Consider the following 57,671-nt stretch of genomic DNA (forward strand, 5'->3'; position numbering starts at 1 on the left):
GTTTTTATGCAGGGCGCCGCCAACGGGGATCATGCCAGCGGCAGGATACTTGTTGCTGGTACCGGTAACGTTGCTGTAGTACTTGTTGTAACCCTCGCCACGGAAGGCATTGGGTCCGATGGCGGCGTAGCTCACCCAAGGGGTCACTTTCACGCCGTCAAAAGTCAGGGGCACCAGCAGGGCAAACATGTCCATGTTGTCCATGTAGTTGGTGCGGTTGCCGTTGTGGTCAGCGGTATTGACGTAGTTGTCGTTGTAAGGACGGGCCCACAGGGCGGTCACGCCAACGGTTTCGTTGAACTGGTAGGAGGCGGTGATGCCGGCCACGTCATCGTTGAAGATGTTGCTGCCGGTGGTGAAGCTGGGCAGAGCCATGCCCTGAATGCCCATGCGGAACTTCAGGTCGGTCTGGGGAACGAGCCAGTCGATGTAGGCGTTCTTCACTTTCACGCTGTTGCTGCCGTCAGCACCAAGAGCGCCGCCCTGATCATTACGACCCCAGCCCTGCTGGCCGATTTCGAAGAACACGGTACCGGACAGGGCTTCAGAAGCCACGGCGTCCAACTGCAGGCGAACGCGCTGGGTGGCTTCAAATTCGTCTTCGTTCTTGTACTGCTTGGTGGACTGGTTGAAGCCGGTCTGACCGTTACCGCCGGTGAAACCGCCGTTCTGGCCGTAGTCGAAGCTCATGATCCACTGGCCCTTGGCCTTGAAGTCGATGGCGCTGGCGCCCGTGGCAACGCCGAACACAAGGCCGGCCGCCAACAGAAGAGTAGCGATCTTTTTCATGGTTATCCTTCCTTTCTTTTGCCCCGCTTGGGACTATGGTTTCTTACAAACGCCTATGGAGCGGTTTCCCGCTTCGGTGTGAATATATGGAAGGCCTAAACACTTTGCAAGCCCTATCGTGCAAAAATTTTTACCAAAAAAGAGCAAATTTAGCCTAATATTGTATATCTGTTTATATTTAAGCAGGTTAAACAAGATCTAGATATAAAAAAAATTTCTGGCACACACCTGTCACAGTGTCATTTTTTTGCAGAACGCGGCCAAATTTCCGCGCTGCTGGCTTACAATCTGTCAGAAGGTCGTCGGTTAAAAAATTTTTCACCCCCCTTTTCTCTGCCGCCGCAGATGCAAATCTGGTCTTTCCCTGGCAGCCACAGTCTCCATGATGCAAAACGGCCATGCGCATCTCCCCAAAAAGCGCATGGCCGTAAACAGCGGCAAACAGATCAAGCGTATTGGTGAACCACACTGCTAGCTGGCGGCATCCACAGGGAACCACAAGGGTTTTAAAAAGTGCAGGCGGCAGGTTTCGCCTTCCTGCGGGCCTCGGGCGTACCGCCCCTTCTGCACCCGCACGCTCTGCTCGCCCACGCGTACCTGATAGTCGAGCTGTTCGCCCAAGAATGTACGCCGTTCCACAATGCCGGGCACGCCGCCTTCATCCACAAAATCAATTTCGTTGGGCCGGCTTGCAACCACACCGCGCCCTGCCTGAACAATGGCGGCATCAGGAGCGCACCCCGCCGGAAAGTCGGCACTCACGCCGTCAAGCTGCATATGTGTTGCCGTTACCGCCATCTCCGTAAAGTTGGACAAGCCGATGAAGCTGAACACAAAACGGTTGGCGGGCCGGGTGTAGACCTCCAGGGGCGATGCCACCTGCTGCACCACGCCGTTCTTCATCACCAGAATACGGTCAGAAAGCGCCATGGCCTCAGACTGATCGTGAGTCACATACATGATGGAGAAGCCGTAAATCTTTTGCAGTTCCTTGATCTCAAAGCGCATTTCTTCCCGCAGGTGCGGATCAAGGCTTGAAAGCGGCTCGTCCAGCAACATGACTGAAGGATTGATGGCCAGCGCCCGGGCAAGAGCTACGCGCTGCTTGCCCCCGCCGGAAAGATCCGCAGGGCTTTTTTGCGCAACTTCCAGCAGGTTGGTATGCCGCAAGGCATCCGTTGTGCGCTTGTGCAGTTCCGCTGAACCGATCTTCTTGATGTGCAGCGGAAAAGCCACGTTTTCATACACGCTCATGTGCGGCCACACGGCAAAGGCCTGAAACACCATGCCGAAATCGCGTTTTTCAGGCGGCAGATAGTATTTTTTGGCGCCGGACGAAAGCAGCTTGCCGTTCACGCTGATTTCGCCCTCGTCCAGATCCTCAAAGCCCGCCACCATGCGCAGGGTCGTGGTTTTGCCGCAGCCAGACGGCCCAAGCATGGAAAAGCATTCGCCATCGCCGATTTCAAGGTTCAGGGATGAAACAGCCTTAACCTTGCCAAAATACTTGCTAACATTGTTGAGTGTAATGGACATAATCAGGCCTGCCTGGACTTGGCGAAGTGGTTGATAATGCTCTGCCCCGTCACGATAAGAATGAGGGCAATGCCTGCCAGAGCCGCCGATGTGACGGTTTCGCCGTCTTCATTAAGGGTGTAGATAGCCACGCCGATGGTGCGGCTGGTTGTGCCGTACAGCATGACCGAAACCGTCAGTTCGCGCAGCGCAGGCAAAAAGATAAGGAAGAAAGCCGCAACCATGCCGGGCCGCACCAAGGGCAGCACCACATCGCGCAAGGCCTGCCACATGCTTGCGCCGCAGGCGCGGGCCGCCTCCACCAGTGAATCGTGCACCTGTTCCAGCGCCGCCGAGTTGGCCTTGAGCGAAAAAGCCATGTACCGCGCAATGTAGGCGATAAGGATAATCCAGATGGTGTTGTACAGATTCACGCCAAAGCGTCCGCTCCAGGCAAGGATCACGCCAAGGGCGATGACCGAGCCGGGCACGGAAAAAGGCAGCATGCCCAGAAATTCCAGAAAGCCCTTGCCCCGCACCTGCATCTTTACAATGACGTAAGAAATCATCACGCCCGCAAACATGGTGATGGTGGCGGCAGCCAGCCCAAGGCCGATGCTGTTCTTGATGGCCTGCTGGGTCTGATCCCACTCAAAAAGCACGTACTTGTAGTTGTCGAGCGACAGATTCTCCCAGGTGATGGGCACGCCGTAGGTTTTGAGCCCGCCCACAAGAAAGATGGTCACAGTGGGCAGCACAATGGTGATGGCTATGTACAGCAGGCAGAACACAAACAGAGGCGTACGCAGACCGCGCAACTTGAGTTCCATGGGCCGGAAGCTCTTGCCCCCGATGATCTGGTATTTGCCAGACCCCAGCACCTTGCGTTGCAGCCAGATAATCAGGCCTGCCGTAACAACCAGCACCGAGGCCAGCACAGTGCCGGTGCGGATGGAGGCAAAACTGCCCGCGCTCTCATGAATGCGCTCGTAAATCAGCGTAGGGATGTTGTAGATGCCCACCTCAATGCCAAGCACAGCCACGGTGCCAAAGTGCGCCATGGAATACAGCATGATGAGCAACGCGCCCGAGAGGATGCTGGGCAGCACCAGGGGCAGGGTTATCTTGCGGGTTATGGTGAACAGCCCCGCGCCAGATATCCGGGCCGATTCTTCCAGCGTGGGGTCCATGCGCTCAAGCGCGCCACATACCTGAATGAACACAAAGGGGAAAAGATACATGGTTTCAATGGAAATGATGCCCGCATAAGAAAAGATGTTGAACAGGGCATCTTCCGCACCGGTGACATCGCGCCAGAGCCTGTTGATATAGCCAGCGCGGGGCGAGAGCAGCATCTTCCAGGCCAACGCGCCGATGAACGAGGGTAGCATGAAGGGCACAAGGAACATGCTCTTCATAAAGCCCTTGTAAGGAATGTCCGTGCGCGTCACCAGCCATGCAAAGAACGTCCCCACGGTGGTGGCGCAGAGGGTTACGCCGCTGGCGATAAACAGCGAGTTCATCAGGGCCTGATAGGTTTCGCCCTCGCTGAGAGTTTTTACCAGATCCGCCGCGTTGAACTGCCCGTTTACAAAAAAGGCGTTGAAAAAGATGAGCGCCACCGGCACCACGACCACGATAACCAGAATAGCAATGGAGAGCAGCAAAATCACCTCTGCCACGCCCCACGAACGCTGTTGTCTGACTGCTTGCATACCTGACCGCCAAATTTGGAGTAATCCTGCGCCCGTTATCCTGCCAGCCGAAGGGCCTGACACTCTGCGCGGCGCGCTGCTGCAAAATCCAGCCTAGCTGAACCAGTGCGCCCCACGAAGGTTGATGACGCATTCGTCCCCTTCGTGCAGCAAGAGGTCGCGGGCCAGAGCCTCATGGGTATCCACCGCCGTGCGCACCTGCTGGCCGCACACGTCAAGCTGATAATCGGTAAACGCGCCCAAAAAGCTGGCGCGGCGCACCGTTGCCCGCAACCCTTGACCCTGACGGCCCAGTTGTACATCTGACGGGCGAAATCCCACCCGCACCTCGCCAGCAAGACCCGCCTGCGGCGCAAGAGGAAAAACATGCCCGTCAATAGTCGCGACCCCGCCGTCCACGGTTGCCCGCAAAAAATTGCTCATGCCCAGAAAGGAAAAAACAAATTCGTCTGCCGGGGTGGCAAAGAGCTCTTCCGGCGTGCCTATCTGACGGATGGCCCCCTGCTCGTCCAGCAGTGCCATGCGGTCAGAGATGGCCAGCGCGATTTCCTGATCATGGGTGACATACAGGATGGTCACGCCCAGATTTTTTTGCAGCGCCTTGATTTCAAAGCGCATTTCTTCACGCAGATTGGCATCAAGGTTGTTCAGCGGCTCATCCAGCAGCAAGAGGCTGGGCTGGGCCACCAGGGCGCGGGCCAGGGCCACCCGCTGCTGCTGTCCGCCCGAAAGCTGGGAGGGAAGGCGATCTTCCATGCCGGTAAGGTTCACATCATCAATGCTCTTTTGCACCAGTGCCGCAGCCTCCGCGGCATCACGACGGGCGATCTTGAGGGGATAGCCCACGTTCTGGCGCACCGTCATGTGCGGCCACACGGCATAGTCCTGAAACACCACGCCAAGGCTGCGCTGCTCGGGCGGCAGGGCCGTGCCGCTCTCGGCATCAGCCACAACTTCGCCGCCAATACTCATGCGCCCGGCATCCAGCGTTTCAAAGCCTGCCATGATACGCAGCAGCACAGTTTTGCCGCAGCCGGAAGGCCCGATGAGGGTGAAGCACTCGCCGTCCCGCACCGCAAGAGATAAATCCTTAAGAACCGTGTGGTCGCCAAAGGATTTTGATATGTTTTCAAGAAGTATTTCTGCCATGAAAATTCCCGCTTGCGCTGTGCGCGCTGTCGGGCAGCACCTGCCAGTTTCTCCCCGGCAAACACGCCCGTGGCTGATTCAGACCTCCCGCGCGGCGTAACCGCGCGGGAGCATGACGCGAAATTGTAACGTTTCCGCCACTATTTCGACATCATAATGTCTGTAAATTTCTTAACAGTTGATTCCTTTTCGCTCAAAATATGCTGGTAATCAATTTTTATGCCGCGTTCAAAGGCCTTCTCACTGGTGGGCAGGCCAAATTCCGCCGGGGGCACAATGCCCTTGCGCACGGGCAGGGTTCCCTGATCGGCCAGAATCTTCTGTCCTTCTTCTGAAAGCAGAAAGTCCACAAACTTCTTGGCCGCTTCCAGGTTGGGGGTACCCTTGAATATGGCTGCGGGGCTGGGGATCACCAGCATTTCAGGCGGATAGACCAGAGCAAGGTCTGCGCCCTTCTTGATTTTGTCGTTCACAATGTAGTCCACGCCGATGCAGGCCAGAAGGTCGCCGGAGGCAGTGTCGTCAATGACCTGACCGGAGCCCTTGCCCATGCGCGCGCCGTTTTTATGAACATTTTCTATGTATTCCCAGCCAAATTTGTCCACCAGCAGCTGAATGCTCATGTAGGACGTGCCGGAAAGCGCCGGGTTGGCAATGCCAAAGGCCTTTTTGAACTCGGGCTTCATCATGTCGCTCCACTGGGCGGGAGCTTCCTTCACGTGGCGCTTGTTGTAGGCGATGCCAAGCGTACCCAGGCGAATTGCCGTGAACGAGCCGTCAAAATCGGGAAATGGATTGATGACGTTCTTCAGTTCGGGGGAATCGTATTTTTCCAGAATGCCCTCGGACTTCATGTTAAAGAAGTCCGGCACTTCGCTTGTCCAGATAATGTCGGCCATGATCTTGCCCGACTGACGCTCGGTGGCGATTTTCGCCATAAGTTTGCCCGCGCCAGCAGACTGATAGTCCATAGCAGTATCAGGATATTTTTTAACAAAAGCCTCTTTGAGCGAACCGATAATAGATTCCTTCATGGAGGTGTAGACCACCAGTTTTTCGGCTGCAAAAGCTGAAAATGCCGAGCCCGCCAAAAAGACGGCAGCAAAAAAGAGGATGCTGATTCGTTTCATCTGTCATTCGCTCCTTTTGAATGTTCGCTGAAAACCGATCACGTTCCGACAAATTCTTACATCCTGTCGGAATTTTTCTCAAAGGTAGCCAATGCAGGCGATGAAGACAATGCGTTTTTATCCTGCTGGCTCTTCTGTCAGTCCAGTATCGGACAAGCCCCCCGCAAGACGGTTCCGAAACATTTCCATGCGTGGTAGCGTTCTCTATCCGCCGTCGCAGCAAGCGCCCGGCATGGGTCTGCCAGCGCAGGCCCCCACACAAACCAGGAGATTGTCATGACCACGGTTTTCGGAACACTGGACCATGTGCTTCTGATGGCCCCCGGCCCCAGCCCGGTTGCGGCCAACGTGCTTGAGGCCATGAGCCTGCCCACTCTCGGGCATCTTGACCCTGACTGCATCAAGGTTATGGACGCCCTGCAAGAGCAGCTTCGCGCTGTGTGCAAAACACGCAATGCCGTGACGTTTCCCATCTCGGGCACGGGCTCCGCAGGTATGGAAGCCTGCTTTGTCAACCTGGTGGAACACGGCGACAACGTGCTTATTGTCAACAACGGCCTGTTCTGCTCGCGTATGGTTGAAGTGGCCTCGCGCCTTGGCGCGCTGGTAGACACTGTGGAATGCCCATGGGGCGCGCCCATCTCTGTGGACGCGGTGAAGAAACAGCTGGCGCAGAAAAATTACAAGATTCTTGCCGTGGTGCATGCCGAAACATCCACCGGCGTGAACAATCCTGTGGCCGAACTCGGCGCGCTGGTCAAAAACAGCGATACGCTCTTTCTGGTGGACAGCGTGGCCGGCTTGGGCGGCGTGGATGTGCGCGTGGACGAATGGGGCATCGACGCTTTTTACAGCGGTTCGCAAAAATGCCTTTCCACCCCTCCCGGTCTTGCGCCTGCCTCGTTTTCCGAGGCAGCCATGGAGGCCATGGCGCGCCGCAAAACCAAGGTACCCAACTGGTATCTGGATGTGCCGCTTATCCGCAAATACTGGGAAGGCACACCCCGTACCTATCACCATACGGCGCCCATCAATATGTACTATGGTCTGCATCAGGCCCTGGACAACCTACTGGCCGAAGGCCTTGAGGCCTCTTTTGCGCGGCATCAGGCCATGCACGAAAGGCTCAAGCTGGGCATGGGCAAGCTTGGTTTCAAGCCCTATGTGACCGAGGGGGCCGCGCCCCAGGTCAACCTCTTTGTGCCGCCCGAAGGCGTGGACGCCAATGCCCTGCGCGCCAGCCTGCGCAAGGATCACAAGATTGAAGTGGCTGGCGGCCTTGGCGCCCTTGCTGGCAAGGTGCTGCGCGTTGGCGTCATGGGCGAAGGCGCGCGCGAAGAACCCATTGACCGTCTTGTGGCGGCGGTAGCCGCCTGCCTGTAGTACGTTAACTTCCCTGCCCCCCGGCCCATGCCTGTGCCCCTTATTGCGCCCAGGTTGCCAGCCGGGGGGCAAAACGCGCGCAGCGTCCTCCGTTTCCCGAAGCCTAAGGCTCCGCCTTGGCGACAACCCCGCCCTTCCGGACAGCGTTTGACTTTTTCCCGAGCAGCACCCTATATTGAGTACGTTGGCTTCCTTTAACGCAGGATGCAAAGGTCGCTCTGGGTTCCGGTTTGTTCATAACCGCAGCCATACCACCATGGAGACATTCACAACCTTTGGCTGCGCTCCCACGCCAGGAAGACCGGGGAAACCGTCACATGAAGACACTTCGCCTCCGCCTTTCCCTGCTGATGCTTCTGCTCTGCTGCCTTTTTACAGCTCTGACACCAACGCAGACAGCCGCTGATGCCACAACCGCGCACAAGCCATCGGCAGCCGCATCAGCCTCTTCACCGTCCTCTCCATTCAACGATCAGGCAGGCTTGCCGGTGTACCCGCCGGAAGAAGAGCACTCCTTTGCAGCCCGCATTGACCGGAGCATAAACTGCTCAATTCAGAAGCGCCCCTTTAAGGTTGTTGGCGGCCTCATTGCCTTTTCCCTGGGCATCATCATTTTTCTGCTCTACTGCCTGGGCTGCAAGTGCAGCCGCATCTGCCGCATGGAAGCCCAGATGAACAAGGATGAACTGACCGGTCTGCCCAACATGGAAAAATTCAAGGTGCTGTGCGACAGCCTCATAACCACCCAGGTCACCTCTGACTACATGCTGCTTTCCGGTGATATCTGCCAGTTCAAGACAATCAACGACCAGTTCGGTTTTGGCATGGGCGACAGCCTGTTGCAGGCCTATGCGGTAATTTTGCAGCGTAACATCCTGCCAGAAGAGTGCTGCGCCAGAATATCCTCTGATCTTTTTGTTCTGCTCTTGCGGTTTGATACATGGGAGCAACTTTCGGGCAGAGTCCGCGAAATGGACAAGGAACTGGACGAGTGGCGGCGAAGTCAGGCGCTGCCCTACACGGTGCGTACCGTCTACGGGGCCTACCGCGTACCCAAGGAGCAGGAAAGGGACATGCAGCTGATGCTGGATCTGGCCAACTATGCGCGGCTGGAAGCCAAGCGCTCGTCCGGCATTCCCATGGTGCTCTACAATGAGCATATGCGGCAGGAGGCCCTGCTGAGCCATGAACTGAACGGCAAGCTGGAAGACGCCCTGACCAACGGTGAAATGCAGGTGTGGTATCAGGCCAAGGTAGACATGCGCACGGGGGCCATTACCGGCAGCGAGGCGCTGGTGCGGTGGAATCATCCCTCACGGGGAATGCTGCTGCCGGGCAGTTTTATCCCCATGTTTGAACGCAACGGCCTTGTGACGTCCATTGATTTTTTTGTATTTGAGCAGGTCTGCCGCAACCTGCGCAGCTGGAAAACGCGCAACCTTCCGCTGCATACGGTTTCCTGCAATTTTTCGCGGCTGCATTTTGACCGCCCCCACTTTACCCAGCGGCTTGCGGATATTGCCGACCGCTATTCCGTGCCGCGCCACCTCCTGGAAGTGGAAATCACCGAGAGCGCCATCATGAACAACCCTGAAGCTGTCTGGCTACAGATAGTTCAACTGAAGGAAATGGGCTTCAAAACGGCCATCGACGATTTTGGCGCGGGCTATTCGTCTCTCGGTATTGTGCAGATGCTTGACGCGGACTGCCTCAAGATAGACCGCAGCTTCATCCAGCGCGACCTGCCGGGGCAGCGGGCGCAGATAGTGCTTGGCAATATCATTCGCCTGGCTTCGGATCTTGGCATGAATGTCATTAGCGAAGGTGTGGAGACAGCAGAGCAGTCTGCCATTATCATGAAGCTGGGCTGCTACACGGCACAGGGCTTTTTTTACGCCAAACCTGAGCCTTCGCACGAATTTGAAGCAAGGCTCGCCATGCAGGGCCTGTAAGCCGGGCCAGTGTTATCAGGCTTGCATCATACCGCCCGATGCAGCAATGCCGCCCAGGCTGCCCCGATGCTAGGGCCTGATGTCATGGCATGATGTCATGGCATGATGTCATCAGCCTTCTGCCCGCTTTTCATGCTTGCGCTGATCAGATCCATAAATCTGCGCGTCTGTACATCCGCGTCATACGAGCGCAGCACAGTCTGCCGCGCATTACGCCGCACATGCCCCAGCTGCGGAGCCCGCGCCAGCACATCGGCCAGTTTTTGCGCCATGTTTTCATGATCCCAGAAGTCGCACAAAAAGCCATTTACGCCGTCCTGCACCACTTCGCGCACAGGCGGCGTGTCCGATGCCACGACCAGTGAACCGCAGGCCATGGCCTCAAGCAAACCGGTGGAAAACACATGCGGCGCCGCCAGATACACATGCGCGGTGGAATGTTGCAGCATGGCCCTGTATTCCTTGAGCGAACGCGCGCCAAGCAGGTGCACACGCGCCCGGAAGCTCTGATCAATGCCCAGAATATCCACCGCACGGCGCATGGCCTTGCCTGTCTCGGTGCATTCAGCTGGCGTATCTGAGCCGCCACTCTGCTTGCGCCCGGTCTGGGCAATATCAAGCCAGGCCAGCACCACCAGGCAGTTGGGGCGTAATTCGAGCAGGCGCGGCAGACACTTGCGGAACTGGTCAAACCCGCGCGCCGGGTCGTGCATGGGGCCGCAGAAGGTCACCAGCTCATTGCTTGCGCATCCCCAGGAATCAGCCACGCCATCGCCTGCGGCATCGCCATCCTTTTTTTCCTCGTTGGGCATAAAAAAGCGCGTATTGATGCCGCTGGGCACAACCTTTATGTCGCGTTGCAGCGCGGGGGGATACTGGGCGCGCTGCCAGAGGGAGGAGGTGACGGCAAGCTGGCATTCGCCCAGTGCGTTGTACTCCCACAGATTGCACACCCGCAGGGGGGCAAAATCCGCCGGGGGGCGGGGGTTGCCACGCGTAAAAAAGCAGTGGCTCTCGCCATTGTTGTAAAACCAGTCGCCCTGAGCCACATAAAAAGCCTTGGGGAAGATGTCGCGCACGTAAAAACTGCCGCCCATGCTTGCCGCAGCGCAGATGATATCTGGGACAAAACCGTTTCTCCGCAACGACAGCAGGGCGTTGCCCGCCCGCGCGCCACGCCGCAGGCGCGTCACGATTTCCTTTTCTGCCGGGTCATCGCTTTCATAGGGCGCGGGGGGCGCCAAACGCAGCCGTCGCACACCGGGAATGGCAAGTTTTTGTCCGGTTTCTGCAAGAAACAGCACGGTATTGTTCTGGGATGCGCCAAAGGCCTGGGCAAGGGAACGGAAGCGGCCAGGAAAAACAGAATTCAAAAAAAGAATGCGCATTGTTAACCCCTGTACCGATTAGGCGCTGTTTGGCTGCGGATCGCCAAGCAAATGCTCCAGAAAAACCATACCCTGCTCTGTTTCCAGAAATGCCCGCAAAGAGCCCACAACCGAGGCGTCATACTTAGGCGGAGTTTCAGACAGGATATTCAGGGCATCTTCCGTACTGTGCGCCTCACGGTAGGAGCGTGGCCGCATAAGTGCGCAGAAGGTATTGGCAACCGCCAGAATACGGGCGTTCAGGCAAATGCTCCCATCGTTGAGGGCCAAGGGGTAGCCGCTGCCGTCCAGGCGTTCGTACATCTGGGTGATGGCCTCCAGCACAGGCAGGCCAAAATCAATGTCTGCCAGGGCCTCGCGGGCAAATTCCACATGCTGTTGCAGCAATGCCCGTTCCTGCGCCGAGAGCGCGCCTGTCTTGGTGAGCAGATCCTTGGGCAACTGGATCATACCCACATGTGAGAGGTTGGCTGCCGTGCGCAGGGTGGCAAGGGTCTCCGCATCGTTGCGGCCAAGCCCACAGGCCAGAGAAACCGCTAGCTGCGCCGTAAAGGCGGACTGCCCGCGCAGATAGGTATCCACGGCCTCGATGGCCTTGACGAAAGCGTTGACGGTCTGGGCGACCATCTGTTGCGAACGCTGTTGCGCCACAGCAATATCCGTCATGTCGCTGTATACGGAGACCATGCCCGAGAGCCGCCCGTTTTCATCCCGAAACGGAGTGCAGGAGGTCAAATAATAGCGCAGCTTGCCACCCACCAGCAGGGCTTCGGCAAAGCTGAAGGGTTCGCCCGCCCTGTGCACGGCCAGAGTATGGGTTACAAGGCTGCGGGCAAGTTCCATATCCAGCTCGGAATATTTCAGCCCGCGCAGCTCCGTGGCTTTTTCCCTGCTGCACAAACGGGCAAAGCTCTGGTTGGCGTAGTGGATGACGCCGTTCAAATCGTTGAGCACAATGCCTGCCGACAGGGCGGAATTTACGCCGTCCATGATCTGCTTTTGCTGGTTGACCACCAGATAGAGCTTGCGCATCTGCTCTGCCACGGCGCGCTCGTTACGGCTCACAAGGCTCCACCACAGGGCGGCCAGCAGGCCGCCAACCAGCGCAGCCATGATCAGTGAAGCCACAACGACGTTCTGCTTTATGCCGGAAAATCTTTCATCAATGCGGCTCACGGGCAAGGTTTGCTCCACAAGCCAAGGCAGGTTGGGCACGGGCAGGGCAAGCCCGTATATCTCGCGCTCGCCTTCCGGCAGGCCGGGATCAACACGTGTGCCAAGCGGCAGTTTTTCATCATGCAGCGACCAGCCTGGCAAATCAGACACGCCCGATACTTCGGTAGGTGCAATGCGTTGCAGCTTTTCACCAAAGGATTGAAGAATAAATGTATTGTACTGGCTGCCATTGCCCGCTTCGCCCGTGGCCGCAGCAGTTACAGGCAAGACGCTGTAGGTGGCCAGCAGCAGGGAAACCACCCTGCCCCCGGTTGAATCCACATACAGGGGCGCAAAAATGGGAAAGGCCATATCCATGACGAGTCTGCCATTTTCGCGCCGCACAGGCATAAGAACGGGCTGTTTGCTGTTCAGGGCCTGCTGCAAATAGGGCCTCTGCTCCTCATCGGGCGGCTGCACGCCCTCAGGGGCGAGGTACATCTGCATGTCTGTATTAACCAGGCTCGCGCCGCTGAAGCTGTTTTTCTCCACAAAGTCTCTGAGATAGTTGACCATCAACGGAAGACGCGGGGCAATTTTTTTCAGAGGGTCACTGTTGCTGGCAGTGCCCGCCGGGGGCACCGTATCCGCTTCGTCCCCATTCTGGTTTTGCCGGGCCATCTGCAACATATCCGTGGCGGACACGCCCGCACTTGCAACCTCTGCGGCGAACAGCCGCAGCATATCCTGCGTGACAAAAATATTTACCTGACCGGCAAGGGTGCCAGACCACACGGTGAGCAGGGCCACCTTGCCCGAGGCCTGCGAGTTCATGTCCTGGCCCATCTCGCGCAGCAGGTGGGCGCGGGAATCATGCAGATACCAGCGTGCAAAAATAAAAATCAGGCAGAGCGCCAGCACAAACAGTGCCGACATGGTCAGCGCCGCCTTGCGGTTGCGCTGGGCTACGCCTGGGAGAGTTAGTTCTTGGGGTGCCATATATTTTCCTTCATCTAGCGGCGCGTCTCAATAAATCTGTACAGGAGCATTAACCCTTGAAATGCTGGTTTACGGCAGGCAAAGCCCGGTCTGCCCGCATTTTCGCTCTAGCGCTCGCGAAGGGCGTTCTGCTTGGCCTTGAGAATGGGCTTGAGCAGATAATCCAGCACTGTTTTTTTGCCGATCATAATGTCTGCCGTCACCACCATGCCCGGCATGATGGGAAGAGATTCGTTGTGGTAGACGATGGCGTTTTTCTGGGTGCGGATCTTTACAAGATAAAAATGCTCGCCCCTTTTGTCTTCAATGGTATCAGCGCTGATGGATTCAAGCTTGCCTTCAATCCCGCCGTAAATGGAGAAATCATAGGCTGAAACCTTGACCATGACATGCTGCCCAGGGCGCAGAAAGGCCACATCCTGCGGCTTGACCTTGGCTTCCACCACCAGGGTGTCGTCAAGCGGCACAAGGTCCATGATGGGTTCTCCGGGTTTGACCACGCCGCCCACGGTGGAGATGTATATCTGCTTGACCGTGCTGCGCACAGGAGCGCGCAGTTCTGTGCGGGTTACGCGGTCGCGCCCTGCCGAAAGATTTTCGCGCAGTGAATTGAGTTCCTGCCTGCGCTTGTTGATCTCGTCAGTAACCGCCGCAATCTGCTCGGCCCTGCGGGATGCTATGCGCTGCTTGGACTCGTCCGCCGCGGCCTTGGCCTTGGGGATTGTGGCGGCAAGAGAATCTATCTGGCCCTGCAATTCCACAACCTTTTGCTGCATGCCGAGGTATTCCAGCTTGGAAAAGTTGTTGCGCTGCACAAGGGCGTAGGCCGTATTCTTTTGCTCGATGGAAAGTTCGAGGCTGCGGTCAAGCTGCACCTTGCGGGCCGTCAGCTCTTCCACATCATGCAGGCGCTGCACATACTGGGACTGCAAAACATCAATTTCCGCATTGAGCTGATCGCGGCGGCTGTGCCAGGCATTTTCCTGATCCTGAACGATCTGGTGGATGCGCCCCAGCGTGCCCGCCTCAACCCTGCGCCCAATGACTTTTTCTGCCCACATGTCAAAATTTTCTGGAAAAACAGGCTTGTCGCCCTTGATCTCAGCTTCAAGGCGGATGATGGCGAGGCTGTTTTCCATGGCCTTGTTTACGGCGTCACGGTAGGCGCTTTCGGCCATTTCATTGTCCAGTTGCGCCAGCACCGCCCCCTTGTCCACAATCTGCCCTTCATGCACAAGCACTGCGCGCAGGATGCCGCCCTCAAGGTTCTGGATGGTCTGGGTGCGTTGCGAACCAACAACCGAACCTTCCGCATGGGTCACTTCATCCACACTGGCAACAGCCGCCCAGATGATCAGGCACAAAAAAAACACGCCAACACTGATGGACAAAGCGCGCACGCCGAACTTGGGCCGCCGGGCAAGGGCTGCGTCCACTTCGTTGGCAAAAAGGATATCATCGGGCGTCAGGCCGCGCAGGGGCGCGTCCATGGCTGCAAACAGGCCGGGGTTGCCCGCCTGCTGCCCGCCCGTCATGCCGCCAGCGCCATGTTGGCCGCTCTTGCCCAAAATTCTGTCTACAGTTTCATGCAACGACTGCCTCAGGCTTTTATCCGGGCGCTGTTCGTGCTCCCCGCCCATCAGCAACTGACGCAAAAAAAGCTCAAGATTGCTCGGTTCTTTCTTTTTGGCGGCAGCATCCAGCCCCAAGGGCTGCATGTCGCCGGCATTCTGGCCCAGATCGGCCATCAACGCGTCCAGATCAGGCAAACGGCCAGTGCCTGCATCCGAACCTGGCCCAAACGAGGCGGCTGCGCCAGCATCAGCAGCAGATTCCTGCACGTTCTCGTTGCCGGGCATGGCTGGCAGCGGCGCGTCAACATTGGGCCGTGAAAAATGCGAGCCAAAGGGCATACCCGGCATGCCGCCCGGCTGGGGAAAAGCCGAAGGCTCGACGCCAGGGGACAAGAGCACATCGGTCTTTGACGTGCCGCATTGCGCCCCTGCTTTCTGTTCTGACCGATTTTCTGCGTCGGTCATATCCATAGTTTTCTGTGGCAACTGCATGCGCCCTTCTCCAAAAACCGCTGGGCGGTCATTTCAAAACAAAAATCCAAGGCTCTTCAGCAAAGCCGAATAGTTCAGTCATTGGCGGCATCCGCAGATTTCTCCTGCGGGGCGGCCTGCTGCACATTGGTCACGTTTTTTTTCGAGCGGTCGCGCAGGCTCTGCAACACGGCATCGCGGGGGCCGTCCAGCTTGACCTGCCCGTCTTCCATAACAATGAGCCGATCCACTATGCGCAGCATGGAGAGCCGGTGGGTCACAAGCACAAGGGTGCGCCCGCCAATGACCGATTGCAGCCTTTTTTGCAGCAGCAGTTCTGAATCCGTGTCCATATTGCTGGTGGGTTCGTCCAGAATGAGCACCTCAGGGTCGCGCACCAGAGCGCGCGCCAGAGCCACAGCCTGACGCTGCCCGCCAGAAAGCGCCTTGCCCTGCTCGCCCACCTGAGCGGCAAAGCCAGCGGGATTGTTGCGCAAAAAGTCTGTGACACCAGCCAGGGAAGCGGCGCGCAGGATGAGGTGATCGTTGATGGTGGGATCCCCCAGGGCAATGTTGTCGCGAATGCTGCCGTAAAACAGCACCACATCCTGCGGCAGCACACCCACGCGACCACGCAGTTCCATGCTGGGAATCTGCCTGATGTCCACATCGCCAAACTTCACCGCCCCTTCCTTGGGCTGATAGAGGCCGATAAGGAGCTTTGACAGTGTGCTTTTGCCCGATCCCATGGGCCCGATAATGCCCACGCGTTCACCCGGCTCAATGCGCAGTGAAACATGCTCCAGAGCCAGGCGTTCCTGCCGGGGATAGGCAAAAGAAACACCCTCCAGAGTGAATGAAGGGCGCAGCATGCCAAAATCCATGCAGGTTTTTTCCATCTGATTTTCAGAAGGCAGCATCATCAGCATGTCCAGCGCCTTGAGGGCCACATGCGAATTCTGCATACGGGTAAGTAGCGAGGCCATCTGGAGCAGCGGAGCCATGGTGCGCCCCACCAGAATATTGCAGCCGATAAGCGCTCCCATGGTCATGAGGCCGTCGGATATGCGGTACACGCCCCACACCACCATAGCCACCGTAACGAGCTGGGTAATGAGCATGGAAGATGTGACTGCAAGGTTGTTATACTTGCGGGATTCGCTGTTGGAGCGGGCCGAAAGGCCTACCACAGATTCCCACAGCTTCTGCATGCGGCTTTCGGCCATGCAGGACTTGAGCGTTTCCAGCCCGCCCACAATTTCCACCAGCAGAGCATTTTTTTGCATGTTCTGCTTGTAGCTGGCCTCGGCGCTCATGCGCGAACGGTGCTGAAGCAGCAGGCCAATGCCGATCATGATGGGCATGGCCCCAATGGACAGCAGCACCATAGGGCCACCAATGAAGGCCGTAAGCAGCAGAAAAATAACCAGAAAAGGCAGGTCGATGCAGGCAAGCAGACTTGAGGAACTGAAAAATTCGCGCAGCTGCTCAAATTCGCGCAGGTTGTTGACCAGCGCGCCCGTGGATTCGGGCTTGGCGTCCAGCCGCATGGAAAGCACCTTTTCCACCAGCGAACTGGAAAGCACGATATCCGCATTGCGGCCAGCCACATCCACAAAATGCGTACGCAGGGCCGAAAGCAGAAAATTGAACAGATAGATGATGCAGATGCCGCTGGCCAGCACCCACAATGTTTCTATGGCATTGTTGGGAACCACGCGGTCATAGACATTCATGACAAACAGCGGGCTGCCCACGGCAATGAGATTGATGACCACGCTGGCCAGGGCCACGTGTCTGTAGATGGGTGCGTAATACCGCAGTACATCCCAGAACCAGCGCTTGCCGCGAGCAATGCTGAGGCGTTCGGAACGGTCATCCGGCGCTGCTTCCACTGCGGCAAAGAGCGCATAGCCGGAGTATTCGTCCGTCAATGCCTCTACTGGCACCAATTGCGTGCTTTCACTGGTTTCGGGAAAAATCACCTCGGCCATGTCGCCGTCAAGGGCGGTGAGCACGCACGAACGGTCATGGGAGAGCAACAGAATGCACGGCAATACAAGGCCTGGAATATCTGCGATATCAGGCCGATAGGCGATGCGCCCGGCCAGCCCCGCCTTGCGGGCCGCCCGCAGGCAGGCCTGAGGCGTTACCTTGCTGCCCGAAAGCCCGGCCATGAGCACATGCGGCGACACTGCCCGCCCGCGCAGGCGCAGCAAGACAGAAAGACTACGCAGCAAGCCGGGCATAAAATCCACGTCTGAAGGCCGCAACGGTCCCATGGTCGGCGCAGTGCGCGGTACCTGGGCTGAGTTGCGCCCTGCTGCGCCGGAGGCTTGCTCCGGTGCCGTATCTGCTGTTTTTTGCGGAGCCCGACTGTCGCCGGATTCCTGTTCAGTTGGTGTGGGCCGTGCCTTTTCCTCTGAATCCGCGGAAATTGTATCCATGCATATTCCATTGATGCTGCTGGGGATAAATCGGCATCATCCTTTCGTTATCATCGCGCAGAGCGGCAAAGCCCCTCCCTTGAGGGAATTCACTCTACAGACCAGAGTCGCAAGGCGCGTCGTATGGGTCAGCCATTGATCCCGGCCTGGTAAAGAAGGATTTGCACCCTTAAAAAAGCGCCGCATGCCCCGGCTTAACCGGGGCATGCTGAAAGGATTGTCAGTTGAACCAGCCAGGAGCGAACTCCTCGCGAGGATCTTCCGGTTCTTTGGGCGCGCTCTGTCCAAGCGGTCCGGTGTTGATGGACATTTCTGGCAGCATATTGCCCGTGAGCGCCGACAGCCTGTACGCCCCCACAAGGATATTGCCCCGGGCGGTTTCTGCCTGGGTTGCAGAATTGTACAGCTCACTTTCTGTATCCAGCACGTCCAGAATACTACGCTTGCCAATCTGGAACTGTTCGATATAGGCGGTGCGCGTGTACTTGTTGTACTCTATGGCTTTGGAATAGTGGTTGTACTGTTCCTGGGCAGCAAGATAGTTGACCCAGGTGCTGTCCACATCCAGCTTGAGATCATCAATAAAATTGTACATCACCTGACGCGACTGGCGCATGCGAGCTGAGGCGGCGCGGCGTTCAGCCACGTCTGCCCCGCTGTTGAAGATATTCCAGCGCACTACGCCCATGACGTCAAAACTGTACACCCAGCGGTCACTTGTGCCGCCAAGATTGGTATAGTTGGGGCCTGCTTCAAGATTGAGCTCGGGAGAAAAGGCCGAATCCGCAAGTTCCCGCTCGGCGCGCGAAGCACGGATATCCTGCAAATAGGCGGCGAGTTTGGGGTTGCTTTTCTTGGCCTTTTCCAGAACCGCCTGCGATGCGGGATAAAGCTGGGGCGGCATGGTCACGGTCTGCAAACGGCTGGCCGCTGGCAAGCCTGTAAGTCGGGTATAGGTTTCCTCGGCCACAAGCAGGGATGCCTTGGCTTCAGAAAGGCTTGAAAGCGCCCGCTGCAATCGCGACTGCGCCTGGGTTACATCTGCGGCAGTGTCCGCGCCAAGGCTGGCGCGATCCTGGGCCTGCCCCACAAGAGACTTGTGGTGTGCCACGTTTTCTTCGGAAAGTTCGTAGATCTTTCTGCGGCGCAGCAAATCAATATGGGCAATAATCGCATCAAGAGAGAGTGATGTCGCCGTATCGAATACACGGTATTTTTGGGATTCGAGGGTGGATTTGGCAGTGCGGACGCGCGAACGGGTGGCAAAACCATCCCATATGGGTTGCACAAGCTGGGCGCTGTAGCCCACCTTGCCCCACATCTGCGAATCAAGGTTCTGGTTGCGGGTGCTTGAATCGCTCAAGACGCTGCCGCCAGCCTGGCCTGTAACGTCAACGCGGGGGCCAAAACCAGCCTGAGCGCGCCTGACCTCATGATCCAGCACCTCGCGGTTTTCGATCATGCCCCGCAGATTGTGATGATTACGCAGCACTCCATAGATGGAGTCCTCGACCGAAAGAGGCTTCCCGGCTGGCGGGGGTGGGGGATAACCGGTTTCAGCCGCAGTGGCCGCCGTTGCCAAAAGCAGGGAAAAAAGTGCTCCCCAGATAATCTGTTTCACTGTTGACTCCTCAGCTTGAAGAATGCACCGTCCGCATTCTCCCGCTTGTAGGCATATCGACCAGTATGGACCACATTACACAGATGGCAGAGTCCCTTCCCCACCCATATAACGACATGCCTTGTATTAGCTGTAACCACTTAGTTCCAGTCCTGCAAGATATTTAGATACCTTTCAAATGACCGGAAACTGCAAAAGGCAACTACCAGAACTATATTTATACACAATAACTTTTCATAATAGATATTTAATTACTTTTCAAATCAGACAGAACACGCAGCAGCCATGCTGCCCCGCAACGGTGACGGCTCAGCGTCAGACGCATGCCGCTTCGCAAAAAAAGCGCCAGACCCAAAAGGTCTGGCGCTTGTGGTCGACGCAGCTCGACCTGTATCTAGACAATAATTCAGGGTAGGTACGTGAACGACATCATCCAATCCGGCGAGAGCCTCTGGCACGCATCCCGGCTGTCTGCCGCGTTGTAAAAACGAACAATTTCCCGGTGTTGATGCCGCTTAGAACGTGTAGTTAAGCTCTGCAAAGTAGGCCTTGGGATGCGCACAGGCGGGGCACATCTCGGGAGCGTGGTCGCCCTCCACAAGACAGCCGCAGTTCAGGCAACGCCATATGGTGGGCTTGGTACGCATGAACATGCGCCCTTCCTTGATATCCTTGGCAAGCGTAAGAAAACGCTTTTCATGGTAGGCCTCGGCAACGGCAATCTGGCGCATGACGGCAGCAACCTCGGAAAAGCCTTCTTTGTCAGCCGTAGCCGCAAATTCAGGATACATGACGGTGTGCTCGTGGTTTTCGCCACTAGCGGCTGCGATAAGGTTGGCTTCGCTGTCAGCTATGACCCCGGCAGGGTACGCCGCCGTGATTTCAACATCTCCGCCTTCAAGAAATTTGAACAGGCGCTTGGCGTGTTCTTTTTCCTGCAAGGCAGTTTCTACAAAAATTTCCTGCACCAGCACAAAACCGTCATTCTTGGCCCGCCCGGCAAAATAGTCATAGCGGTTACGCGCCTGAGATTCACCAGCAAAGGCTGTAAGAATATTTTTTTCCGTCTGGCTGCCTTTCAGCGATTTCATAGCGTCTTCTCCTTGGAATGATTGGTGGCTGCGCGCCTATTGGCGCAACGGCAAAAAAGGGCATGAGCAAAAGTGCCCCTCTTGTTCAACCACTCTAATTAGGAATCATTCCTATGTCAAGCAGAAGTCGACTCGGCCTCGGCAAGCTGAGCTTCGAGAGCCGCAATCTGCGACTCGAGCGACTGGATTTTACTTTCCACCGCAGTGCTGCTGCCGCTGCCAGCATGGCTAGCCAGGCTGGAAAGTTGGCTCTTTAAGGCCGCAATCTGCTTCTTGATATTCTCGACAGGATTGGAAGAACTGTCATTACCGCCACCGCCGCCAGCGCCACCGGCCTTGGCCGAACCTCCGCCACTGGATTCACCGCTTTCACCATTGGCAGTTTTGGCAGAAGTGTCACCCTTGTTTTCCGCAGATTGCGACGTTGCAGCCGTGGACGATCCTTTGTCGTACATGTGGATCTTTTCAGAAAAAAGCTTCTTGGCTTCATCAGAAATATCCACGGTGTCGCCAGAATCGGACGAACCGCTGCGCGAGCGGATGGTATTCGACCCCAGACCGACCTTGTAAACTGCCTCTGCGCTGCTGGAACCCAACAGATTGCCAATTCCTGTTGTACTCATATGACGCCCCCCGCAGTAATCATAGCTGCGAAATACCGCATCATTTTTAATAGTGGCTCCCCCACGGAAACCCTGGGTGCGGCTGCCCAACGGGTTTGCACCCGGCAAAACCTGCCGGATGCACCTTTCCGCAGGTAGTAGAGCAACAACCATGCCGCAGGCAGTCTTTACAGCCTTGGCCGCCTATGGCAGCGTGGCCGCATGCCTGCCCGCAAAGTCCCTGTCGCCCCCCTGCACGATCTGCCCGCCACGGTAGAATTTACCTTGGCCGATGGCACGCGCCTGACGGCGTCAGTGCGCCTTTCACCCCGTGCGCGCAGGGCAAAACTGTCGCTCACGCCTCGGGGCGACCTTGTGCTGACCATCCCGCTGACCATGGGGCCAGCGCAGCTTCAATCAAGCCTGCCGCTCTTTTTGCCCTGGCTGGAGCGCGCCCGCACAACCCTGCTGCGCAGGGTGCCCGCCCCCCAGTTACCTTCAAGCATCACCCTGCCGCTCACAGGCGAAATTTTTGCCGTTGAAGCCGGTGGCGACATGGCGGCAGGCCGAAAAGCCGCCACGACGCAAACCGCCAAGACCGCCACAGTGCAGGTTGCCAACGGCGCACGGCGCTTGTTGCTGGTGGAAAGTGTGGATCAGGTACGCCTGTACGGCGCCGTAGATGACATATCCTTATGCGCGCAGGCCTTGCGCAAATGGTGCCGCAAAAAAGCAGCCCGCCTGCTGCCGCCGTATCTGGAACAGCTTGCGACAAAGGAAGGATTTGCCCTTGCGGGTGTGAGCGTGCGGGATCAGAGCGGACGCTGGGGCAGTTGCTCCCGTCTGCGCCGGGGGCACACCCCTCAGCCCGCAGCGCAGCGGCCAAAACTGCCGCAAGGGGCTTTTGGTCGCCCCAGATCGCTGGAACAGCTCACCACGCGCATCCGCAACTTTTTTTCCACCCCGCCCCTGCCCGCCACACATGACGCGGCCCCATCCTTTGCCCAAGGCGGCCCAGCCCTTGCGCCTGCATGTCCGGAGGGACGCATCAGCCTCAACTGGCGCGCACTGCTTCTGCCTGCCCCACTGCTGGAGCACTTGTGCTGGCATGAGCTGTGCCACTTGCGCCATATGGATCATTCCCCGGCTTACAGGGAGGAGCTTGCCCGCTTTTCGCCCCAATGGCCCGCGCATGAAAAGGCGCTTAACGCCGCATGGCGGGGCTTGCCCTGGTGGGCGCTCCCCGGCGAGGACGCCTCCCCCAGTCGCTGATTTTCCCTAAACCTCGCCCGAGCACAAGCATGCGCAATCCTGCCTACAGACTGACCATCTTACCCGCTCTTCTCGCCAGATATTGCACCCAGCCGCCACTGCGCAAGCGTTGCAGTATATAAAGAATATTCAGAGATTACTGCAAGATCACGCTAGATCATTGCACAAATCCTCACTGAAAATGCACAATTTTCAGTGAACCTCGGCCAAACACAAATGGACAAAGTTTATACTTTGAGCGATAAAAGACACACAGATAGATAGGCATTCAGTCCACACAACACACCTTCATCATGCGCAGGCATCCCCGGCTGCGCACACCCTCTACTTGCCGCTGTAATGGTAAGGAGCGCGCCAATGCCCATAGACAAGCATGAATGGCCTGTATTGATTGTTTCTGGTGAATTTGATGCGGCAACAGATGAAGGTTGCAGACTGCGAGAGCTGAAGAAGCAGCTTGTGGAAAACAAGGGATGCTCTGTTCTCATATCCTTGCGATATGAAGACGCAATAAATATTTTTGCATCCCGCGCAGACCTTGGAACTGTTATCATAGACTGGGACATCCAGTGCGAAGACCCCGGCGAGCAGGCAACGGCAGCGGAGTTGCTTGAGGGCATCCGCCAGCGCAACAAAACCATCCCGGTCGTGCTGCTCACTGACCATTCCGAGCTGGAGAATCTGCCCACGGATGTTCTTTCCAAGGTGGACGACTGCATCTGGAAGATAACAGATACCGTGGATTTTCTGGCCGGACGCATTGAAGTGCTGGTCAGCGATTACCTGCAAACGGTGTATCCGGCTTTTTTCGGCGGCATGGCCCGCTACGCCAATGAATACAAATACGCATGGCACACGCCTGGGCATATGGGCGGCGAGGGATTTCTCAAAAGCCCCGCAGGCGTGGCCATGCACAAATTTTTTGGCGAAAACGTCTTTCGCGCCGACCTTTCCATTTCCGTGCCCGAGCTTGGCTCCCTGCTTGACCACAACGGTCCGGTTGGCGATGCGGAAGAAAATTCCGCCAGAGTCTTTGGGGCGGACATAACTTTTTATGTGCTCAACGGCACCTCCAACGTCAACCAGATCATCTGGCGCAGCCAGGTGCTGCGCGACGACATAGCCTTTGTTGACCGCAACTGTCACAAATCGCTCAACTACGCCATGGTCATTACCGAGGCCTACCCCGTGTATATGACGCCACGGCGCAACCGGCGCGGCATCATCGGGCCGTGCAGGCTTTCCGAATTTTCAGAAAAAAGCATCCACAAAAAAATCGCCGCCAACAAACTGATTCCTGACGAGCTGAAAAACAGCCGGGTCAAGATGTCCGCCCTCACCAATTCCACCTATGACGGGCTGTGCTACAACGTAGCCAACATCAAGAAGCAGCTCCGCAAGAGCGTGGACAACCTGCACTTTGACGAGGCGTGGTACGCCTACGCCCGATTCAGCCCCATGTATGAGAACCACTATGGCATGACGGATGCCGACAATGTGGCCGATCATCCGCCCATTTTCTGCTCGCAGTCCACCCACAAGCTGCTCACGGCCTTTTCACAGGCCTCCATGCTGCACGTAAAGCACGGCACGCATGTGCGGATCAACCGCGATGAACTCAACGAATCCTACATGATGCACGGCTCCACATCGCCGCAATACAGCATGATCGCGTCGCTTGATGTGGCTACCAAGATGATGGACGACGACGGCGAGGTGCTGCTGCGCGACACCATTACCGAGGCCGTTCGCATCCGCCGCAAGATCACCATCATGGAGCGGGAAATGACCGCCAGGGGCGACTGGTTTTTCAGTATGTGGCAGCCCAGAAGGGTTCCTTACCAGAAGGGCATGCATGACTTTCTGGAAGTGCCCGCCGAATATCTGGCAGAGAACCAGCTTCCCTGGGTATTGGACAGCGCCAACAACTGGCACGGCTTTGACGACATTGAGCCGGATTACGTCATGCTTGACCCCATCAAGCTGACCTTCATCACGCCCGGCCTTGCGGAAGACGGCACAATGGCGGATACGGGCATTCCGGCTGCCATTGTCACCAACTACCTGATCCGGCACCGCGTTGTATGCGAAAAAACCGACTATTATTCCTTTTTGCTGCTCAACTCCATCGGCACCACCAAGGCCAAGGAAGGGGCGCTCATCTCGGGTCTGCTCAAGTTCAAGCAACTCTATGACGCCAATGCCCCGCTGAGCGTGGCTCTGCCCGATCTTTATGCCGCCTTTCCTGAGACATACAAGGGCGTTGGCCTCAGAGACCACAGCAACGCCATCCACCGCCACTTCCGCGAACACAAGCTGCTGGACAAGATGCAGGCAGCCTTTCAGGGCATACCTGATCAGGTCATGCGGCCTGCGGAAGCCTACCATGAAGTGGTGCGCCACAATGTGGAATATGTGGAACTGGCCGACCTGCGCGGACGCGTTCCGGCTGTCATGATTGTGCCCTATCCGCCAGGTATTCCCGTCATGATGGGCGGCGAAATCATGAACGAGGTTGCGGAACCCATATTTGCCTATCTTGAGGCGCGCCAGAACTTTGAAAATGCCTTTCCCGGTTATGAAAGCGACATCCACGGCGTAGAACGCATAGAACGCGACGGCAAAAAATACTTCAGCGTATTGTGCATAAAAAAATAGCCATGCCCGATGATTTTTACCCCGAAACGCCGGGGAGCGCTTTTTAACCGCAGCAAAAGGACGGCAGCCATGACCACGCCCGGCACGAAAAAACTTGGCCTTTTCGCCTGCATCACTGTGGTGGCGGGCAATATGATGGGGTCTGGCATTGCTCTTTTGCCCGCGAACCTTGCGGGCATCGGCAGCATTTCAGTCATCGGCTGGCTTGTGGCCATTCTGGGAGCCATGGGCCTGGCCTATGTATTTGCCCGGCTGGGCATGGAAGACCCGCAGGAGGGCGGCCCCATTGCCTATGCCAGCGAAATAGGGCCGGAGCTGGGCTATCAGACGGGCCTGCTCTATTATCACGCCAACTGGATAGGCAATCTGGCCGTAGCCATAACTGGCGTGGATTATCTTTCGGTATTCTTTCCCGCGCTGGAGCATCCCCTGTGGGCTGGCTTCGCATCGCTGGCCCTCATCTGGATATTCACAGGCGTGAATATTCTCGGCGCGGCCTGGATAGGTAGGCTTGTTTCCATCGGGGTCGTCCTGCTGCTGATCCCCGTATTCATCACGGGCACCGTGGGCTGGCTGTATTTTGACCCTGCGGTGTTTTCCGCCAACTGGCTTGCCGGGGGCAAACCCGCAGGCAGCTCAGTCATGAGCGCCGTTGTGCTCTGCATCTGGAGCTTCATAGGGATTGAAAGCGCCTCGGTGAACACAGCCGTGGTGGACAACCCCAAGCGTAATATTCCGCTTTCCACCCTCATTGGCACGGCTCTGGCCGGGCTTGTGTACATACTTTCCTGCACGGCCATATCGGGTATGTTTCCCGCAAAGCAGATGGCGGAATCCGGGGCGCCCTTTTCGCTGGCCATGGGCCATATCTGCGCAGGGCTGCCTCTGGCCCATCTGGTGCCGGACATGGTTTCGGCAGTGACCGCCTTTGCCTGCCTTGCCTCACTGGGGTCATGGATAATGCTTGTTTCCAACGCTGGCTGCCGTGCCGCGCAGGACGGCACCCTGCCGCCCATCTTTGGCAGAAAAAACGCCAAGGGCCAGCCCGTGGCGGGGCTGATTCTTTCAGCCTGCATGATGAGCGCCATGCTGCTTCTAATGATGATTGTCAGCCGCTCCGGCGATACGCAGGATCTGTTCAACAGCATTACCAGCGTGGCAGTGCTGCTGACGCTCCCGGCCTATTATTACTCTGCTCTGGCGCTGCTCAAGAGGTATGGCCTGCGCAACCGGGCCGCATGGCTCAAGGTTGCGGCATCGCTCGGCGCTTGCATGTTCTGCCTCATCGCCTTTTCCGGCGCGGAAAAAAACGCCCTGTCCGGCGCTGTCATTGTCATGATGGGCGCGTTCATTTTCTATGTGGGTAAACCACGCCCCGCCCGTCAGGGATAAGGCACAAAAAGCGGCCTTCTTCGGTTCAGGGGAAGGCCGTTTTTGTTCATATCCGACAACATGGCTAGGCGAAGGGATGAATTCCGAAACGGTTCCGTCATGCCTCAGGGCTTGAGCATGTGCATGGAATCAGCCCTTCCCGCCACAACCAGAGAATCACCCTTGTGCAGAATCGTTGTGGCTGGAGGCACAAAAACAAAGGCATTTTTTCCCGCCGGGCGAATACCCATGACCATGACGTTGAACTGCTGCATCAGGTTCAATTCAATAAGGGTTTTCCCGTCCCACGCATCCACGCGCAGCTCCTGAATGGCAATGCCGCCGTACTTGGGGATAAGGTCGAGCATGCCGGGGTGGGTCAACTGGTGGGCCGCCATGACGGCGGCCTCTGTTTCCGGCACCATGGCGCGGGTAACGTGCAGGCGTTGCAGAATTTTTTTGTGTTCTTCGTTGGAGGCTTTGACCCATATCTTGGGGCCGTTCAGCTCCTGCACGTTGAGGGTGATGCTCAGCGACTGTTCCACGCTTTCCCCAACGCTGATCACCACCCAGTCCAGATCCTGCACGTGCAGCGACCGCAGTACGGCAATATTGGTGGCATCGGCCTTGTATACGGTATCCAGCGCTTCTTCCGCCCTTTGCACCCTGACCTCGGACATATCAATGCCAAGCACTGTATGCCCCAGCGATACCAGGGTGGAGGCCATGCGCAGGCCAAACTTGCCAAGGCCGATAACGCCGATTTCCAGTTTCTTTTCCGTCATAATTACCTCTCTGACCGTCAGGCCACGACCGGGCAAGCTCGCCTACCCGATGGGAAGCTGGGCCTCTGCCACGCTGTAGGCCTTTTTTGACCGCAGGCTCTGCACCGCCATGAGCAGGCTCAAAATGCCCACCCGGCCCGCAAACATGCTGAAAATTATGATTCCCTTGCCCGCAGAGCTCAAATCCTGCGTCAGATTGACGGAAAGCCCCACGGTGCCGAGTGCCGAAACTTCTTCAAACAGCAGGCGTAAAAAGGGCGCGGCCTGCGTGCCTGCTCCGGCAACAACATCGCCTTCCGTGATGGCAAGCAGAAAGACCGAAATCCCCACAAGCATGGAGTAGGCAAAAAACAGGGTCAGCGCACGGCTGACGTTCTCTGCCGACACGCCGCGTCCTTCAAGCACAATCTGGCTGTCGCCCCGAAACTGTGCGGCAATGTAGCCCGCAAGCACACGAAAGGTCACAACCTTGATGCCGCCAGCGCACGAACCAGGGCCGCCGCCGATGAACATCAGGGCTATCAACACCAGCAGGGTGGCATCGCCCAGCACGGCGAGGTCAATGGAACTGAAGCCTGCGGTACGCGCCACCACCGAGTGAAAAAACATGGTGATGGCAAGATCGGCGCATCCATCCACGGTTCTCGGCACGCTCCCCCGCCAGAACTCGATGGCGAACATGACCACCCAGCCGAGAACAATAATCAAGAGGCTTGTTTTGACCACCAGGCGGCTAAAACGGCTGAGGCGGCGCACAGGCGCGCCCAGGCGCCCCCCCGTGCAGATGCCCAAAAATTCGCGCAACACGCCAAAGCCTATGCCCCCCAGCACCACACTGGCCGCAATAACGGCGTTGACGGCCACGTCATCCCGAAAAATCGCCAGATTGGTTGTGCTCAGGGCAAAGCCAGCATTGCAGAAGGCCGAAACAGCATGAAACACGGCACTGAACGGGTAGAAAAAAACAGGGTCATGCAGCCAGAGCAGAAATGCGGCCACAGCCTCAATGCCAAAAACCAGCCCGAGCACCTGCCGCAAAAATGCGGCAAGGCTGAAATCACCCCACAGCAAGGCCTGACTCACGGCCTCGCGGCTGTTGAAAGGCACGTTGTTGCGCCACAGCAGAAAGATGATGCTCGTGTAGGTCATGACCCCCAGCCCGCCGGTCTGGATGAGGCACAATAGCACCCCCTTGCCGAATGGGCTGAGCACCTCGCTTATGTCCAGCGGCGAAAGGCCGGTAACGCAGACAGCCGAGGTTGCGAGAAAACAGGCGTCTATGGGGCTGATGCTCTGGCCCTTGGCCCAACTCGCAGGCAGGCCGAGCAGTACTGACCCCGCAAGGATAACCGCAAGGAATGACAACACCGGCCAGGTGAAGGGACTCAAAAAACGTTTTCTTGCCATAGCTCGTCTATGCCAGCCGCAACTGGTAAATGCAAGGCATGGTAGGGCGGGCTTTACAGCAGATGGCATACGGAGTATTCATGTAACCAGTGCTAGGGGAGCCGCGGATCGCAAGATCTGGCGGCTGAGAGTGGGATAAACCCAGACCCTATGAACCTGACGCAGTTCGCACTGCCGTAGGGAAGCCGCGGCCACGACGCTGTTCCGCTGCTTGTGGCTTTTTTTTGCGCCCTGCGTCGCAACCCGCGAGGCACAACCATGTCTGCATCTTTTCGTTCGCAGAATTCCGCTCTGAGCGGCCTGCTGGACAAACACCTCACCACTCTGGCCGAGGAAGAACAACTCGCCCCCGAATCCATTGTTGAAGCCATCGAGGCGGGCACAATGGTGCTGCTGGGCAACCCCGTGCATCCCAACCTCAAGCCCATTCTTGTGGGCCAGCCCTCGCGCATCAAGGTGAACGCCAACATCGGCACTTCGCCCCTGTGCAACTGCCCCGCTACGGAAGAACGCAAAATCAAGGCCGCCCTTGATGCCGGAGCCGACACCGTGATGGATCTTTCCATCGCGGGCGACCTTGACGCCCTGCGCCTTGGCATGCTCAAGGCCTGCCCCCTGCCGCTTGGCACCGTGCCGCTCTATGCCGTGGGCCAGCAGATTCTGGACGCGGAGCTGGATATCGCCACCATGCAGCCCGATGCCCTGTTTGCCGAAATCGCCAAGCAGGCGGAGCAGGGTGTGGACTTCATCACCGTGCACTGCGGCCTTTCCAAGCGCGGCGCTGAAATGGCCGTCAAGAACAACCGCGTGCTGGGCATTGTTTCGCGCGGCGGCTCCATGCTCGCCCGCTGGATGCTTGAGAACAACCGCGAAAATCCGCTGCTGGAATACTACGACCGCCTGCTGGACATCTGCCGCCCCTACAACGTCACCCTTTCGCTGGGCGACGGCCTGCGCCCCGGCGCGGGCGTGGACGCTGGCGATGCCGCCCAGTGGGAAGAAGTCATCAATCTGGGCCAGCTTGCCAAATACGCCCTTGAACGCGGCGTGCAATGCATGATCGAAGGCCCCGGCCACGTGCCGCTCAATCAGGTGCGTACCCAGATTCAGGGCATCAAACGCCTGACCAACAATGCCCCCCTGTATGTGCTCGGCCCCCTGTGCTGCGACAGCGCCCCCGGCTATGACCACATTGCCGGAGCCATCGGCGGCGCCATGGGCGTTGAGGCCGGCGTGGACTTTTTGTGCTACCTCACCCCGGCCGAGCACCTCACCCTGCCTGACGAGGCGGACGTGCGCGCTGGTGTCATGGCCTCACGCGTGGCCGCCCATGTGGGCGAAGTGGCCCTTGGCCGCCCCGCCGCCGTTGCCCGCGAGGCTGCCATGAACGCCGCCCGCAAGGCTCTGGACTGGGAAGCCATGTCCAAGGCCGCTCTTGACCCGCAGATGCTCGAAAAACGCCGCGAAGACCACAAGACGGAAGAAGTCTGCGCCATGTGCGGCAAATTCTGCTCCGTCAAGATGCTGCGCGGGCTTTAAGCAATTAAAACCTGAAATGCTCGCCTACGACGGGCAAAAGCCTGTCTGCCCGCATTTCGCGCCAAGGATTTTTCAAAAAATCCTTGCCGAGCAGTTTCTCTGAATTACTGAAGGAGGCCCCCACAAGGGAGCCTCCTTTTTTTGCCTCAGTGTGTTGCACGTGGCGACATGCCATAAACCTTGATGGCGACTCCGCACTCGCCAGGCCCCCCCCTCCTCTCAAAGTTCTCGACGCGCTGTGCAGCGTACATTCCGCATACCGCCTCCGGCTTCTCCCGCTTATCAAATTTGCGTGAAAAAATGTTTGTGCGCTCAAAGAGCTTTACTATCTGCCTGAAAGTTTTTATAAACACTTCATGTGAAAAAAATAACAAAATTTCAATCAACCCGCCCTTGCGGCGGATACGTGCCATAGCACTCTGGAGGATCATATGTGGGATCAAGCTGCCGATTACAAAAATGTGCGGGAAATTCGGGTCAAGACAACTACCTATCTGGGCGTTGGAGCCATTGATAAAATAGACGATATCCTCGCCCAGCTTAAGAGCGAGGGCATCACGTCCATACTCTGCGTTTGCGGCGGGCGTTCATACAAAATCACCGGAGCTTGGGACAAAGTTGAAGCCGCAGCCCAAAAACACGGCGTCACGCTTGCGCTCTACAACCGCGTCACCCCCAACCCCACCACTGACAGCGTGGACGAGGCCGCAGCCTTGGGCCGTTCTGTCAATGCGGGCGCAGTGTTGGCCATAGGCGGCGGCAGCCCCATCGACTGCGGCAAGAGCGCCGCCATCCTGCTGGCAAACCCTGGCAAGACTGGCGATGATCTGTACTGCTACCGCTTTACGCCGCAAGTGGCCCTGCCCATCATTGCCATCAACCTCACCCACGGCACCGGCAGCGAAGTGAACCGCTTTGCCGTGGCAACTGTAACCAAGCTGAACTACAAGCCCGCCATCGCTTACGATTGCATATACCCCCGCTTTGCCATTGACGACCCCGCGCTCATGACCGGGCTTTCGCCCGACCAGACGCGTTATGTGTCCATTGACGCTGTCAATCATGTGGTGGAAGCCGCCACCACCACTGTCACCAACCCCTTTGCAATTTCGCTTGCGGCAGAGACGATCCGGCTTGTCCACCAGTGGCTGCCCGCCGCCCTTGCCGACCCCGGCGACCTCAAGGCCCGCTACCAGCTGTGCTACGCCGCCATGCAGGCGGGCGTGGCTTTTGATAACGGCCTGCTGCACTTCACGCACGCGCTTGAGCACCCCCTGAGCGCCGTCAGCCCCGACCTCTCGCACGGGCTTGGCCTTGCCGTTCTGCTGCCCTCCGTCATTCTGGAATGCTACCCCGCCCGGCCCGATGTGCTGGCGCACATTCTTGCGCCCCTGGCCCCCGGCCTCAAGGGCCTGCCGGAAGAAGCCCCGCAGGCCGCCAAGGCTGTGGAACAGTGGCTTGCCAGCGTGGGTGTGCCGCAAAAGCTTGAAGACCTCGGCGTGACCGCTGCTGATGTGGACAAATTCTGCGACCTTGTGGAACAGACGCCGTCACTGGGTCTGCTGATTTCCGTTGCGCCAGTGGAAGGCACGAGGGAACGCGTGGCGCGCATCTACAACAATTCTCTCAAGCCCATGGCTTAAAAAGGATCGCCATTGCCAACGCCTATTGCGTTGCAATTGAAAGAGGTCAGCGCGTGAGTGCTGGCCTCTTTTTTGGACGCCTGCGCGGCGCGCGATTTCGCCTCCCCATCGGTGAGTTGCGAGTATTTGCTGCCCTGCGGGCACACTCTTTCGCCCTCCGGCGAAGCTTGGGACGCCTGTGCGGCGCGCAGCAAGGCGGGGCCGGTTATGGGGCTACGCCCCCTTCTCGGCCCCCCTTGCATCCCCCCCGAAGCACCCCCTAAGAGGGCTTTCCAGATTCCTTAGCATGACGAGGGCAACGCGGCATCTGCTGCGGGAGCTTCCTTCGTTCGCTGCACTCTCTCAGGTGATCTCCCTCCGCGCCGCGTTAATGCCAGAGGACACTTTCGCTTTGAATGTGAGTCCGTTTCAGCCAAATGCCTGTGGTTTTTTTGATAATTAAGGGAGTGGCGTATTGGCGTAAAAATTTTCGGGAATTACAGCGTAAAAATTCGAATCCCATGACGCCTCGGGCAATAACCAAGAGCATTCGGCCCACCGGGGCAGATCACTTGTGGGTCAAAGATTTCAGCCGCACAAAACTTTTTGCGCACCACGTTGTTTTGAGTGCCTTTTTGCTTTTCGCCCACTAACCGTCACCAGGAGATGGTTGTGGTGTTGCCTTCCTTAAACTCGCCGGAGCGGATGCGGAGGCGATGGCTGGTGTTGGGCGAATTTGCAAAATACGCATTCAGGGCGCAAAAGTCGGGTTTGCGTAAATCAGCCTGACAGGCTCACCCCCACCCGGCAAAACCCTTTTTTCTGTGTTTGCCTTTTCGTTTTTTGCCTTTCTGCTTTTATTGCCTTTTCTGCCTTTCACCCCGGCCCGGCATCAAAAGCTGGTCGTGGCGTTGCCTTCCTTATACTCGCCGGAGCGGATGCGAGGGCGATGGCTGGTGTTGAGTGAATTTGCAAAATACGCATTTTTCTGGCCTGACAAGAAAAAATCCTGCTTTTGAGCGCAGCGTACTCAAGTACGTGAGCATCAAAAACAGGATTTTAACGCCGTCAGGCCAAAAAAAACGGGTTTGCGTAAATACGCTCGACCGGCTCACCCACCCCGCGCCCAAACCTTCCCTGCCTTTCCTTCCTTCAGCCTCCGCGCGGCAAAGCCCACACGTCAAAAGAGACCAACACTTGCGTGCTGGCCTCTTTCAGCGGGGTTGCCTGAGGAGGGCATTGGAGGAAGAGAAAGGCGCTGTGTCTGCGTGTGAAAATATCTGCCTATATCTTGCCTACAAGATCAAGGCCGGGCTTAAGGGTGGCGCTGCCGGGCTTCCAGCGGGCGGGGCAAACCTGATCGCCGTGTTCAGCCACAAACTGCGCTGCTTCGAGTTTGCGCAGCAGTTCTTCAACATTACGACCAATGGGCGTGTCGTGGATTTCATAGGCCTTGATGACGCCATCGGGATTTACCAGAAAACTGCCGCGCAAAGCCTGCCCTGCGCCTTCAATCATGACGCCGAACGCGTTGGAGAGCGTTCCGGCGCAGTCTGCCAGCATGGGATAACGAATCTTGGCGATGCTGGGCGAGGCATCGGCCCAGGCTTTGTGCACAAAGGCGCTGTCTGTCGATACGGAATAGACTTCGCAATTGAGCTTTTTGAACTGCTCGTAGTTGTCGGCCAGGTCTTCCAACTCCGTGGGGCACACAAAGGTAAAGTCAGCTGGATAGAAAAAGAAGACGGACCAGTGGCCCTTTATATCTGCTTCGGTAACCGTTTTCAGCTCGCCACCGTGAAAAGCCTTTACGTTGAAAGGTTCAACCGCTTTATTGATGAGATTTCCCATGATTGTATCCTTATGGCGAAGCGTGACGCTCCGGCAGGGGTTGCTGCAACCTTGTTTTGAAAACAGTATTCAATCCTATTTGCTCTGTCAAGAAATTACGGCTGAAAAATCTCTTTTTTTCGCGCACGCCCTTGCTCTCCACGCGCCACAACCCTACCATAGCTTGCAGGGCAGTAAAACAGTGCGCTACCGCCTTTTAGCCGCTGCATTGCTTTTTGCCATTTTTTAGGCCAAAAGGTACCCTACATGCTGGCGACTGCAAGCCTTGGCCGCATCGACAGTTTTAACAAACGCACACTTGTTATTCGGGGGTGGGCATATATATGACAACGCAACAAAATAATGCCGGTCTTTCGGAATTTCTGGATTTCATGAGCCGCAAAGGCCTGAACACCACATCCCAGCGCCGTATCATAGCCGAAGCTTTTTTTGAATTGCCCGGGCACCACTCGCTTGAAGAATTTTATCAGCACGTGATCAAACGCGATTCCGGCATCGGTCAGACCACCGTATACCGCACGCTCAAGCTGCTTTGCGATGCGGGCCTTGCCATGGAAATCCACTTCAGCGACGGCATCACCCGCTACGAAATTGCCAAGCCGGACAGCCATCACGACCACCTTGTCTGCCTTGACTGCGGCAAGATTGTGGAAATTTGTGATCCGCGCATTGAAAAACTCCAGCGCGAAATGGCCGAAAAATACGGCTTCAAGCTACGCGGTCATGTGCACAACCTGTACGGCATCTGCAAGGAGTGCCGCGACAAAGCCGCCAAGGACGACTAAGGCCCACGGATTGAACTTTAGCGATTTTTTCGGGCTGCCCTTGGGCAGCCCTTTTTTATTCCTCTGTGAATGGGGGTAAGCTTTCCGCAAAAGACAAATATTTTTTTATGGCTCATTCAAATGAAGTTGACATTCATTTTCTACAAGGGCAGACTACGTGCACATCCTCCCTGTGCCGCAAGACACTTTGGGGGAAACAAGAGGTGAAGACATGGATATTCAACTGGTTATCGTCATATTGTGCATAATTGCGGCTGCATATTACTTTGGCCGCAGGGTTTATACGGCGGTCAGCAAGGGCAAATGCGGCTGTTGCGATGGCGCCTGCGACGATGGCAAAAAAAGCTCATGCGGCTGCACTCCCAACGATGCAGAGGCGCAGCGCCTTGAAAGCAAACGCCTGAAATTTGGCCCTAAAAAGTAGAGAGCAAGGCAAGCCCCCCACACACGCCCCCTCCTCCGGTTCGTTATGTAAGCAGAACGCGAACCGGCTCAGCCCCGGCCCTGGCCTGTACCAGGTACCGGGGCTTTTTTCATATTGCCCAATGAGTCCGCAAGAAGTCACCACCGCACTCGCATCGGCCAGTGGCGCTACCGTGCAAACCCCGCTTGCTCCAATGTTTTGCGGCCTTTCAGCGTCAGAGCTATGCAGGCAGCCACAAAGGGCAGGCAGATCAGCATATTGATGGCAAGGGCAAGACCTCCATACTGGATGACAAGCCCAACAAGACCGACGCCAAGTCCACCGATGCCGATGCCGAATCCCAGTGAAAATCCTGAGGCCATGGCGGCTTGACGGGAAAGCAGCTCTTGCGCCAGCACTACAATGGGCGAGAAGGACGAAAGCAGCACCGCCCCGGCCAGGGCAAAAGCTACAGGTTGCAGGCCTGCGCCAACATGCAGAAAGAGGTAGAAAAAAATGGGAGAGACGGCCAGGGACAAGAAAATAACAATAGTTTTACCGAACCTGTCTGAAAGATAACCGCCCGCTATGCCCCCTGCTGCACCAGAAACCAGCAGAATGAACAGCAAGTGGGAGCAGGTGGACAGACTCATGCCCTGCTGTTGCAGGTACAGCGGAAGAAAGGCCACAAGGCCAGAATAGGTCAGTGTGCGGACGGCAATAATCAGCACCAGCTTGCTCAGCTCTTTCCAGGCTGGGCGCAGGGCCTCCATCATCGGTACTGTTTCTGCCTGCGATCTTGCGGGCGTTTTTTGAGCCTTGAAGGCCAATAATACCGTAACAATAATGCCCGGCACCACAAAGTAAGGCGTGACGCTCAGGCCAAACCGTTCCACCAGCGGGATGACAAACAGGGGCGTCAGCGCCCAGCCAAGATTCCCCGAAGCACCAAAAACCGCCTGATACATCCCTTTTTTCTGCCCGCTCGCGGCACTAACCATAGCCGATGCCTGCGGATGGAAAGCCGCAGCCCCAAGACCGGAAAGGGCCGCAAGTGCAATCAGCATGGTGGAGCTGTGGGTCAGACCTATGCAGCTCAGCAGTATCGCCAGCCAGGCAGTGCCCACATATATCATCCAGCTCTGGTTTTTTCTGTCCACCATATAGCCAATAAGCGGCTGCGAAAGCGAGGAGGTAATGGTAAAGGCTGAAATGGCAAACGAAACTTCTCCAATACCAAAACCAGCCGCGATGAGAAATGGTGTAAGTATAGGAATAATATTCATATACCAGTCATTAAGCATATGCGCGAACGATATGGAGTACACAACGTCTTTTTTGACTGTTGCTGAATTCATTATAGCATTCTCCATTATTCATCTTTATCGCTATTTGTGTAAATCTGTTCAAATCCGCGTTCAACAAATGCGTTAATATCCATAAGGAAACGCAGTATTATTGCCTGCTCGTCTTCATCGTATTTATTTACGATGCAGATCTTTTCGCCAAATGTTCTGTCATGGTTGATTTTATGGGCTTCAAATATTTTCTTTCCGTCCTCTGCAACCCTGAAATAGATATTTTTGTTATTTTCAGGTTCCTGATAACTTTCGATAAAATTTTTTTTCAGCAGTTTTTTGCATATCTTACTTATGGCCCCACGCGTCATGCCCATCTCGTTAGAAACCTTTGTCACATTGGCATGATCAAGAGTTCCTATCCAATGGATGCAATGAACCTCCGTGAGGTTCAGGTCATCAAAGAAGTCTTCTCTACCATGCTTGAAGGCATCGGCATGCTCAGAGATTTTGATGAGTTCGGCTACAATCCTGTGAGGCTGATTCATGGTTGCTCCTTTTTGTTGACATGGAAACAATCGTGGAAAATTGTTTCCATGTCAACAAAAAAATCCACACGAACACATGCCCCGGTCCATTCACTCACTCCCCGGATGGCTGACAGAAAAAGGCGCACCCGGTAAACCGGATGCGCTCGACAAGGCAGCCATGCAACAGGGCATGACGGCAGCTTGACTGTTTGTCCTATTGGAGGATTTTATTCCCGTCTGCGCTTGAGCCTGTCCAGCCGCTCCTGCATAAGGAAGCGCCCGGTAACGGAATTTGGGTCGGCAACGATGGCCTCGGGCGTTCCGGCAGAGACTATCTGGCCGCCGTTTTCGCCGCCGCCGGGGCCCATATCCAGCACATGGTCGGATGCCAGAATCATGTCTGTATTGTGCTCGATAACCACCACGCTGGCTCCCCTGTCCACCAGCGCATGCAGCACCTTGATGAGCTTGCCCACCTCGTGCATGTGCAGGCCCGTGGTCGGCTCGTCAAGAATGTACATGGTTCCCGGCAGGGATCGCTTGCCAAGCTCGCGCGAAATCTTGATGCGCTGGGCTTCGCCGCCCGAGAGCGTTGTGGCGGGCTGCCCCAGCCGCAGATATTCCAGCCCCACCTCTTCCAGCACGGCAAGACGGCGTTCCAGCGAGGGATAGTTTTCAAAAAGCTGGCGGGCCTGATGCACGGTAAGGTCGAGCACCTCGGCGATGTTCAGCCCCTTGTAGCGCACTTCAAGGGTTTCGTGGTTATAGCGTTTGCCCTTGCACACGTCGCAGGTCACATACACATCGGGCAAAAAGTGCATTTCAACACGAATCTGCCCGTCGCCGCCGCAGGCTTCGCAACGGCCCCCGCGCACGTTAAAGCTGAAACGCCCCGGCTTGTAGCCGCGTTTGCGGGCGTCCTGAGTCATGGCAAAAATATTGCGAATCTCGTCAAAAATCTTGGTGTAGGTTGCGGGGTTGGAACGCGGCGTGCGGCCAATGGGCGTCTGGTCAATGGCCACAATGCGCTCCACAGGCGCGGAGCCTTTCTCGTATTCCAGCCCGCCGATGGTGCCGGGCTGATCCACGCGCAGGCCAAGGTTGAGGGCCACATGCTTGTAGAGCGTATCCACCACCAGCGAACTCTTGCCGGAGCCGGAAACCCCGGTCACGCAGGTGAGCACGCCCAGAGGGATGCGGCAATCAATATTGCGCAGGTTGTTGGTGGTGATGCCGTGCATGACCAGCGCCCCCTGCCCTTCGCGCCGCTCGTCCGGCAGGGCGATCACATCGTCGCCGCGCAGGTAACGGGCCGTGAGGGTATCCGCATTGCCAAGCAGGTCGTCCACCCGCCCTTGAAACATGATTTCGCCGCCCTGCGAGCCGGAGCCGGGGCCAAGCTCAATGACCGTATCCGCCGCGCAGATGGTGGCCTCGTCATGCTCCACCACGAGCACTGTATTGCCGCGCGCCTGAAGTGAACGCAGGGTTCCCAGCAGCCGCTCGTTGTCACGCGGATGCAGGCCGATGGAAGGCTCGTCCAGCACGTAGGTAACGCCCACAAGGCCCGAACCGAGCTGCGATGCCAGACGGATGCGCTGGGCCTCGCCGCCCGAAAGCGTGGACATGGAGCGCCCCAGGGAAAGGTACTCAAGCCCCACGCTGCGCATGAACGACAGGCGGTGAGTCAGTTCCTTCATGAGCGGTTCGGCAATGACCACATGCCGCCCCGTAAATTCGCGTTTTTCCAGCCATTCCAGCGCGCGCTCAACCGAAAGGTTGCAGAACTGCGCGATATTCAGATCGTCCACCCGCACAGAGAGCGCGTTGGTGTTCAGCCGCGCTCCGTGGCAGTCCGGGCAGTCCATGGTCTGCCGATAACGAGACAGGGCCTCGCGCCAGGCATCGCCGTACTGCATGCCGCTTTCAAGCAGAGGAATAACGCCGGGCCAGCGTTTTTCGCTTACGCCCACCTGCCCCTGCGTGCGCAGTGCGTCAGAAAAATGCTCGCTCTGATAATCGCCGCCAGCACCAAGGGCAACGCTGCCGCCCATCCAGTTGCGGCGCAGGCCCAACGAGGCGCGCGCGGGGCGGCCCTGTTCATCCTCGCCGTAAAAAAGAGCGGAAAGCGCATCTTCACTAAACTGCTCCAGCGGCGTGGAAAGCTGAAATTTGAAGCGCTTGCCCAGAGCCTTGAGGGAGTCCTCATAGCGGCTGAACATTTTGTCCGTGGCCCAGGGCAACAGGGCGCCCGTGTTCAGCGAAAGGCCCATGTTGGGCGCAATGAGGCGCGGCTCAAAATAATCCACGCCGCCGAGGCCCACGCAACGCGGGCAGGCGCCCTGCGGCCCGTTGAACGAAAACAGCTGCGGGCTGGGCGCGGGCAGCGAAATACGGCAGTGCGCGCATACCGAGGTGGTGGAGTGCACGGTGTCTGCCTCCTGCCCCGCGGCGGCTTTGTCCGGCTCGTGCAGCACAAGTCGGCCCTCGCCGTAGCGCAGGGCCAGCTCAACCGAATCCGCCAGACGTCCCCGAATGCCCTCCTTGTTCACCAGGCGGTCAACCACCAGATCAATGGAGTGCTTCTTGTTTTTGTCCAGCGTGGGCACATCGTCCAGCGTATAAAACTCGCCGTTGACGCGCACGCGGGCAAAGCCTTCGGCCTTGAGCTTTTTGAACTTGTCCTGATGCGTGCCCTTCTGAAGTTCCACCAGCGGAGCCATGACCATAAACTTGGTGCCCTGCGGCAGGGCCATGATATCGCCAATGATTTCATCTGCTGCGCGGGCCTCGATGGGCCGCCCGCACTGGGGGCAATACATGCGCCCAAGCCGGGCAAAAAACACGCGCAGAAAGTCGTAAATTTCCGTGACCGTTCCCACGGTTGAACGCGGGTTGCGCGAAACGCTCTGCTGCTCAAGCGATATGGCGGGCGAAAGCCCCTCGATCTTTTCCACATCCGGCTTGTCCATCTGGGGCAAGAACTGGCGGGCGTAGGCAGACAGCGATTCCACATAGCGGCGCTGGCCTTCAGCATAGACGATATCGAACGCCAGCGTTGATTTGCCGGAACCTGAAGGACCGCAAATCACCACCAGCTCGTCGCGTGGGATGTCCAGACTGATGTTTTTGAGATTATGCTGGCGGGCCTTTTCGATGTGGATGCAGGGCTTGCTTGTGTTCATGAAAGCATATGTAAGCGGCCCAAGGGGCATTGGCAAGGGCAGAGCCTGCGTATTTTTGCGCGCCCCCGACGCTGCAAAATGCACCCTCAGCCCCCAACCGCCCGGATCGCGCAATCCTTTGCCTGCTTGCATGGACAAGCCTTGCTGAAAGCGGTATAAAAATTTTTACAGCACGTCTGTTTCTGCAACCATCTGTCTGCGGGAGGATGTATGCCGCGTCATATACACTGTTTACTGATTGTTCTGTTGCTTGCCGCACTGTCGGATTCTGTGCAGGCCGCCGAAAGCGAAGTCACTGCCCGCAGTATCTTTGCACTGTTGCCCGAAAGTATTTTTGAAAACACTCCTGAAGGTCTGAGTCCGCTGGAAAAGCAGAAACTGCTTTCTGCCGGGCATTCGGAATTTTGGGAGATCGCCGGAGAAACGGAGGACGTTCTGGTGTTCGCCTCCATGCCGTTCAGGGATACAGCCGTTGCCCTGCGCCTGTTCCGCAACGCTGCGGACGGCTCCGTGCTCGCCGCGTTCGGCACCTTGGGCGGCGCTGTGTGTACCCTTGAGTTGTGGCGGGTTGACGCCTCTGGACGCGCCGTGCCTGTGGACACCCCGCAAGAACCGGACATAAGCACCTTTTTTGCCCCGGGGCGCAAAATGCCGCCCGATGTTCAGGCTACAGTCATGATCTGCCTTGGCCTCGGCGGTCTCAAGGCGCAGCCCATGTTCTGGACCAGTACGGGCATGGCCCATGTTCCGGTAGACAATGATGTAAGTTTTCAGTGGAATGGCAAAAGTTTTGACAAGCTGGTGCAGCCGCAGGTTGATTAGCGGCTCGACATAAAAATCAGGGTTGGGTTCCCGCAAGGGAAAGGCCCGTTTCTGCCGGAAAATATCCAGCGGAAACGGGCCTTGATTTTGTGTAAAAAGTCAGCGTGACGGCAACAGCTACATGGCTATTTTATTCTCTCACTTTGTCAGAAGGCAAAAGCGCAATTAGCCCCTCCTGCCCGCAAGGCTGAACAGCACCAAAGCCCCCATGATGATCGCTCCCCCCGCAAAGGTGGAGGCCTCAGGCAGGCCGCCTGTCACCGCAAAATCAAGCAGCATGGACAAAAAGGGCGTCAGGAACATGTAGTTGGTCACAAGGCTTGTGCGCGGGGCAAGGGCAAGAGCTTTTGTCCAGAGCAGATAGGCAGCCGCGCTGGGGAAAATCCCCAGAAAGAGCGCAAGCCAGAGCGCGCTGGCGGGCGCAGCCTGTACCTGGGCCACGGTTTGCGGCAGGCAGTACAGCAAAAAGAGCGTACCCGCAAAAAAACTCCAGGCCGCGATTTCCATGGATCCGTAGTGCCGCGACAATGTGCGCTGCGTAATATTGTACAGGCTTATGAGCACTGCGGCCACCAGCACCCAGCCCATGCCGGGAGCCAGCATAAATCCGCGCCCGCCGCCGTTCATCACCACTACGCCGCCAAATGCCAGCGCAAGCGCAAGCCAGCGCAGCACGGGCAAACGCTCGCTGAAGAACAGGCGTGCCAGCGCCGCCGTCAGAATGGGTGCTGTGGAAATGACAATGCAGTTGGTGGTGGGATTAAGGGTGATGGAACCCTCATTGAAGGCCAGCAGATACAGCGTGAAACCGCTCAGCCCTGACGCCGCAAACAGGGGCAGATGTCGGGCAGAGGGTACAAAAAATCCCCCGCGCCCTCTGCCCCTTGCCAGCAGAACGCCAACAAAGGCCAGCGACGCCACAGCGCACCGCACAAGGCCCAGCGGGCCTGGCGTAAAAAATGCCAGCGCAACCTTGGTGTACACATAGGCGGTTGACCACAGCACAACGGTGGCAAAGGCATAGGCCTGACAGATCAGCGCGGGATTGTTCATGACTATTCATTGGCGAATAGTTACATGCGGCGAAAGCCCGAAGTATCGCCCGCATACGCCGCGCGGGCGGCCCGGGCTTTCGTGGCCGGATATCGGCCAGTTCGGGCTATCTCTATTTTTCCAGCCACTCCCCAAGACGGGTTGCGAGAGTTGCCTCATCAAAGCGCGGGGTGGCGTACATGCCTGCGGCCTCGCGCTGGCGGGCTGCTTCTGCAAGAATAATGGCCGAAGCCACAGACACGTTGAAGCTCTGGATCATGCCGTACATGGGTATGTACAGCTCGCCATCGGCGGCGGCCAGCAGTTCCGGCTCAACGCCGCTATGCTCGTTGCCCATAATCACTGCCGTGGGGCGGGTAAAATCCCATTCCCGCATGGGGCGGGCCTTTTCTGTAAACGAAGTGGCAAGCACCTGCATGCCCTGACCGCGCAGGTCGGCAAGCATGTCTTCGCTGGTTTTATGGCGCACGCTTTCCACCCACTTGCGTGCAGAAGCAGAGGTCTTGCGCCCCAGCGCGGGAAAAGCCGTATTGGTGTAATACAGGTGCACACGGCTGACGCCAAAAGCATCGCACGAGCGATAAATGGCCGAAACGTTGTGCGGGTCGTGAATATTGGCAAGCACCAGCGTAAGGTCCGGCTGGCGGTGACTCAGCACTTCCAGAAAGCGGGCCTTACGCCGTGCCGTAGGTTCTTTGGGCATGGCTGATTCCTTACACATTGTAATTGATTGCTGCCCTTGTGTGGCAGAAAACGGCCTTTCAGGCAAGTGCGCCGATCTGCCGGGATGGACGGGCAATGCCAATTAGGGTATATTCAACACACTAGTCTTGGCCTATTTTCCTTATTGGCCTGCAATCCATTCACTTTTTTCAGGAGCAACATGAATCTACTCCGCCTCTCTGCATATGCTCTGAGCGCACTGCTGCTTACTCCCTACACGGCTCTTGCCGCCGCCGACCATCTTACAGTTCCCGGCACCCTCTCCGCATGGTGGATCATCCCTTTTGCGGGCATGCTGCTTTCCATAGCCATATTGCCTCTGACCGCCCATATTTTCTGGGAACATCACCGGGGCAAGATTTCCATTTTCTGGGCGCTCACCTTTCTTGTCCCATGCCTTGCGGCCTATGGCCCAGGCGTGACCTTCTATGAATTCTGCCACATCATCCTGCTGGATTACGTGCCTTTCCTTGTACTTCTTTTTTCGCTGTACACGGTTGCGGGCGGGGTACGCCTTAAAGGCTCCCTCACAGGCACTCCACCAGTGAATTTGGGAATTCTCGCCATAGGAACCGTGCTGGCAAGCTGGATGGGCACCACAGGAGCCGCCATGCTGCTCGTACGCCCGTTGCTGCGGGCCAATGCGCACCGCAAGTACCGCGTGCATTCTGTGGTATTTTTCATTTTTCTGGTGGCAAACATCGGCGGTTCCCTCTCGCCCCTGGGCGATCCGCCGCTGTTTCTGGGTTTTTTGAAGGGCGTGGACTTTTTCTGGACTACCTCGCACCTGTTTTTGAAAACCCTGAGCCTGTCCACGGCCCTGCTGGCAATCTATTTTGTTCTGGACATGGTGCTTTATAACAAGGAAGGCCGCCCCGTACCGCCGACCAGCCCTGCTGACGGCGCGCCCGCGAAGCTGGGGCAGGTAATGTCCAAGGAAAAACTCGGACTGGACGGCAAGATCAACCTGCTGTTTCTGCTGGGCGTGGTGACTGCCGTGCTGCTTTCCGGTCTGTTCCCGCTGGGAACAATCGCCACGGTGGGTGGGGTGCCGCTGGAAGCGCAAAATGTGCTGCGCGATGCCGCCTTGCTCTTCCTGGCGTGGCTTTCCATGCGCTATACCAGCCGCAGATGCCGTGAATTGAACGGCTTTACATGGGGGCCCATTGAAGAAGTGGCTCAACTGTTCTTTGGTATTTTTGTCAGCATGATTCCGGCCATGGCCATTCTCAAGGCAGGAACCTCCGGCGCGCTGGCCCCGCTGGTGGAGCTGGTCTCGCGCGATGGGCAGCCGGTTAATGCCATGTACTTCTGGCTGACGGGCATTCTTTCCAGTTTTCTAGATAACGCCCCTACATACATGGTCTTTTTCAACACAGCGGGCGGTGATGCGCAAACGCTCATGCACCATATGCCCGAAACTCTGGCGGCCATTTCCGCTGGCGCGGTCTTTATGGGCGCATGCAGCTACATAGGCAACGCGCCCAACTTTATGGTGCGGGCCATTGCGGAAGATCAGGGCGTACGTATGCCCGGATTTTTCGGCTACATTCTGTGGTCGCTCGGCATTCTTGTGCCGCTGTTTGCTCTGCTGACCTGGTTTTTCTTTACTTAGGCGGCGGGGCTGTTCGGGGCTGAGCTGTCTGCTGACACAACCTGACAACGCCAACACGCAAAAAGGCGGGCTTTATGCCCGACTGATACTGATCAAACGCCGCTTTGCGGCATTTGCGCCGCCAGGGTCAGCAAAGCCGCCGGGCGGAATACACGGAAACCAGTCGCTCATCGGTGCGGCAAAGCCGCAACCGGCTCCTGATTTCCGATTGTGTTGACGCTGTCAACACGCAAAAAGGCGGGCTTTACGCCCGCCTTTTTGCGTTAACAACAGAGTACGCTTGCCGTTGAGGGTTTTATCTGCAAGCGCTCTGTTAGATGAATTCGTCAATGCGGCCAGCGCGCACCTTGGTCAGCAACCTTTTGGCCGCGCCAAGCTCACCCGTGGTCATCCTGTCCATTTTTTCGGCCAACAGCTGTTCGCCAATCATGCGCGTGTAGGGCGTGGCGTAGTGCAGCAGAAATTCCAGGAACGACGCGGCAGAGTTGGGGCCGCACTGGTTTTTCATGCCGCATTCGCGCACCATGGAAAGGAACTCTTCGCCCGTGCGACCCAGCCGGGGGCAGGCCGCGCAAAATGACGGTAGATGGCGGGCTTCTTCCAGCAAAAAACGCACCACTTCATCCACATGGCAGTCTTCGCCAATGGGGAAGGGAACCTTGTGCTCGGGATTGTCAATCCAGTTGCCGTAGGGGTTGGCAACGCTGCCTGTGAGCAGTTGCGAAGCGCCCGCGCTACAGCCATCGCGCCACAGGCCCGCAGGTTCCTTGGTGGTCAGGATGATGCCAGCGTAGGGAACCGCCAGCCGGGCAATTGCCACACAGCGCAGGTAGTCGGCATCGCTTACGGGATGGGGCGTTTGCATGTTGCTGCCGGGGGCGCAACGCATGCGGTGCAGGCTCAGGGTGCGGCAGCCTGTGTCATAGGCCCGCAGCAAATGCGCCTGATGCTGCACGATACCCAGCAGATCATACTGCCAGGGGCCAAGGCCCAGCATCAGGCCACCGCCCACGTCCGGCACACCCGCCTGAAAGGCAACATCTGCGGCGTTCAGCCGGGCGTAGTAATCACTCTTGGGGCCAGAGATGTGGGCCGCGCGATAACTGGCCTCGTGGTAGGTGTCCTGATAGATCAGCACGGTTCCCACATACGATTCCAGCAGGGCGGCATACTCGTGCGATTCCAGAGCGCCCACGTTCACGTTGACGCTGTGCACTTCGCCCACGCCGTCAAAGGCTGTGTACAGGATGCTGATGGCCTCGGCCAGATATTCAATATCGGCATTGGGCAACTGCCCGCTGACAAGGAAAATACGTTTGTGCCCCTGACGGATAAGCTTGAGGGCTGCCTCGCGCATTTCAGGCGAGGTCATGTACTTGCGCTCAACGGCCTTGTTGCTTTTGCGATTGGCGCAGTACAGGCATTCGCTGCCGCAGTGGTTGGAGATGTGCAGGGGCGCGGAAAGCACAATGCGGTCGCCGTAAACCTTTTGCTTGACTTCATCGGCGGCTGCCATAATGCGGCCAACGCCCACGCCGTCCTGCACACGCATGAGGGCGACCGTTTCCGCCATGGACAGCGGCTGCAATTCGAGCGACTTGTTGAGGATATCCCGAAGCTCTGCGGCGTCAGGTGCTGTTTCCCTTTCCAGAGCTGTGCCAATGGCCTGGGCATCAAACCAGCGGGGCTGTGCATCAACAGACATGGGAACCTTCCTTGCAATAATTTTCAATAATTTCAGCAGAATTATCGCAATAACAATCCTGCGCTTCATGTTACTTTGTTCACAAGCAACACGTTATTTATTTCACATTCGCAAGTCAAGATGTGTACGCCAAGTTGTTTGATTAATCAAACTATAAATTTTGCTGACAACAACAAAATAAGTTAAATTAAACTGGATGGATATAATTTGCGGTGTTCAACCTCATTAAAAAATTAAACACATAAAAAAAATTTGTATTTATTTGCGCAGAGCCTGCCAGCAGATGTCCTTGCGCCGCAAAAGCCACAGCGATATATTGCGCATGGCGAAAAAGGCGTGGTCTGCCTGCCAAAAACCCCAAAAAAAGCTCCCGCTGCCCGCACATTCACTCCAAGGAAAATCCATGTTCCCACTCCGCCCCGTGCCCCTTATGCTGACACTTCTGCTCTTCCTTTGCCTTGGCTTTTCTCAGCCCGCCCATTGCGCTGGTGCCGAAAAGCCGCAAGGCCCCTTGCGCGTGGCCCTGTTGCTTGAAACACCCACGGGCGACAACGACTGGAACGACAGCCTTGTTGACGGCCTGAGGCAGGCCGAGCGCGAGCTGGGCATAAAGGCCTCTGTGATCACCGCCCAGCCGGGCTACGACGAGGCGGCGCTTCAGGAGATGCTCCGCACGGCTGCGGGCAACAATGATCTTGTGCTGGTGGCCTCCAACGGCCTGCACGAAGTGCTGCGCAACAACGCCGCAAACTTTCGCCGCACCATGTTTGGCTGCATTGATGCCGGCATCCGCGCGCCCAATATAATGTCCGTTACCTTTGCCGATGAGCAGGCTGCCTATCTTGCCGGGGCGGCTGCGGCCATGCTTGCGCGCCAGACCGCCATGCCCGGCATAAGCGGACGCAAGATTATTGGCTGGATAACGGGTGAGGACTGCCCCGCCATGCGCTCCCTGCTGGGAGGATTCACCGAGGGCGCGCGTGTGATTGATCCTGAAGTGCGTGTCATCAACGTGGTTACAGGCTCATTCGCCAATGCGGAGGCTGGCCGCGCCGCAGCGAAAAACCTGCTCGATCAGGGAGCGGACATCCTGGTGCTGGCAAGCGGCATGGGCAATGGCCCTGCCTTGCAGGAGGTTAAAGCGCGCAACGCTTATGCCGTGGGCCTGAACACCGACAAGGACAACCTGCTGCCCGGCCATGTGCTCACCTCCATCCTCAAGCACCCCAACAAGGCCGTGTACGACATCATAGCCGCTACGGCATCCGGCCACTTTGCAGGCAAGGAAATCCTCGTACGCGACCTGCAAAACGGCGGTGTGGACATTACCCCCATGGAGCCTTTCAAGGCTGCGGCTGGCAAAAATCTTCCCCCGGATATGGATCGCCGTCTGCGCGAACTGCGGGGCGAAATCCTCAACGGCGGCATCCGGCTCAAATCATTGCGGGAACGCACCTTGTGCGATTGCCTGTAAGAAGACACCGCAAAACATCGCAATTTTATTGCTGATAAACGGGAAAAAATATACGGTTTCATATCGGGCGGATCAGGCCGCCCGCAAGGCGTCATCCCCCCTGCGCCCCAGACCATGGAAGAAGCATGCCCCCGCGTGACCGGCATTGCCGGTTTCGCCACAACCATAAGCTTGCGAGGACTATCCATGATTATTGGCGTCACCAAGGAGATCAAGGCCGATGAATACCGCGTGGGCATCACGCCCGCCGGGGTCAAGACGCTCACTGACCACGGGCACAAGGTTCTGGTAGAAAGCGGCGCAGGGCTTGGCAGCCGCATTGGCGATGACGAATTTGCCAAGGCTGGCGCGAGTCTGCTGCCAGTGGGCGATGTGTGGGCCAAGGCTGAAATGATCATGAAGGTCAAGGAGCCACTGCCCAGCGAATACAAATATTTTCGCCCCGGTTTGCTGCTCTTTACCTACCTGCACCTTGCGGCGGACAAGGAACTCACCGACGCCCTGCTCAATTCCGGGGTGGTGGGCCTTGCCTACGAAACCGTGCAGCCCAAGGACCGCAGCCTGCCGCTGCTGGCCCCCATGTCTGAAGTCGCTGGCCGCATGGCCGTGCAGATGGGTTCCTATATCCTGACTAAACAGGCAGGCGGCGCGGGTATGCTGCTGGGCGGCGTGGCTGGCGTGCAGCGCGCCAGGGTCGCCATTGTGGGCGGCGGCACCGTGGGTACGGAAGCCGCCAAGATGGCCATGGGCCTTGGCGCGGAAGTTACCATTCTGGACAACAATCTGAACCGCCTGCGCTATCTGGGCGACATTTTCTCTTCCCGCGTCCAGACCCTTGCTTCCAATGAATACAATATTGCCGGGGCTGTTCAGGAGTCCGACCTTGTTATCGGCTCCGTGCTTATTCCCGGCGCCATGGCCCCGAAACTGGTGACAGAAGCCATGATCAAAACCATGCGCCCCGGCAGCGTGGTGGTGGACGTGGCCATTGACCAGGGCGGTTCGTTTGAAACCACGGCGGGCAGGCCCACAACCCACCACGAACCCACCTATGAAAAGCACGGCGTCATCCACTATGCCGTTGCCAACATTCCCGGGGCCGTGCCGGTCACGTCAACCTATGCCTTGACCAACGCGACCCTGCCCTTTGCCGTGGAGCTGGCGGACAAAGGCTGGAAGAGCGCCTGCCGCGAAAATATCGCCCTTGAACGCGGCCTCAATACGGTGGATGGGCAGTGCACCTTTGCTGGCGTGGCCGAAGCCTTTGGCCTGCCCTGCGCCTCCACTGCCCAGATTCTGCGGTAGCTGCAAAGATTCAAAAAAATTCAGGCCCGTTTCAGGGAGAGCAAACGCTCCGCCACCTGAAACGGGCCTGTCTGCGTGCAGCAGGCGAAAATAGCGGGCCGCTGCCCTCACCAAACCTTTTACTTAACCGGGGTTCCATCCACCCGTTGCGAAAAGCGCGGCACAGACATGTGGCACACGCCCCGCCCTGTGCGGCGGGCAAAATCCTGATGGTAAGCCTCGGCCTCATAAAAAGGCCCTGCGGGCGCAATCTGCGTAACCACCTTGTAGCCAAGCTCCCGCAGGCGCGCCACCAGCTTTTCGACCACAGCCTTTTGCTCCGCGCCCTGATAAAAGACCGCCGAGCGATACTGCTCGCCCCAGTCTGGCCCCTGCCTGTTGAGCTGGGTGGGATCGTGAATTTCAAAAAAGCGGCGCAAAATCTGCTCGTAACTCACGCGCGAGGGGTCATATCGCACCAGCACGGCCTCCGCATGGCCTGTATCTCCCCGGCACACATCCTCATACGTAGGATTGGCCGTATGACCGCCAGTGTAACCCGATACAGCCTCGCACACGCCCGGTATTTTCTGAAAAGCGTCTTCCACTCCCCAGAAGCAGCCGCCAGCCACAATGGCTGTGGCCGTGCATCCTCCAGTGGCAGCAGTCTGCCCTGAAGCCCCGGTAGCCGCCAGCGGAGCGCCCCCGGCAGCGGAGGTTTCCTTTTTGGCAGCCAGCCGCGCCAGAGCCGCTTTTTCCGCATCGCTGCCCGCAGGGGCAAAACTCATGGACAGCGAATTGACGCAATGGCGCGTGTTTTTTTCTGTAAATCCTTCACCTTCAAACACATGCCCCAGATGCCCACCGCAGTTGGCGCAGAGGATCTCAACCCTGCGGCCATCGGCATCGGGCACACGGCGCACTGCGCCGGGCACAGCCGTATCAAAGCTGGGCCAGCCGCAGCCTGATTCGAACTTGTCGTCCGAATGGTAGAGCGGCATGCCGCACTGGCGGCAGATATAGGTGCCCGCCTCGTGACTATCGACATACTTGCCCGTATAGGGCGGCTCTGTGGCCTTGCGCAACAGCACGTCCGCCTCCTGGCCTGAAAGCGGCGGCATGGGATACGTATTTTGCATCGAAACCTCCGGAGCTGTAGGCGAAGCTCCAAAGACCGCCAACGGCAGACCCGGCAGCAGAGCCAACAGCATGAATGTGCAAAAAAGGAGACAACTCGTTCGTCCTAATCTGGGCATGGGTTCCTCCCGGCGCAGGCAGCGCATACGTTTTACATAAGCACGAGGGCGATCATGTCGAGGGGGATGTACGGTCTGCCCTTCCGGCACACCGTACAAAAAAGCGCCCATCCACAGAGCGGACAGGCGCAAGACAGTTGCAGCGCAAACCGGCGTGTTATTCGGCAAAACCTTCTGGATTGCGCGAGTGCCAGTTCCAGGCCGAGGCGATGATGCTGTCTATATCAGCGCGGGCTGTCCAGCCCAGCACCTCGGCGGCGCGCTGGGCGGAGGCCACCAGCCGCGCCGGATCGCCGGGGCGGCGAGCGCCGATGCTGACGGCGATGTCGCGCCCGGTCACACGGCGCGCAGCTTCCACCATCTGCCGCACAGAAAATCCCGTGCCGTTGCCCAGGTTGCACACTTCGCTGCCGCCCCCGCCACGCAGGTAATCCACGGCGCGCAGGTGCGCGTCGACCAGCTCCATCACATCCAGATAATCGCGAATGCAGGTGCCGTCCGGCGTGGGATAATCATCGCCAAAAATGGTGACATGGGGTCTTTTGCCCAGCGGCACCTGAAGGATGATGGGGATAAGGTGACTTTCCGGCCTGTGATCCTCGCCAATAAGGCCCTGAGGCCATGCGCCAGCCACGTTGAAATAGCGCAGGATAACAGAACGTATGCCGTGCGCCCTGCCCACCCAGTGCATCATGCGCTCCATGGCGAGCTTGCTTTCGCCATAGGGATTGGTGGGACGCAGAGGCGCGTGTTCAGGAATGGGAACGACATCAGGTTCGCCATAGACCGAAGCCGTGGACGAAAACACGATCTTGTCCACCCCGTGTCGCGCCATGGCTTCAAGCAGCACCATCATGCCATGCATGTTGTTCTGAAAATATTTGAGCGGCTGCTCCATGCTCTCGCCCACCAGGGAGCAGGCGGCAAAGTGCATCACGGCCTCAATGGGCTGTTCTGAAAATACGGCATCAAGCAATGCCGGATCACGCATGTCGCCGGAATAAAGGCGCACATCCTGCGGAACGGAACCACGATGGCCCGTAAGAAAATTGTCAAGCACCACAGGCGTTTCGCCGCGCTCCAAAAGGGCGCGCACATTGTGGGAACCGATATATCCGGCACCGCCGCAAACCAGAATTGCCATGAACTCCTCGCTTGTCCGCTACGTTTCGCTCTTGCGAACAATAATTCTGCACTCGACGTAAGGGTTTGGCAAGAGGCGCAATGTTTTGTCTGCGCACCGGTACAGCCTGAGCACGAAAAACGGAGAACGCTGCACGATGAACGCAAAGAAAAAAGCCCGCTGGCTTCAGGGCAGACATGACACTGACCTGAAACACAGCGGGCCCATATGACGCAGCCGAAAGGCTTAACGCCGTGCGCAGCAAACTTTTACAGTTGCTTGAGCACATCCTCGGCGAACGAGGCCACGGCTTCGGGGTCGTTGGAGGCATCGCCTTCCATCTTGAGCCCGTCTGCAATGATGGTCGCGCCCAGTTCCTTGGCGCGCTCTTCAATGGCAGGCACCGCGCCGCAAAAATGTTCGTATTCCTGATCGCCTGAAGCAAATGCGGCTACCTTGCGGCCAGCCAGCCCGATGCGGTCAAATTCCTCAAACAGGGACAAAAAGTCGTCCTGCATTTCCAGATCTTCCATGCCCCAGGCCGAGCAGCCAAACAGCACGGCATCGTAGCCGTCAGCCAGATTTTCTGCCGAGGCATCCGCCGCGTTAAGCAGCTTGACTTCGTGCCCGCCAGCAGCAATCAGTTCTTCAAGCTTCTGGGCGATGCTTTCCGTATTGCCAGTGCTGGAACCAAAAACAATCAGTACCTTACTCATGACATTCTCCTTCGTTGCGTCATATTTAAAAATGAAATTCATTTTCTAAATGGATAGGGATGTTCGATTCTCCTGTCAAGGGAAAGAATCACCAAGACTTTTTTTGCTGCATCCCTGCCGTCTGTGCCCGCTGATTTTCGGGCAGATTGCGCGGGAATCACACCCTGCGCAACATCACCTCAGCACTGCCAGCAGGAAAAAACTGTGATATCGGTCACAAAAATTAAAAAAGGCGAAAAAAAAACGGAGCCCCGCACAACTCGCAGGGCTCCGAAAATGTAACCGTCAAATATGCTAATTATTCGCTGTCTGATCCGTTGCGCAAGTCCTCTTCCGCCCCGGCGTCCAGACCATCTTCTATTGCCGCCTCTCTGGCGCGCGGGGCTGGCATGGTCCATTCGCCCGGCATGGGCGCGGCAAGTTCGGCCTTTGCACCCAGATAGGGGTTAAAATAGCCATAGCGCAGCCAGGGGCAGAGCTTCTTGAGGCGCTTCATGAACGATGTCAGCCCCATGCTGGGCGAGAGTTCCAGTTTCTGCTGCCCCTCGCCGCCGCTCATGAGTTTGAAGTACCATTCGGGATCAATATTGAGGTTGCGCCACTGGATCATGCTCACGCCGTTTTCGCCCACCAGACGCGCCAGAGCGTCCAGTTCTTCTTCCGTATCCGTAACGCCGGGGAAGACCAACAGATTCAACGAAACCCATATGCCACGGCTGCGGGCCTCGCGAATGGAGGTGCGCACATCGTCAAAGGAATAGCCGGATGGCCTGTAATAGCGTTCATAGAGGCCGCTCCGTGCGCTGTTCAGGCTCACGCGCATGCTGGTCAGCCCGGCTTCGGCAAGGCGGATCACAGCCTCGGGCCGGGAGGCGTTGGTATTGCAGTTGACAGTGCCTGGGCCTTCGCCCGCGCGGAACTGGCGCACGCTCTCCACCAGCAGATCAGGATTCATAAGCGGATCGCCCTCGCAGCCTTGCCCAAAAGAATAAATGGGCGTGCGGGTTTCGCGCCCGGAATGGACACGCATGACCTCGGCCAGCTCTTCCGGGCTGGGCGTAAAGGCAAGGCGGCACTGCGGCGTTGACTGAATGGGCGAATCCTTTTCCTGCGCGGAAATACAGCCAATACAGCTGGCATTGCAGGCGCGGGACGACGGCAACGGAGCCTCGTAACGGCCCAGAGCAAAGTTGCGGGCCGCAGGGCAATCGTAGCGCGCCACGCAGTTATCCATAATATGCCGGATAAGCCTGTTATTGGGGTAATCGCGCAGCAGGGCGCGGGCACCCAGTTCAATACGGCCACGCGGAATATTGCTGAAAATCTGCCGGGGTTCGGTATCCACCCGGCGGGCGCAGATATAGAACCGCCCTCTGGCGAACCCCACGGCCCCATAGGCAAACAATGGCAACATGGGCGCGTTTTCGCCGCTTTCATAGGCAGGATGGGCCGAAAGCGTGTAGCCGGGTGCGGCAAAGGCCGCTACGGCAAGCTGGGCCTCGCCCTCAGGGGGCGCGATGCGCCCGGTTTCGGGATCAAGGCCCACGGCCTGACGCCCTGGCAGCAGAAAGAATTCACTTTCTTCCGGCAGGGGAATCAGTTCATCCGGGCGCGGCAGCCCCCACTGTGCGCCGCGCCGACAAACCATGAGCAGATCGGGATCATCATAGATATTGCCGCGCTCGTCTGCCATTACAAGATGCGGTTCAATGTGTTGCGCGGCCATAAAAGCTCCTTGCCCAAGAAGTGTTGAACGTATATAAAAACTGCTGGCCGGGCCTTCCCGGCTTGTATTTTTGGAGGCCTGCCATGTTTTCCATCATGCTTTTCATTTTTTTGTGCTTCTTCGGAATACTGGCTGTGCTGTACCACATGCTGCGCAGCCAGGAAAAACTTTGCAGATCGCTGCATGAAGAACACGCCCAGATGCGTGTATTGCTGCGCTCTATGGAATCGCGCCTTGACGCGCTGGACGTGACGGAACCAGCCGATGCAGCATTCTCCCCCAGGGGAGCCGCCCATCTTGCGCCCCGCCCTGCCCCGCAGCCAGCGCAAGACCCTCTGCTGCATCTGAGTTTTGATGAACCCGCCCAGAACGTCAGCAGCGCGCCCGACGTAGACCCGGCGCTGGATCTACATTTTGACCCGGCTGTGGGTATTCCCGCTTCTTCAGGAAGAAACAGCAGGAATTAAAGCTCATCAACGTTGAGAATACCCATTCTCAACGTTTTTTTAATGCTCATCCCCGCCCTGTCAGCCCGAATTCTCCCTTGGCAGCCGCCAGATAGGCCTCGCTCAACCCGGTACTGCGCAACTCCTCGGCCCAATGCAGATAGGGCAAACGCAGGCAATCCTTGCGGATGGCTACTGCCCGGCCCCTGCGGCGCGCAACGCACTGCGGGTCGCTGGTCAGGAGGGCGCGCACTTTGTCGCTGAAAGCTCTTGCGCGGTGCACCGCCCTATGGCCTCCGTCTATGCAGGCCAGCGCGGCCTGCCCCATGCGCGCAGCAACATCCGGGTGCTCAAGCAGATAGCGCACCTGCGCCACGGCCTCGCCAGCAGCGGTTGCAGCATCCACAATGCTGCCATTGTCTGCCGTATCCGCCCCATAGCAGAGCATGTGCTCGCCCTCGGCAAAAATATCCGTCAGCCCATGCCCAATGCGCGGGGTCACAAGGCAACTGCCGCAGCCCAAGGCCTCAAAAACCCGAAAGTTCAGGTCGCCGTGCTCGCAGTGGTTCAGCACCACCCGCGCCCTTGCGTATAAATGGCGGTAGGAGCCGGTTACAATCTGCAATTCCGGCAATCCGCTACGGCACTTATCCAGAAAGGCCGTGCGGCACGGCAGATTGGCATTGACCGTGCCCACAAACACGCAGTCCATATCCTTGGCAGTCTGCGGCTCGGGCGCATCCTGAGCCCAGGCAAAGGCGGGAGACCACCACACCCGATCTGCGGGCAGATATGCCCCTGCAAAACGCGGCAAATGATCGCGCAAAGACGCAATGCAGACATCAAAAGCCTGAGCGTAATACGGTTGCCACGAATGGATGTGAGAATCCACGCTGTAGAACACAGTGAGGCACGGAAAATCCTCTACGCCAAGCACATAGGGAGCGCGGCTTTTGTCGGCCACTACCAGCACGTCTGGCTCAAAACCCGCAATACGCACCAGATCATGCCAGCCAAACACGGCGGCATGCTCAAAATTGTGCCGGGCCACAGCATCCCAGCCGCAGGAAGAAAGGGCATCGCTGAAAAAAGGACTGCCTATCCACAAAAGCCGCTTCATGCGCCCCCGGCAACAGTAATGTGGTTCTGCGCTAACTGCGCACAGTGCTTGGCATCTCATGCCTGGCAGTTGCCAACAGGCCCGATTTGCAATAGGTTCAAAACCTAGCCTTGACGCCCCAAGGCGTCAAGACGCGAGAATGCACATGCTGCTCAACCCTGGCCGACTTCGTCTTATAACGCGCATTTTTCTGGCGCTTCTGTTAACCCTGTCGGCTATGTCGGCAGCGGTCTTTTGGCTATTGCAACGCAATCCCGAGGCGCTGGCCCAGCATTATATTGAACAGATTGCCGCCAGCACCGGCCTGAATATTACCGTTGAATCGGTCAATGTGGCCCTTTTGCCGCTGCCCTCCCTGGCTGTCAGCAATGCCCGAGTGGAGGGCAAGAACTTTAATTTTACCGTTGCCTACGCCACACTCCGGCCCGACTTTCTGGCGCTGCTGCGCGGCGAACTGCTGCCCCGCAATATCACCCTGCTGCGCCCCCGCCTCAAGGGCGAACTGCCCGTGGCGCTCAGCCTGCCCTTTCTGCTCCCTGAAAATGCCGAAACCGCTCAGCCTGTTGCAGCTCAGGCCGCGCCAGTAAATAGCGGAACACCTCAAAAAACCTCCCCAAAATCCGCCCCTCAGCCTGCCGCATCCACAGCGGCAAAGGGCAACACTCCACCGGCACAGGATGCAACGATCCCAGCCGTAACCGATGCGGAGGTTCCCTCGCAAAGCGTTGCCGCGCAAGAGTCCCCTGCGCAGAATTCCATACAGTCGTGGCTGTCCCGGCTTGCCGGGGACAGCACTGGAAGCGCGGCCCTGTTGCCGGGCATTTTGCCGGGTCGGTTCAGACTGGCTGTTTCACAGGGCGAAGTGGACATCATCGGCGCGGACAAAACGCAAATGACGGCCAACGGACTGCAATGCGACCTGGAAACCGCCTCGGGCACACGCCTTGAGGGCAACTTTTTTTGCGCCACAGCGATTCTTCAGCCAGAAGGTCAAACGCCAGCCAAGGTTGAGCACCTCAATCTGGAAGGCAAGACAGACCTCTCGGCCCCCCTGGCAAAAACGCCGCAACTGGCGGTCAAGGGCACAATACAGCTGCCCAACTGGCTGGCCCGCCTCAACTTTGCTCTGGGGCTCAAGGCTGATGCCAATGGCTGGAGCCTGACCAGCGACCTTGAAGGCGAACTGCGCAAGGATGAAGTGCTGCTGCCTGCCCACGTGACCGGCACCGTGGCCCAACGCAACAAGGAAGATCAGGGCATCAGCCTTGAAAACCTGCGCCTGCGGCTTGAGCAGGACGATGTGAACGTCAACGGCATGCTGCGCTTGGGCGGGCCAGACACATTCAGTATTGAAGGCCGCCTGCAGTTGCAGCGCGCAAGCCTGACGGAATGGCTGGGCTTTGCCCGTAATCTGGCGCCCGGTCTTCAAGTGGCACTGGACGAAGTAACCCTGGGCACCCTTGATTTTTCTGTGGACGGCAGGGGGCTGCGCGTTCCGCATATTGACGTAACCGCCGCAGGCAGCCGCTTTTTGGGTTCCGGCGGCGTTGCGAGCTGGGCCAGGCCTGAACTGCTGCTGGATCTCAAAGCCGAAACTGTGAATCTGGGGCGTGCCATTCCCGAATCGGTGGGTGTATTGCCTGCCGAACCGAGGTACGGGCACGGGCCGCTCACTCCCATGCCCGGCAAACCGGTTGTGCCCGGCGAAATCGGTCTTGATTACAACATCCGACTGGCTGCAACCCGGGTGAACTACGGCCCCATTGTCATCAACGACGCGCTGGTCGTCATCAAGCAGGGGCTGGTCGACCAGGTCACCCACTTTGAAGACACGCTGCTGATTGTTGACGGCACTCTATACGGCGGCAGCGTCAAGGGCGACACCATCATGGGCGGTCACCCGGATACCCCCTACGCCATCCGCCTGCACATGCGTGACGTTAACGGCGAAAATCTGGCAAAAGACCTCCCGGTCATGCCCGTGAGCGGCGGCAAGCTGCGCGGTGATGTGGACGTCATGAGCCAGGGGCGGGAGCTGGATGTTTTTCTAGGCAAGTTGCGCGGCACGGTAAGCGCCCGGGCCGAAAAAGGCCAGTTGCGCCCGCCGAACAATATTCCCGGCAAGGCCTCCCCCGGCGCTGTGGGCTTTAAAACGCTTGATGTGAGTCTTAAAGCCCGCATGGCGGCCTGGGAGCAAAGCCGTCTGGGCCTTGAAGGCCAGTGGACCGCTACCATTGCCGATGAAGGTATTGACGCCAGCGTGGACCTCAACGGCAGGCTCTGGTTCAGCGGCGATGGACAGGGCGGCGGCAACATGGATTTTCAAAACCTGCCCGGCACCATCAGCCTGAGCCTCAGCCCTGGGAAATCCTTCCAGCCGGAGGGCCTGCAAGCACAGATCAGCGGCAAATTCAGCTGTCAGGCGGCGCGCAACCAGCTTTCGGCCGCAGACATGCACGTGAACGCCCTTGGGGCGGACATTTCCGGGTCAGGACAACTGGGCATGGGCAAGGACGGCATGGTCTGGCAAGGCAAGGTCTCCGCCTTTATCCCGGACAGCACAAAAACACTGCGCCTGCTGGGCGCTGCCAACCCCAATGTGCCCCAACCCCTGCGCCGGATCGAGCTGGACACCGCCTTCAAGGGCGACAGCGGATCCCTGGCGCTGTCTGAGTTCCGCGCCAAGGTGGATCAAAACGATATTTCAGGCAGTATCAGCCTTGACTGGCGCAAGGAGCTGGCCCTGCGGTTCAAACTCTCCGCTCCGCAAATTGATCTTGACCGCTACGTGGGCGACAAGGCCGCCGGGCAGGCAGATGGCGGCAAAAGCAAAAAAAAGGCCGAGAGCAAACCGTGGGATCTGCGCTTCATGCGCTCATTTTCCGCTGAGGGCGAAGCGCACGTTGGTCAGCTCACCCTGT

Annotated in this window: 44 protein-coding genes and 1 riboswitch (2 of these 45 running past the window's edge); of the genes, 16 read left to right on the forward strand and 28 right to left on the reverse strand. The window is 57.6% G+C overall.

Going from position 1 to position 57,671, the window contains the following annotated elements:
* The 5 genes from ACUZ9P_RS01460 to ACUZ9P_RS01480 all read right to left on the reverse strand — a co-directional run.
* A protein-coding gene (locus tag ACUZ9P_RS01460; RefSeq protein WP_449248353.1) for an outer membrane homotrimeric porin crosses the window boundary here: on the reverse strand, window positions 1–789 show its 5' portion. 771 nt of this gene lie to the left of the window's left edge; 789 of the gene's 1,560 nt are visible here — the first part of the coding sequence; its start codon is at window positions 787–789; its stop codon lies off the left edge, out of view.
* A 471-nt stretch (window positions 790–1,260) separates the two neighbouring features.
* Window positions 1,261–2,325: an ABC transporter ATP-binding protein gene (locus ACUZ9P_RS01465; RefSeq protein ID WP_449248354.1), complete on the reverse strand. Its 1,065-nt coding sequence runs from the start codon at window positions 2,323–2,325 to the stop codon at window positions 1,261–1,263.
* Window positions 2,326–2,327: 2 nt separating this feature from the next.
* Window positions 2,328–4,019: an ABC transporter permease gene (locus ACUZ9P_RS01470; RefSeq protein ID WP_240824836.1), complete on the reverse strand. Its 1,692-nt coding sequence runs from the start codon at window positions 4,017–4,019 to the stop codon at window positions 2,328–2,330.
* Between the two features lie 93 nt (window positions 4,020–4,112).
* The gene (locus tag ACUZ9P_RS01475) at window positions 4,113–5,168 is read right to left on the reverse strand and encodes an ABC transporter ATP-binding protein (RefSeq protein ID WP_449248355.1); all 1,056 of its coding nucleotides are present in this window, start codon (window positions 5,166–5,168) and stop codon (window positions 4,113–4,115) included.
* 140 nt (window positions 5,169–5,308) lie between these two features.
* Complete coding sequence (locus ACUZ9P_RS01480) at window positions 5,309–6,298, reverse strand: ABC transporter substrate-binding protein (protein ID WP_449248356.1); 990 nt, start codon at window positions 6,296–6,298, stop codon at window positions 5,309–5,311.
* Between the two features lie 276 nt (window positions 6,299–6,574).
* On the opposite strand from ACUZ9P_RS01480, the gene ACUZ9P_RS01485 reads away from it, so the two are divergent.
* The gene (locus ACUZ9P_RS01485; protein ID WP_449248357.1) at window positions 6,575–7,681 is read left to right on the forward strand and encodes a pyridoxal-phosphate-dependent aminotransferase family protein; all 1,107 of its coding nucleotides are present in this window, start codon (window positions 6,575–6,577) and stop codon (window positions 7,679–7,681) included.
* Window positions 7,682–7,998: 317 nt separating this feature from the next.
* Window positions 7,999–9,633 (forward strand): putative bifunctional diguanylate cyclase/phosphodiesterase, encoded by a 1,635-nt coding sequence (locus tag ACUZ9P_RS01490; protein ID WP_449248358.1) that lies wholly within the window; start codon window positions 7,999–8,001, stop codon window positions 9,631–9,633.
* Window positions 9,634–9,728: 95 nt separating this feature from the next.
* Here the strand turns inward: ACUZ9P_RS01490 and ACUZ9P_RS01495 are convergent, their stop codons facing one another.
* From ACUZ9P_RS01495 to ACUZ9P_RS01525, 7 genes are all read right to left on the reverse strand, one after another.
* A complete protein-coding gene (locus ACUZ9P_RS01495) occupies window positions 9,729–11,021 on the reverse strand; it encodes a glycosyltransferase (protein ID WP_449248359.1) in 1,293 nt (430 codons plus the stop codon).
* An 18-nt stretch (window positions 11,022–11,039) separates the two neighbouring features.
* On the reverse strand, window positions 11,040–13,175 hold the full coding sequence (locus ACUZ9P_RS01500; RefSeq protein ID WP_449248360.1) for an HD domain-containing phosphohydrolase: 2,136 nt from the start codon (window positions 13,173–13,175) through the stop codon (window positions 11,040–11,042).
* Window positions 13,176–13,282: 107 nt separating this feature from the next.
* Complete coding sequence (locus ACUZ9P_RS01505; protein ID WP_449248361.1) at window positions 13,283–15,241, reverse strand: HlyD family type I secretion periplasmic adaptor subunit; 1,959 nt, start codon at window positions 15,239–15,241, stop codon at window positions 13,283–13,285.
* Window positions 15,242–15,315: 74 nt separating this feature from the next.
* Window positions 15,316–17,667, reverse strand: a complete 2,352-nt coding sequence (locus tag ACUZ9P_RS01510; protein ID WP_449248362.1) for a type I secretion system permease/ATPase — start codon at window positions 17,665–17,667, stop codon at window positions 15,316–15,318.
* 220 nt (window positions 17,668–17,887) lie between these two features.
* Entirely contained in the window at window positions 17,888–19,288 is a 1,401-nt protein-coding gene (locus tag ACUZ9P_RS01515; RefSeq protein ID WP_449248363.1) for a TolC family protein, read from the reverse strand.
* Window positions 19,289–19,803: 515 nt separating this feature from the next.
* Window positions 19,804–20,379, reverse strand: a complete 576-nt coding sequence (rbr, locus tag ACUZ9P_RS01520; protein WP_240826070.1) for a rubrerythrin — start codon at window positions 20,377–20,379, stop codon at window positions 19,804–19,806.
* Window positions 20,380–20,495: 116 nt separating this feature from the next.
* Complete coding sequence (locus ACUZ9P_RS01525) at window positions 20,496–21,002, reverse strand: FlxA-like family protein (protein WP_449248364.1); 507 nt, start codon at window positions 21,000–21,002, stop codon at window positions 20,496–20,498.
* Between the two features lie 201 nt (window positions 21,003–21,203).
* Here ACUZ9P_RS01525 and ACUZ9P_RS01530 point away from each other — a divergent pair, with 201 nt between their 5' ends.
* The 3 genes from ACUZ9P_RS01530 (at window position 21,204) to ACUZ9P_RS01540 (ending at window position 26,303) form a co-directional block, all read left to right on the forward strand.
* Complete coding sequence (locus ACUZ9P_RS01530; protein ID WP_449248365.1) at window positions 21,204–22,253, forward strand: M48 family metallopeptidase; 1,050 nt, start codon at window positions 21,204–21,206, stop codon at window positions 22,251–22,253.
* A gap of 357 nt (window positions 22,254–22,610) precedes the next feature.
* The gene (locus ACUZ9P_RS01535; protein ID WP_449248366.1) at window positions 22,611–24,911 is read left to right on the forward strand and encodes an Orn/Lys/Arg family decarboxylase; all 2,301 of its coding nucleotides are present in this window, start codon (window positions 22,611–22,613) and stop codon (window positions 24,909–24,911) included.
* A 69-nt stretch (window positions 24,912–24,980) separates the two neighbouring features.
* On the forward strand, window positions 24,981–26,303 hold the full coding sequence (locus tag ACUZ9P_RS01540; RefSeq protein ID WP_449248367.1) for an amino acid permease: 1,323 nt from the start codon (window positions 24,981–24,983) through the stop codon (window positions 26,301–26,303).
* A 104-nt stretch (window positions 26,304–26,407) separates the two neighbouring features.
* On the opposite strand, the gene ACUZ9P_RS01545 is transcribed toward ACUZ9P_RS01540, so the two are convergent.
* Together ACUZ9P_RS01545 and ACUZ9P_RS01550 are read right to left on the reverse strand one after the other, a co-directional pair.
* Window positions 26,408–27,067, reverse strand: a complete 660-nt coding sequence (locus ACUZ9P_RS01545) for a potassium channel family protein (RefSeq protein ID WP_449248368.1) — start codon at window positions 27,065–27,067, stop codon at window positions 26,408–26,410.
* Window positions 27,068–27,109: 42 nt separating this feature from the next.
* A complete protein-coding gene (locus ACUZ9P_RS01550; RefSeq protein WP_449248369.1) occupies window positions 27,110–28,474 on the reverse strand; it encodes a TrkH family potassium uptake protein in 1,365 nt (454 codons plus the stop codon).
* A gap of 84 nt (window positions 28,475–28,558) precedes the next feature.
* A riboswitch (TPP riboswitch) is annotated at window positions 28,559–28,674 on the forward strand.
* A 58-nt stretch (window positions 28,675–28,732) separates the two neighbouring features.
* Here ACUZ9P_RS01550 and thiC point away from each other — a divergent pair.
* Complete coding sequence (gene thiC / locus ACUZ9P_RS01555) at window positions 28,733–30,013, forward strand: phosphomethylpyrimidine synthase ThiC (RefSeq protein ID WP_298992294.1); 1,281 nt, start codon at window positions 28,733–28,735, stop codon at window positions 30,011–30,013.
* 146 nt (window positions 30,014–30,159) lie between these two features.
* Here thiC and ACUZ9P_RS01560 read toward each other — a convergent pair whose 3' ends face one another.
* The gene (locus ACUZ9P_RS01560; RefSeq protein ID WP_449248370.1) at window positions 30,160–30,426 is read right to left on the reverse strand and encodes a hypothetical protein; all 267 of its coding nucleotides are present in this window, start codon (window positions 30,424–30,426) and stop codon (window positions 30,160–30,162) included.
* Between the two features lie 18 nt (window positions 30,427–30,444).
* On the opposite strand from ACUZ9P_RS01560, the gene ACUZ9P_RS01565 reads away from it, so the two are divergent.
* Window positions 30,445–31,656, forward strand: a complete 1,212-nt coding sequence (locus ACUZ9P_RS01565; protein ID WP_449248371.1) for an iron-containing alcohol dehydrogenase — start codon at window positions 30,445–30,447, stop codon at window positions 31,654–31,656.
* Window positions 31,657–32,919: 1,263 nt separating this feature from the next.
* On the opposite strand, the gene ahpC is transcribed toward ACUZ9P_RS01565, so the two are convergent.
* Window positions 32,920–33,486 carry an alkyl hydroperoxide reductase subunit C gene (gene ahpC, locus ACUZ9P_RS01570; protein WP_298994574.1) on the reverse strand — a complete coding sequence of 189 codons (567 nt, stop codon included), beginning with the start codon at window positions 33,484–33,486 and terminating at the stop codon, window positions 32,920–32,922.
* Here ahpC and ACUZ9P_RS01575 point away from each other — a divergent pair.
* The 3 genes from ACUZ9P_RS01575 to ACUZ9P_RS01585 all read left to right on the forward strand — a co-directional run bounded on the left by ACUZ9P_RS01575 (window position 33,485) and on the right by ACUZ9P_RS01585 (window position 34,695).
* Entirely contained in the window at window positions 33,485–33,715 is a 231-nt protein-coding gene (locus ACUZ9P_RS01575; RefSeq protein ID WP_449248372.1) for a hypothetical protein, read from the forward strand. The two genes, ahpC and ACUZ9P_RS01575, sit on opposite strands and share 2 nt — an antisense overlap.
* Before the next feature lie 94 nt (window positions 33,716–33,809).
* Window positions 33,810–34,271, forward strand: coding sequence for a Fur family transcriptional regulator (locus ACUZ9P_RS01580; protein WP_449248373.1), 462 nt, complete (start codon window positions 33,810–33,812; stop codon window positions 34,269–34,271).
* Window positions 34,272–34,482: 211 nt separating this feature from the next.
* Window positions 34,483–34,695 carry a hypothetical protein gene (locus tag ACUZ9P_RS01585; protein WP_449248374.1) on the forward strand — a complete coding sequence of 71 codons (213 nt, stop codon included), beginning with the start codon at window positions 34,483–34,485 and terminating at the stop codon, window positions 34,693–34,695.
* A gap of 167 nt (window positions 34,696–34,862) precedes the next feature.
* Here ACUZ9P_RS01585 and ACUZ9P_RS01590 read toward each other — a convergent pair whose 3' ends face one another.
* The 3 genes from ACUZ9P_RS01590 to uvrA form a co-directional block, all read right to left on the reverse strand.
* Window positions 34,863–36,032 (reverse strand): MFS transporter, encoded by a 1,170-nt coding sequence (locus ACUZ9P_RS01590; RefSeq protein ID WP_449248375.1) that lies wholly within the window; start codon window positions 36,030–36,032, stop codon window positions 34,863–34,865.
* A gap of 14 nt (window positions 36,033–36,046) precedes the next feature.
* On the reverse strand, window positions 36,047–36,520 hold the full coding sequence (locus tag ACUZ9P_RS01595) for a MarR family transcriptional regulator (protein WP_449248376.1): 474 nt from the start codon (window positions 36,518–36,520) through the stop codon (window positions 36,047–36,049).
* 209 nt (window positions 36,521–36,729) lie between these two features.
* The gene (uvrA, locus tag ACUZ9P_RS01600; RefSeq protein WP_449248377.1) at window positions 36,730–39,687 is read right to left on the reverse strand and encodes an excinuclease ABC subunit UvrA; all 2,958 of its coding nucleotides are present in this window, start codon (window positions 39,685–39,687) and stop codon (window positions 36,730–36,732) included.
* A 210-nt stretch (window positions 39,688–39,897) separates the two neighbouring features.
* Here uvrA and ACUZ9P_RS01605 point away from each other — a divergent pair, with 210 nt between their 5' ends.
* Entirely contained in the window at window positions 39,898–40,509 is a 612-nt protein-coding gene (locus ACUZ9P_RS01605) for a hypothetical protein (RefSeq protein WP_449248378.1), read from the forward strand.
* A gap of 165 nt (window positions 40,510–40,674) precedes the next feature.
* Here the strand turns inward: ACUZ9P_RS01605 and ACUZ9P_RS01610 are convergent, their stop codons facing one another.
* Both ACUZ9P_RS01610 and ACUZ9P_RS01615 read right to left on the reverse strand, forming a co-directional pair.
* The gene (locus ACUZ9P_RS01610) at window positions 40,675–41,562 is read right to left on the reverse strand and encodes a DMT family transporter (protein WP_449248379.1); all 888 of its coding nucleotides are present in this window, start codon (window positions 41,560–41,562) and stop codon (window positions 40,675–40,677) included.
* 112 nt (window positions 41,563–41,674) lie between these two features.
* Entirely contained in the window at window positions 41,675–42,265 is a 591-nt protein-coding gene (locus tag ACUZ9P_RS01615) for a TrmH family RNA methyltransferase (RefSeq protein WP_298994558.1), read from the reverse strand.
* Window positions 42,266–42,445: 180 nt separating this feature from the next.
* On the opposite strand from ACUZ9P_RS01615, the gene ACUZ9P_RS01620 reads away from it, so the two are divergent.
* Window positions 42,446–43,900 carry a sodium:proton antiporter gene (locus ACUZ9P_RS01620; RefSeq protein WP_449248380.1) on the forward strand — a complete coding sequence of 485 codons (1,455 nt, stop codon included), beginning with the start codon at window positions 42,446–42,448 and terminating at the stop codon, window positions 43,898–43,900.
* 313 nt (window positions 43,901–44,213) lie between these two features.
* Here ACUZ9P_RS01620 and ACUZ9P_RS01625 read toward each other — a convergent pair whose 3' ends face one another.
* Together ACUZ9P_RS01625 and ACUZ9P_RS01630 are read right to left on the reverse strand one after the other, a co-directional pair.
* On the reverse strand, window positions 44,214–45,605 hold the full coding sequence (locus ACUZ9P_RS01625) for a radical SAM protein (protein WP_449248381.1): 1,392 nt from the start codon (window positions 45,603–45,605) through the stop codon (window positions 44,214–44,216).
* 258 nt (window positions 45,606–45,863) lie between these two features.
* Window positions 45,864–46,010 (reverse strand): hypothetical protein, encoded by a 147-nt coding sequence (locus ACUZ9P_RS01630; protein WP_449248382.1) that lies wholly within the window; start codon window positions 46,008–46,010, stop codon window positions 45,864–45,866.
* Between ACUZ9P_RS01630 and ACUZ9P_RS01635 the strand changes: the two genes are divergently transcribed.
* Complete coding sequence (locus tag ACUZ9P_RS01635; RefSeq protein ID WP_449248383.1) at window positions 46,009–47,079, forward strand: BMP family lipoprotein; 1,071 nt, start codon at window positions 46,009–46,011, stop codon at window positions 47,077–47,079. The genes ACUZ9P_RS01630 and ACUZ9P_RS01635 overlap by 2 nt on opposite strands.
* A gap of 186 nt (window positions 47,080–47,265) precedes the next feature.
* Window positions 47,266–48,384 (forward strand): alanine dehydrogenase, encoded by a 1,119-nt coding sequence (gene ald, locus ACUZ9P_RS01640; protein WP_449250222.1) that lies wholly within the window; start codon window positions 47,266–47,268, stop codon window positions 48,382–48,384.
* A 119-nt stretch (window positions 48,385–48,503) separates the two neighbouring features.
* On the opposite strand, the gene ACUZ9P_RS01645 is transcribed toward ald, so the two are convergent.
* From ACUZ9P_RS01645 to ACUZ9P_RS01660, 4 genes are all read right to left on the reverse strand, one after another.
* A complete protein-coding gene (locus tag ACUZ9P_RS01645) occupies window positions 48,504–49,502 on the reverse strand; it encodes a bifunctional methionine sulfoxide reductase B/A protein (protein ID WP_449248384.1) in 999 nt (332 codons plus the stop codon).
* Window positions 49,503–49,776: 274 nt separating this feature from the next.
* The gene (gene galE, locus ACUZ9P_RS01650; RefSeq protein ID WP_449248385.1) at window positions 49,777–50,763 is read right to left on the reverse strand and encodes a UDP-glucose 4-epimerase GalE; all 987 of its coding nucleotides are present in this window, start codon (window positions 50,761–50,763) and stop codon (window positions 49,777–49,779) included.
* Window positions 50,764–51,011: 248 nt separating this feature from the next.
* Complete coding sequence (locus tag ACUZ9P_RS01655; RefSeq protein WP_298994539.1) at window positions 51,012–51,458, reverse strand: flavodoxin; 447 nt, start codon at window positions 51,456–51,458, stop codon at window positions 51,012–51,014.
* 298 nt (window positions 51,459–51,756) lie between these two features.
* On the reverse strand, window positions 51,757–53,184 hold the full coding sequence (locus tag ACUZ9P_RS01660) for a radical SAM protein (RefSeq protein WP_449248386.1): 1,428 nt from the start codon (window positions 53,182–53,184) through the stop codon (window positions 51,757–51,759).
* Between the two features lie 83 nt (window positions 53,185–53,267).
* Here ACUZ9P_RS01660 and ACUZ9P_RS01665 point away from each other — a divergent pair, with 83 nt between their 5' ends.
* Window positions 53,268–53,651, forward strand: coding sequence for a hypothetical protein (locus ACUZ9P_RS01665; RefSeq protein ID WP_298994530.1), 384 nt, complete (start codon window positions 53,268–53,270; stop codon window positions 53,649–53,651).
* A gap of 46 nt (window positions 53,652–53,697) precedes the next feature.
* Here the strand turns inward: ACUZ9P_RS01665 and ACUZ9P_RS01670 are convergent, their stop codons facing one another.
* Window positions 53,698–54,750 carry a glycosyltransferase family protein gene (locus tag ACUZ9P_RS01670; RefSeq protein WP_449248387.1) on the reverse strand — a complete coding sequence of 351 codons (1,053 nt, stop codon included), beginning with the start codon at window positions 54,748–54,750 and terminating at the stop codon, window positions 53,698–53,700.
* Window positions 54,751–54,895: 145 nt separating this feature from the next.
* Between ACUZ9P_RS01670 and ACUZ9P_RS01675 the strand changes: the two genes are divergently transcribed.
* Window positions 54,896–57,671, forward strand: partial view of a hypothetical protein gene (locus tag ACUZ9P_RS01675; RefSeq protein WP_449248388.1) — the 5' portion only. 683 nt of this gene lie beyond the right edge of the window; 2,776 of the gene's 3,459 nt are visible here — the first part of the coding sequence; the start codon lies at window positions 54,896–54,898; the stop codon falls past the right edge of the window.

Source organism: Desulfovibrio intestinivivus (assembly GCF_053570665.1).

Coding starts and splice junctions, on each gene's coding strand:
- ACUZ9P_RS01465 (WP_449248354.1), bottom strand. CDS start 2,325: ATGTCCATTACACTCAACAATGTTAGCAAGTATTTTGGCAAGGTTAAG.
- ACUZ9P_RS01470 (WP_240824836.1), bottom strand. CDS start 4,019: ATGCAAGCAGTCAGACAACAGCGTTCGTGGGGCGTGGCAGAGGTGATT.
- ACUZ9P_RS01475 (WP_449248355.1), bottom strand. CDS start 5,168: ATGGCAGAAATACTTCTTGAAAACATATCAAAATCCTTTGGCGACCAC.
- ACUZ9P_RS01480 (WP_449248356.1), bottom strand. CDS start 6,298: ATGAAACGAATCAGCATCCTCTTTTTTGCTGCCGTCTTTTTGGCGGGC.
- ACUZ9P_RS01485 (WP_449248357.1), top strand. CDS start 6,575: ATGACCACGGTTTTCGGAACACTGGACCATGTGCTTCTGATGGCCCCC.
- ACUZ9P_RS01490 (WP_449248358.1), top strand. CDS start 7,999: ATGAAGACACTTCGCCTCCGCCTTTCCCTGCTGATGCTTCTGCTCTGC.
- ACUZ9P_RS01495 (WP_449248359.1), bottom strand. CDS start 11,021: ATGCGCATTCTTTTTTTGAATTCTGTTTTTCCTGGCCGCTTCCGTTCC.
- ACUZ9P_RS01500 (WP_449248360.1), bottom strand. CDS start 13,175: ATGGCACCCCAAGAACTAACTCTCCCAGGCGTAGCCCAGCGCAACCGC.
- ACUZ9P_RS01505 (WP_449248361.1), bottom strand. CDS start 15,241: ATGCAGTTGCCACAGAAAACTATGGATATGACCGACGCAGAAAATCGG.
- ACUZ9P_RS01510 (WP_449248362.1), bottom strand. CDS start 17,667: ATGGATACAATTTCCGCGGATTCAGAGGAAAAGGCACGGCCCACACCA.
- rbr (WP_240826070.1), bottom strand. CDS start 20,379: ATGAAATCGCTGAAAGGCAGCCAGACGGAAAAAAATATTCTTACAGCC.
- ACUZ9P_RS01525 (WP_449248364.1), bottom strand. CDS start 21,002: ATGAGTACAACAGGAATTGGCAATCTGTTGGGTTCCAGCAGCGCAGAG.
- ACUZ9P_RS01530 (WP_449248365.1), top strand. CDS start 21,204: ATGCCTGCCCGCAAAGTCCCTGTCGCCCCCCTGCACGATCTGCCCGCC.
- ACUZ9P_RS01535 (WP_449248366.1), top strand. CDS start 22,611: ATGCCCATAGACAAGCATGAATGGCCTGTATTGATTGTTTCTGGTGAA.
- ACUZ9P_RS01540 (WP_449248367.1), top strand. CDS start 24,981: ATGACCACGCCCGGCACGAAAAAACTTGGCCTTTTCGCCTGCATCACT.
- ACUZ9P_RS01545 (WP_449248368.1), bottom strand. CDS start 27,067: ATGACGGAAAAGAAACTGGAAATCGGCGTTATCGGCCTTGGCAAGTTT.
- ACUZ9P_RS01550 (WP_449248369.1), bottom strand. CDS start 28,474: ATGGCAAGAAAACGTTTTTTGAGTCCCTTCACCTGGCCGGTGTTGTCA.
- thiC (WP_298992294.1), top strand. CDS start 28,733: ATGTCTGCATCTTTTCGTTCGCAGAATTCCGCTCTGAGCGGCCTGCTG.
- ACUZ9P_RS01560 (WP_449248370.1), bottom strand. CDS start 30,426: ATGGCACGTATCCGCCGCAAGGGCGGGTTGATTGAAATTTTGTTATTT.
- ACUZ9P_RS01565 (WP_449248371.1), top strand. CDS start 30,445: ATGTGGGATCAAGCTGCCGATTACAAAAATGTGCGGGAAATTCGGGTC.
- ACUZ9P_RS01575 (WP_449248372.1), top strand. CDS start 33,485: ATGATTGTATCCTTATGGCGAAGCGTGACGCTCCGGCAGGGGTTGCTG.
- ahpC (WP_298994574.1), bottom strand. CDS start 33,486: ATGGGAAATCTCATCAATAAAGCGGTTGAACCTTTCAACGTAAAGGCT.
- ACUZ9P_RS01580 (WP_449248373.1), top strand. CDS start 33,810: ATGACAACGCAACAAAATAATGCCGGTCTTTCGGAATTTCTGGATTTC.
- ACUZ9P_RS01585 (WP_449248374.1), top strand. CDS start 34,483: ATGGATATTCAACTGGTTATCGTCATATTGTGCATAATTGCGGCTGCA.
- ACUZ9P_RS01590 (WP_449248375.1), bottom strand. CDS start 36,032: ATGAATTCAGCAACAGTCAAAAAAGACGTTGTGTACTCCATATCGTTC.
- ACUZ9P_RS01595 (WP_449248376.1), bottom strand. CDS start 36,520: ATGAATCAGCCTCACAGGATTGTAGCCGAACTCATCAAAATCTCTGAG.
- uvrA (WP_449248377.1), bottom strand. CDS start 39,687: ATGAACACAAGCAAGCCCTGCATCCACATCGAAAAGGCCCGCCAGCAT.
- ACUZ9P_RS01605 (WP_449248378.1), top strand. CDS start 39,898: ATGCCGCGTCATATACACTGTTTACTGATTGTTCTGTTGCTTGCCGCA.
- ACUZ9P_RS01610 (WP_449248379.1), bottom strand. CDS start 41,562: ATGAACAATCCCGCGCTGATCTGTCAGGCCTATGCCTTTGCCACCGTT.
- ACUZ9P_RS01615 (WP_298994558.1), bottom strand. CDS start 42,265: ATGCCCAAAGAACCTACGGCACGGCGTAAGGCCCGCTTTCTGGAAGTG.
- ACUZ9P_RS01620 (WP_449248380.1), top strand. CDS start 42,446: ATGAATCTACTCCGCCTCTCTGCATATGCTCTGAGCGCACTGCTGCTT.
- ACUZ9P_RS01625 (WP_449248381.1), bottom strand. CDS start 45,605: ATGTCTGTTGATGCACAGCCCCGCTGGTTTGATGCCCAGGCCATTGGC.
- ACUZ9P_RS01635 (WP_449248383.1), top strand. CDS start 46,009: ATGTTCCCACTCCGCCCCGTGCCCCTTATGCTGACACTTCTGCTCTTC.
- ACUZ9P_RS01630 (WP_449248382.1), bottom strand. CDS start 46,010: ATGGATTTTCCTTGGAGTGAATGTGCGGGCAGCGGGAGCTTTTTTTGG.
- ald (WP_449250222.1), top strand. CDS start 47,266: ATGATTATTGGCGTCACCAAGGAGATCAAGGCCGATGAATACCGCGTG.
- ACUZ9P_RS01645 (WP_449248384.1), bottom strand. CDS start 49,502: ATGCAAAATACGTATCCCATGCCGCCGCTTTCAGGCCAGGAGGCGGAC.
- galE (WP_449248385.1), bottom strand. CDS start 50,763: ATGGCAATTCTGGTTTGCGGCGGTGCCGGATATATCGGTTCCCACAAT.
- ACUZ9P_RS01655 (WP_298994539.1), bottom strand. CDS start 51,458: ATGAGTAAGGTACTGATTGTTTTTGGTTCCAGCACTGGCAATACGGAA.
- ACUZ9P_RS01660 (WP_449248386.1), bottom strand. CDS start 53,184: ATGGCCGCGCAACACATTGAACCGCATCTTGTAATGGCAGACGAGCGC.
- ACUZ9P_RS01665 (WP_298994530.1), top strand. CDS start 53,268: ATGTTTTCCATCATGCTTTTCATTTTTTTGTGCTTCTTCGGAATACTG.
- ACUZ9P_RS01670 (WP_449248387.1), bottom strand. CDS start 54,750: ATGAAGCGGCTTTTGTGGATAGGCAGTCCTTTTTTCAGCGATGCCCTT.